The organism is Pseudomonas sp. Irchel 3A18 (assembly GCF_900187465.1).
Classification (GTDB): Bacteria; Pseudomonadota; Gammaproteobacteria; order Pseudomonadales; family Pseudomonadaceae; genus Aquipseudomonas; species Aquipseudomonas cichorii.
Genome location: NZ_FYDI01000016.1, coordinates 56,784 through 110,086, shown reverse-complemented (window position 1 = coordinate 110,086; position 53,303 = coordinate 56,784). Strand labels below are relative to the sequence as shown.

The 53,303-nt window shown below is 59.3% G+C and carries 38 protein-coding genes (1 of these 38 only partly in view); 28 read left to right on the top strand and 10 right to left on the bottom strand.

Features of this window, described 5'->3' with window-relative positions:
- Both CKW23_RS26820 and CKW23_RS22695 read left to right on the top strand, forming a co-directional pair.
- Window positions 1–558, top strand: a 558-nt coding sequence (locus CKW23_RS26820; RefSeq protein WP_218250572.1) for an RHS repeat-associated core domain-containing protein, incomplete at its 5' end; no start/stop codon positions are given.
- Window positions 558–944 carry a hypothetical protein gene (locus tag CKW23_RS22695; RefSeq protein ID WP_038400081.1) on the top strand — a complete coding sequence of 129 codons (387 nt, stop codon included), beginning with the start codon at window positions 558–560 and terminating at the stop codon, window positions 942–944. The genes CKW23_RS26820 and CKW23_RS22695, both read left to right, overlap by 1 nt.
- Window positions 945–1,024: 80 nt before the next feature.
- On the opposite strand, the gene CKW23_RS22690 is transcribed toward CKW23_RS22695, so the two are convergent.
- The 7 genes from CKW23_RS22690 to gshB form a co-directional block, all read right to left on the bottom strand.
- Window positions 1,025–2,296, bottom strand: coding sequence for a dihydroorotase (locus tag CKW23_RS22690; RefSeq protein WP_025262268.1), 1,272 nt, complete (start codon window positions 2,294–2,296; stop codon window positions 1,025–1,027).
- Window positions 2,293–3,297: an aspartate carbamoyltransferase catalytic subunit gene (locus tag CKW23_RS22685; RefSeq protein WP_095068381.1), complete on the bottom strand. Its 1,005-nt coding sequence runs from the start codon at window positions 3,295–3,297 to the stop codon at window positions 2,293–2,295. Before CKW23_RS22685 ends, CKW23_RS22690 begins: the two co-directional genes overlap by 4 nt.
- A 12-nt stretch (window positions 3,298–3,309) precedes the next feature.
- Complete coding sequence (pyrR, locus tag CKW23_RS22680; RefSeq protein WP_095068380.1) at window positions 3,310–3,828, bottom strand: bifunctional pyr operon transcriptional regulator/uracil phosphoribosyltransferase PyrR; 519 nt, start codon at window positions 3,826–3,828, stop codon at window positions 3,310–3,312.
- A gap of 100 nt (window positions 3,829–3,928) precedes the next feature.
- Complete coding sequence (gene ruvX / locus CKW23_RS22675) at window positions 3,929–4,372, bottom strand: Holliday junction resolvase RuvX (protein ID WP_025262265.1); 444 nt, start codon at window positions 4,370–4,372, stop codon at window positions 3,929–3,931.
- On the bottom strand, window positions 4,372–4,941 hold the full coding sequence (locus CKW23_RS22670) for a YqgE/AlgH family protein (RefSeq protein ID WP_095068379.1): 570 nt from the start codon (window positions 4,939–4,941) through the stop codon (window positions 4,372–4,374). The genes ruvX and CKW23_RS22670 overlap by 1 nt, the downstream gene beginning before the upstream one ends.
- A gap of 75 nt (window positions 4,942–5,016) precedes the next feature.
- On the bottom strand, window positions 5,017–5,919 hold the full coding sequence (locus CKW23_RS22665) for an energy transducer TonB (protein WP_038400078.1): 903 nt from the start codon (window positions 5,917–5,919) through the stop codon (window positions 5,017–5,019).
- Between the two features lie 99 nt (window positions 5,920–6,018).
- Window positions 6,019–6,972, bottom strand: a complete 954-nt coding sequence (gene gshB / locus CKW23_RS22660) for a glutathione synthase (RefSeq protein ID WP_025262262.1) — start codon at window positions 6,970–6,972, stop codon at window positions 6,019–6,021.
- A gap of 229 nt (window positions 6,973–7,201) precedes the next feature.
- Between gshB and pilG the strand changes: the two genes are divergently transcribed.
- The 10 genes from pilG to CKW23_RS22610 all read left to right on the top strand — a co-directional run bounded on the left by pilG (window position 7,202) and on the right by CKW23_RS22610 (window position 22,131).
- A complete protein-coding gene (gene pilG / locus CKW23_RS22655; RefSeq protein WP_025262261.1) occupies window positions 7,202–7,612 on the top strand; it encodes a twitching motility response regulator PilG in 411 nt (136 codons plus the stop codon).
- 42 nt (window positions 7,613–7,654) lie between these two features.
- Window positions 7,655–8,020: a twitching motility response regulator PilH gene (gene pilH / locus CKW23_RS22650; protein WP_002551739.1), complete on the top strand. Its 366-nt coding sequence runs from the start codon at window positions 7,655–7,657 to the stop codon at window positions 8,018–8,020.
- A 14-nt stretch (window positions 8,021–8,034) separates the two neighbouring features.
- Entirely contained in the window at window positions 8,035–8,574 is a 540-nt protein-coding gene (locus CKW23_RS22645; RefSeq protein ID WP_025262260.1) for a chemotaxis protein CheW, read from the top strand.
- 78 nt (window positions 8,575–8,652) lie between these two features.
- The gene (locus tag CKW23_RS22640) at window positions 8,653–10,695 is read left to right on the top strand and encodes a methyl-accepting chemotaxis protein (protein WP_025262259.1); all 2,043 of its coding nucleotides are present in this window, start codon (window positions 8,653–8,655) and stop codon (window positions 10,693–10,695) included.
- Window positions 10,696–10,739: 44 nt separating this feature from the next.
- The gene (locus CKW23_RS22635) at window positions 10,740–16,724 is read left to right on the top strand and encodes an Hpt domain-containing protein (RefSeq protein ID WP_025262258.1); all 5,985 of its coding nucleotides are present in this window, start codon (window positions 10,740–10,742) and stop codon (window positions 16,722–16,724) included.
- On the top strand, window positions 16,717–17,196 hold the full coding sequence (locus CKW23_RS22630; RefSeq protein ID WP_025262257.1) for a chemotaxis protein CheW: 480 nt from the start codon (window positions 16,717–16,719) through the stop codon (window positions 17,194–17,196). Before CKW23_RS22635 ends, CKW23_RS22630 begins: the two co-directional genes overlap by 8 nt.
- 205 nt (window positions 17,197–17,401) lie before the next feature.
- Window positions 17,402–18,187, top strand: coding sequence for an efflux RND transporter periplasmic adaptor subunit (locus tag CKW23_RS22625; protein WP_025262256.1), 786 nt, complete (start codon window positions 17,402–17,404; stop codon window positions 18,185–18,187).
- A complete protein-coding gene (locus CKW23_RS22620; protein WP_095068378.1) occupies window positions 18,184–19,503 on the top strand; it encodes an efflux RND transporter periplasmic adaptor subunit in 1,320 nt (439 codons plus the stop codon). The genes CKW23_RS22625 and CKW23_RS22620 overlap by 4 nt, the downstream gene beginning before the upstream one ends.
- Window positions 19,504–21,600, top strand: a complete 2,097-nt coding sequence (locus CKW23_RS22615; protein ID WP_025262254.1) for an HlyD family efflux transporter periplasmic adaptor subunit — start codon at window positions 19,504–19,506, stop codon at window positions 21,598–21,600. It begins immediately after the preceding gene.
- A 33-nt stretch (window positions 21,601–21,633) separates the two neighbouring features.
- Window positions 21,634–22,131, top strand: coding sequence for a GNAT family N-acetyltransferase (locus CKW23_RS22610; protein WP_025262253.1), 498 nt, complete (start codon window positions 21,634–21,636; stop codon window positions 22,129–22,131).
- On the opposite strand, the gene CKW23_RS22605 is transcribed toward CKW23_RS22610, so the two are convergent.
- Both CKW23_RS22605 and CKW23_RS22600 read right to left on the bottom strand, forming a co-directional pair.
- Window positions 22,132–22,443: a hypothetical protein gene (locus CKW23_RS22605; RefSeq protein WP_025262252.1), complete on the bottom strand. Its 312-nt coding sequence runs from the start codon at window positions 22,441–22,443 to the stop codon at window positions 22,132–22,134. It lies immediately after the preceding gene.
- Window positions 22,444–22,492: 49 nt separating this feature from the next.
- On the bottom strand, window positions 22,493–23,086 hold the full coding sequence (locus CKW23_RS22600; RefSeq protein ID WP_025262251.1) for a phage tail protein: 594 nt from the start codon (window positions 23,084–23,086) through the stop codon (window positions 22,493–22,495).
- A 414-nt stretch (window positions 23,087–23,500) separates the two neighbouring features.
- Here CKW23_RS22600 and CKW23_RS22595 point away from each other — a divergent pair, with 414 nt between their 5' ends.
- The 7 genes from CKW23_RS22595 to CKW23_RS22565 all read left to right on the top strand — a co-directional run bounded on the left by CKW23_RS22595 (window position 23,501) and on the right by CKW23_RS22565 (window position 44,142).
- Window positions 23,501–24,337, top strand: a complete 837-nt coding sequence (locus tag CKW23_RS22595; protein ID WP_025262250.1) for a sulfotransferase — start codon at window positions 23,501–23,503, stop codon at window positions 24,335–24,337.
- A gap of 145 nt (window positions 24,338–24,482) precedes the next feature.
- Window positions 24,483–31,664, top strand: a complete 7,182-nt coding sequence (locus tag CKW23_RS22590) for an Ig-like domain-containing protein (protein ID WP_095068377.1) — start codon at window positions 24,483–24,485, stop codon at window positions 31,662–31,664.
- Window positions 31,665–31,739: 75 nt separating this feature from the next.
- Window positions 31,740–33,260: a TolC family protein gene (locus CKW23_RS22585; RefSeq protein WP_095068376.1), complete on the top strand. Its 1,521-nt coding sequence runs from the start codon at window positions 31,740–31,742 to the stop codon at window positions 33,258–33,260.
- Between the two features lie 8 nt (window positions 33,261–33,268).
- Window positions 33,269–34,057, top strand: coding sequence for an aspartyl/asparaginyl beta-hydroxylase domain-containing protein (locus tag CKW23_RS22580; RefSeq protein ID WP_038400075.1), 789 nt, complete (start codon window positions 33,269–33,271; stop codon window positions 34,055–34,057).
- The gene (locus CKW23_RS22575; RefSeq protein ID WP_095068375.1) at window positions 34,045–34,998 is read left to right on the top strand and encodes a sulfotransferase family protein; all 954 of its coding nucleotides are present in this window, start codon (window positions 34,045–34,047) and stop codon (window positions 34,996–34,998) included. Before CKW23_RS22580 ends, CKW23_RS22575 begins: the two co-directional genes overlap by 13 nt.
- A gap of 85 nt (window positions 34,999–35,083) precedes the next feature.
- Window positions 35,084–35,875, top strand: a complete 792-nt coding sequence (locus CKW23_RS22570; RefSeq protein WP_025262245.1) for a hypothetical protein — start codon at window positions 35,084–35,086, stop codon at window positions 35,873–35,875.
- 512 nt (window positions 35,876–36,387) lie between these two features.
- On the top strand, window positions 36,388–44,142 hold the full coding sequence (locus CKW23_RS22565) for a calcium-binding protein (protein ID WP_074569172.1): 7,755 nt from the start codon (window positions 36,388–36,390) through the stop codon (window positions 44,140–44,142).
- Between the two features lie 188 nt (window positions 44,143–44,330).
- Here the strand turns inward: CKW23_RS22565 and CKW23_RS22560 are convergent, their stop codons facing one another.
- A complete protein-coding gene (locus tag CKW23_RS22560; RefSeq protein WP_095068374.1) occupies window positions 44,331–46,262 on the bottom strand; it encodes a M60 family metallopeptidase in 1,932 nt (643 codons plus the stop codon).
- A gap of 243 nt (window positions 46,263–46,505) precedes the next feature.
- Here CKW23_RS22560 and mdcA point away from each other — a divergent pair, with 243 nt between their 5' ends.
- The 9 genes from mdcA to madM all read left to right on the top strand — a co-directional run.
- Window positions 46,506–48,182, top strand: coding sequence for a malonate decarboxylase subunit alpha (gene mdcA / locus CKW23_RS22555; protein WP_095068373.1), 1,677 nt, complete (start codon window positions 46,506–46,508; stop codon window positions 48,180–48,182).
- The gene (locus tag CKW23_RS22550; RefSeq protein ID WP_095068372.1) at window positions 48,182–49,057 is read left to right on the top strand and encodes a triphosphoribosyl-dephospho-CoA synthase; all 876 of its coding nucleotides are present in this window, start codon (window positions 48,182–48,184) and stop codon (window positions 49,055–49,057) included. The genes mdcA and CKW23_RS22550 overlap by 1 nt, the downstream gene beginning before the upstream one ends.
- A gap of 2 nt (window positions 49,058–49,059) precedes the next feature.
- Window positions 49,060–49,359, top strand: coding sequence for a malonate decarboxylase subunit delta (locus CKW23_RS22545; RefSeq protein ID WP_025262240.1), 300 nt, complete (start codon window positions 49,060–49,062; stop codon window positions 49,357–49,359).
- Window positions 49,352–50,203 carry a biotin-independent malonate decarboxylase subunit beta gene (locus tag CKW23_RS22540; protein ID WP_095068371.1) on the top strand — a complete coding sequence of 284 codons (852 nt, stop codon included), beginning with the start codon at window positions 49,352–49,354 and terminating at the stop codon, window positions 50,201–50,203. Before CKW23_RS22545 ends, CKW23_RS22540 begins: the two co-directional genes overlap by 8 nt.
- Window positions 50,200–51,000, top strand: a complete 801-nt coding sequence (mdcE, locus tag CKW23_RS22535) for a biotin-independent malonate decarboxylase subunit gamma (RefSeq protein ID WP_095068370.1) — start codon at window positions 50,200–50,202, stop codon at window positions 50,998–51,000. Before CKW23_RS22540 ends, mdcE begins: the two co-directional genes overlap by 4 nt.
- Window positions 50,994–51,632 (top strand): malonate decarboxylase holo-ACP synthase, encoded by a 639-nt coding sequence (locus CKW23_RS22530; RefSeq protein ID WP_177434668.1) that lies wholly within the window; start codon window positions 50,994–50,996, stop codon window positions 51,630–51,632. Before mdcE ends, CKW23_RS22530 begins: the two co-directional genes overlap by 7 nt.
- Window positions 51,629–52,564, top strand: a complete 936-nt coding sequence (gene mdcH, locus CKW23_RS22525; RefSeq protein WP_095068368.1) for a malonate decarboxylase subunit epsilon — start codon at window positions 51,629–51,631, stop codon at window positions 52,562–52,564. The genes CKW23_RS22530 and mdcH overlap by 4 nt, the downstream gene beginning before the upstream one ends.
- 70 nt (window positions 52,565–52,634) lie before the next feature.
- Entirely contained in the window at window positions 52,635–53,051 is a 417-nt protein-coding gene (gene madL, locus CKW23_RS22520; protein WP_095068367.1) for a malonate transporter subunit MadL, read from the top strand.
- A 1-nt stretch (window position 53,052) separates the two neighbouring features.
- Window positions 53,053–53,303: the start of a malonate transporter subunit MadM gene (gene madM / locus CKW23_RS22515; RefSeq protein WP_025262234.1), read on the top strand. 514 nt of this gene lie beyond the right edge of the window; only the first 251 of its 765 coding nucleotides appear in the window; it begins with the start codon at window positions 53,053–53,055; its stop codon lies off the right edge, out of view.

Genomic DNA, 53,303 nt, shown 5'->3' with positions numbered 1-53,303 from the left:
CAGCTCGGCCTGACCAACCCGATCCGCTTCCAGGGCCAGTACCACGATCATGAGACGGGGCTGCATTACAACCGATACCGGTACTATGATCCGAGGGTAGGGCGGTTTGTTAGTAAGGATCCGATTGAACTCGCCGGAGGTATCAACTTCTTTGCGTACGCTCCAAACCCTGTTGAGTGGATTGACCCGTTGGGTCTTGCTAAAGCATCTGGTACTGCGGGAAGAAAGCAAGCCTCAAGTAAGCCTAACCAAAACTCGAATTGCCCATGCAGGAAAAAGTGGGAGGTTAATCGATTCGATCGAGTATGCGAAGGCAATTTGAATGGTACATACGTTAAATACTATCGCGATCCTAAAACGGAGTTGTGGTGGTCTGCCGATACAGAGGGGCATGGTAGCTCTGCATGGAAGGTGATGGCACAGGAGCGTACCGATCTAGTGCATCAGCACGATGCTGATATCTATGGTGATTTCATCACAGGTAAGCACAAGGGTGACACTGGAAAAGTTATGTCGATGAAACGCATGAAGTGCCGAGACGCTCGAGGAGGAAATTGATGATTACTAGTGCTGAGGAGTTCAAGCGTTACGCGGAAAGCGAGGATGAGATTGAAAATGAAAAGATTAATGAGTCGGCCTCCGATGAGGTTTGGTTTGACGTGCTTTCAAAATATCCTGAGCTCTCTCGTGTCGTCACTGCAAACGCTTCAATTTCATTGAATGTGTTGGAGAGACTTTCGGTTAGTGATGATGTTGATGTTCGTTGGGATGTGGCAATGAAGCGACGTATAAATAGATCTATTTTTGAGCGATTAGCGAGCGATAAAGAGGTCATTGTCAGACATAGAATTGCCTGTAACCCCAAAGTGCCCAAGGATATTTTAATCGCGCTTGCTTCAGATGAGGACGAGATGATTGCGGAGGCTGCGAGGAAAAGATTGTAAAATTTTTCGGAATTATGCGGCGTAGGCAAAAATGCGAGAGGAAACCGGTTATCTCCAAAACCGGCTCCCCTTCCATTGGGTCAGGCGCTATAACTGATCCGCCCGTCCACCAGCGTGTAACGCACGGCACCCGGCAGGCAATGCCCCAGGAACGGGCAGTTATCGCCTTTGGACAGCCACTTCTCGCCGGCAACCGTCGAGGCTGCCGGGTCGAACAGCACCAGATCAGCCGCCGAGCCTGCGCTCAATTGCCCGGCTGGCAGGCGCAAGGCGGCTGCAGGGCCTGAGCTCAGGCGGGCGATCAGGGTCGGCAGGTCGAGCAAGCCATCTTCAACCAGCGTCATCGCCAGTGGCAGCAACAGCTCGACACTGCTGATGCCCGGCTCGGTCGCGCCAAACGGTGCCAGCTTGGCATCACGTTCATGTGGCTGGTGATGGCTGGAGATGGCCTGGATCACACCGGATTTCACGGCTTCACGCAGGCCGTCGCGGTCGGCGCGGGTGCGCAGTGGCGGCTGGACGTGATACAGGCTGGAGAAGTCGATCAGGGCTTCGTCGGTCAGGATCAACTGATACAAGGCCACATCGGCGGTCACCGGCAGGCCGCGGGCTTGCGCCTGGGCGATCAGGGCTGCGCCACGGGCGCTGGTCAACTGGCTGAAGTGCGCACGCACGCCGCTTTGTTCCACCAGCAGCAGGTCCCGGGCCAGTGCCACGGTTTCCGCTGTTTCCGGGATGCCGGCCAAGCCAAGGAAGCTGGCAGTCGGGCCTTCATGGGCCAGGCCGCCTTCAGCCAGGTCACGATCCTGAGAGTTGAAAATCACCGTCAGGTCGAAAGTCGCCGCATATTCCAGCGCCCGGCAGAGGGTGCGGGTATTGCTGAAGCTGCTCAAGCCATTGCCGAACGCCACGCAACCGGCGTCGCGCAGGGCAATCAGTTCTGCCAGTTGCTCGCCTTCCAGCCCTTTGCTCAAGGCGCCGATAGGGAAGACCTTGCTGTATCCGGCCTCGCGGGCGCGGTCCAGGATCAGTTCGGCGACCGCCGAGGTGTCGAGTACCGGCTTGGTGCGTGGCGGGCAGCACAGGCTGGTGACGCCACCTGCCGTTGCGGCGCGTGTTTCGCTGGCGATGGTGCCTTTGCGGCTGTAACCCGGTTCGCGCAGGGAAACATTGAGGTCAACGAGGCCGGGTGCGGCGACAAGGCCGTTGGCGTCGATGGTCTGGCTGGGCTCGAAGCCTGCGGGTGCAGCGCCGATGGCGAGGATCTTGCCCGCTTCAAGGTGCAGGTCCGTGACTTTATCCAGCCCACTGACCGGATCGATGACGCGAGCGCCGAGAATGCTGAGCTTCACAGGGCGTTCTCCTGCTCGAATTGTCGTTGTGCGGTTTGTCCGCTCATGGCCATGGACAGTACGGCCATGCGCACGGCGATCCCGTAGGTCACTTGATTGAGAATGACCGAGTGCGCGCCGTCGGCCACGGCCGATTCGATTTCCACGCCCCGGTTGATCGGGCCTGGGTGCATGACGATGGCATCCGGCTTGGCGCCCGCCAGACGTGCAGTGGTCAGGCCAAACAGGCGGTAGAACTCGCCTTCGCTGGGCAGCAGGCCGCCGGTCATGCGTTCGCGTTGCAGGCGCAGCATGATGACCACGTCCACACCCTTCAGGCCTTCGGTCAGGTCCGTGTAAACCTTGACCCCGTACTGTTCGATGCCGATGGGCAACAGGGTTTTCGGCCCGATGACACGGATGTCCGGGCAACCCAGCGCCTTGAGGGCCAGCATGTTGGAGCGCGCCACTCGCGAGTGCAGGATATCGCCGACGATGGCCACCGACAGGTTCTCGAAGCTGCCCTTGTGACGACGGATCGTCAGCATGTCGAGCATGCCTTGGGTCGGGTGCGCGTGACGGCCGTCGCCGCCGTTGATGATCGCCACTTCCGGGCATACGTGCTCGGCAATGAAGTGGGCTGCGCCGGAGTCGGCGTGGCGGACGACAAACATGTCGGCAGCCATGGCTTCCAGGTTGCGCAGGGTGTCGAACAGCGTCTCGCCCTTGCTGGTGGAGGACGTCGAAACGTTGAGGGTGATGACGTCCGCCGACAGCCGCTGGGCGGCGAGTTCAAAGGTGGTCCGCGTGCGGGTCGAGTTCTCGAAGAACACGTTGCAGACGGTCTTGCCACGCAACAGCGGGACTTTCTTCACCGCACGGGCGCCGACTTCAAGGAAGGAGTCAGCCGTGTCGAGGATTTCGGTGAGCAGCTCGCGGGGCAAGCCGTCCAGAGACAGAAAATGGCGCAGCTGACCCTGATGGTTGAGTTGCAGCGGGCGCTTGGCGTCGAGAGGCGTCATCGCAAGGGACTCTTAAAGGGCTGAAGCGGTGGAAAGGTCTTGAAGCTCGAGCGCCAGCGGCTCGGGGCCGGTCAGCTTGACGCGCTCGTCGGGGGCCAGGGACAGCGATGCGCCCACCACGTTGGGGCGAATCGGCAGTTCACCGGCGTCCAGATCCAGCAGGCAGACCAGCGTGACACTGGCCGGGCGTCCGTAATCGAACAGTTCGTTGAGGGCTGCACGAATGGTGCGCCCGCTCATGAGCACGTCATCGATCAGGACCAGGTGCTGGCCTTCGATCTCGAAAGGCAGCTCTGAGGGGCGAACCTGAGGATGAAGGCCGTTCTGGCTGAAGTCGTCGCGATAGAAGGACACATCCAGTGTGCCGAGGGGCGTGTCGTTTTCCAGGGCCTTGAGCAGCGCCTGTGCGACCCATACACCGCCGGTGCGGATGCCGATGAAACGAGGGTCGTTGATGCCGCGCTTGCTCAGGTGAGCGCTCAGGTCGGTAGCCATCTGACGAATCAGATCGCTGGGGTTGGGCAAGCTCATGATTGCTCCTTGATCAAAGGGCCGGGCACTGCCCATCGGGCAGGCTGCTCAGGCGGAAACTTGAAATCCGGGTATCTCGAAGCTGTTCTGGCCCGAAAAGTCACGCATTCAACAACTCGGGATGGGCATCCAGCCAGCCTTGCAGCAAAAGCGCGGCGGCGATGGCATCCACGGGATTGTCGCGATAGCTGCTACCACGCTGACCGCCACGGGCCATGCGTTCGCCCTTGGCTTCAAAGGTGGTCAGGCGTTCGTCGTGGGTGTAGACCGGAATGTTGAAGCGGCCATTGAGCTTGCGCGAGAATTTTTCGGCCCGGGCGCTCATTTCACTGGGCGTACCGTCCATGTTCAGCGGCAGGCCGACCACGATGGCATCGGGTTTCCACTCGGTAATCAGCGCCTGAACCTTGTCCCAGTCCGGGACGCCGTTCTGGGCCTTGAGCGTGCACAGCTCGCGGGCCTGACCGGTAATGGCCTGGCCGACCGCAATGCCGATCTGTTTGGTGCCGTAATCGAAACCCAGGAGCAGGCGCAATGCAGCCATCAGGCGTGACCTGCCTGGGTCGAGAGCAGATTCAGATTGATCCCCAGGCGTGCTGCCGCAGCGTCGAGCCGCAGTTCGCTGTCGACCTCGAACAGGATGGCCGGGTCGAAAGGGCAGGTCAGCCAGGCATTGGCGGCCATTTCGGCATCCAGTTGACCCGCGTCCCAGCCGGCGTAGCCCAGGGCGATCACATTTTGATCAGGGCCGTAGCCGTCGGCGATGGAAAACAGCACGTCCTGTGAGGTGGACAACGAAATGCCGCCCAGCTCGACCGTTGCCTGAAATATCTGGCCGCTTGGGTGCAGCACGAACCCGCGGTCGGTCTGTACCGGGCCACCGGAATGAATGGGGATGTGCTGGCAGCGCACGGGAGCGGGCAGCTCCGGGCGTAACTGTTCAAGCACATCGGCAAGACTCAGGCTTTGCGGGCGGTTTATCACCAGACCCATTGCACCATTGGCGTTGTGCTCGACGATATACGTCAAGGTTTGCGCGAAGTTCTGATCGTGCATGTGGGGCATGGCGATCAGGAACTGATGCTTGAGATAGCTCGGGGATAGTTTTTTCATGAGCCTTAGTGTGGCGCTGCCGGGCAGACCTGACAACTGTCAGTTATGGCAGCCTTGCGATTTGTGAAGAAACGGTCAGTTACTGGACAGCTTGTCACCCCGTGCAAACTTCCAGGTGCGGATGATTTCCAGCCGATCGATGTCGGCCAGATCGCCGGTGAACGGCGAAAATGGCGCTGCCAGACGTACAATTCGCTGTGCGGCCTGATCCAGCAGTGGGTGGCCCGAGGACTCCAGCACCAGCACTTCATAGAGCGAGCCATCGTGATTGATCGAGACCAATAGCCGCAGGTTGCCGTAGATCTGCTGGCGGCGCGCTTCTTCCGGGTAGTTCAGGTTGCCGACCCGCTCGACTTTCTTGCGCCAGTCATCCTTGTACCAGGCGCCCTTGTCGCGCATGGTCGAGGCCGCATTGAGGCGATGGATCTTCGGCCGCTTGGCATAAAGCTGCTGTTCGGCCGACAGTTCGGCTTCCAGGCTGGCGATTTCATTGCTCAACTGCGAGCTGTCGAAGGAGGGCGCTTCCTTGGCGGCTGGTTCGGGTTTGACTTCCTCGCGCTTGGTGGCCGTGTGCTGCGGGGAAGGGGCGACAGTGGCTACCGCGGTTTTCGGTGCTTCCTGTTTTTCCACAGGCTTGTTGGCCGGTGGTGGCGTCACCTTGTTGACCTTGGTGTCCTGATAGGGCGCGATTTCCGTGGTCTTGAGGGTTTCTGCCTTGTCCAGGGTGCCGCTGCCCTGTTGATCGTCCTGAGCCAGAAAGTCCGCCTGCTTGGGCTTTTCCTCGCTTTTGAACGTGGCGAGAGTGATTTCCAGCGTCTGGGAGATCTGTTCGGGTTTTACATAGGTGAAGCCGACGCCAAGAATCACCGCGGCATGAATAAGTGCGGCGATCATCATGGTGAAGCCCAGGCGATCTGCTGGACGCACCCCAACTGTCGAAAGTTCGAGGGGCAGGTCGTTTCTGGCCATGGATGTCATTGGCGGCTCAGTGTCTCGTTCAAAATCCGTTTCATCATTATTGCTTCGCGAATGAATTCGCTCCTACGGTAGGCGCGAATTCATTCGCGAAAACCCCGCTTACCGAGCCTGAAGTTTCTTCTCGATCACGTCCATCAGCAAGCCGCCGATGTGGGTGCCGAAGGCATTGTCGATTTCGCGGATGCAGGTCGGGCTGGTGACGTTGATTTCGGTGAGATGCTCACCAATCACATCCAGACCGACAAAAATAAGGCCTTTTTCGCGCAAGGTCGGGCCGATCTGCTCAGCGATCCAGCGATCCTTTTCAGTCAGCGGACGAGCTTCGCCGCGACCTCCAGCGGCCAGGTTGCCACGGGTTTCGCCCGCTGCCGGGATACGCGCCAGGCAGTAAGGCACGGGTTCGCCGTCGACCATCAGGATGCGTTTGTCGCCGTCCTTGATTGCTGGCAGATAACCCTGGGCCATGATCTGCTGGGTGCCGTGGGCCGTCAGGGTTTCCAGGATCACCGACAGGTTCGGGTCGCCTGCGCGATGACGGAAGATCGACGCGCCGCCCATGCCGTCCAGCGGCTTGAGGATCACATCGCCGTGCTGCGCGGCGAATTCACGAAGAATGTCCGGGCGACGGCTGACGAGCGTTGGCGGGGTGCATTGCGGGAACAGCGTGGCGAACAGCTTTTCGTTGCAGTCACGCAGACTCTGGGGTTTGTTGACGATCAGCACGCCTGCACGCTCTGCCTGTTCCAGCAGGTACGTGGTGTAGACGAATTCCATGTCGAACGGCGGGTCCTTGCGCATCAGGATCACGTCCAGATCGTCAAGGCCGGTGTCGATTTCGTCCTGCAGTTCAAACCAGTGGGCCGGATCGGCGAAGACCTTCAGCGGTTTCATCCGGGCGCGAGCCTGGCCAGCGTTCTGGTACAGGTCCTTCTGCTCCATGTAGAACAGCGACCAGCCACGTTCCTGCGCGGCAAGCAGCATGGCCAGCGAGCTGTCCTTTTTATAGGAGATGCGCTCAATGGGGTCCATGACAATCCCTAAGCGAACGCTCATGGGTAATATCCTCTGATCGATAACGGTCATGATGACCTTGAAATAGGCGTCAGGGTGGCGCTCCGATTGCTTCGGGTCAAGGGGCAGCGCTTTATGGATTGAGTCTGGAGAGTGTGCTAAAAAGGCTCGACATCCGCTCTTCTGCGCCATGGGTCTGCCAAACGCCACGATCCGGCGCCAGTGCCACGCAGAACACGCAGAAAATCGCTGCGGCGACGGAAGAACAGATATGGAACAGTACGCCACAGCATTGAAGGTCATGGTCATCGATGACTCGAAGACCGTTCGCCGTACCGCCGAAACGCTGCTAAAGAACGTCGGCTGTGAAGTCATCACGGCAATAGACGGTTTCGATGCGTTGGCAAAGATCGCCGATAATCATCCGCGAATCATATTCGTCGATATCATGATGCCACGTCTGGACGGTTATCAGACCTGTGCACTGATCAAGAACAACAGGGCTTTCAAGTCGACTCCAGTCATCATGCTTTCTTCCAAGGATGGATTGTTCGACAAGGCCAAGGGCAGGATCGTCGGTTCCGACCAGTTTCTGACCAAGCCTTTCAGCAAGGAAGAGCTACTGAACGCCATCAAGGCCCACGTGCCCGGTTTCGTTGCGGTAGAACAACAAATTTCGTGATGCCCGCGCCTGATCGCGGCTTCGCACCTGATGGGGAACACCATGGCTCGAATATTGATCGTCGATGATTCGCCGACCGAAATGTACAAACTCACCGGCATGCTGGAAAAGCACGGCCATGAGGTGCTGAAGGCTGAAAATGGCGCCGATGGCGTTGCGCTGGCCCGTCAGGAAAAACCCGATGCCGTGCTGATGGATATCGTCATGCCCGGGCTCAACGGTTTTCAGGCCACGCGCCAGCTGACCAAGGATGCCGACACCAACATGATCCCGGTGATCATGATCACCACCAAGGATCAGGAAACCGACAAGGTCTGGGGCAAGCGCCAGGGCGCCAGGGATTACCTGACCAAGCCGGTGGATGAAGAAACCCTGATGAAAACCCTGAACGCGGTGCTGGCCGGCTGATAGCCGGGCTTTCCATGGTCGAGCCACGTACTGCCTTTGAACTGCTGCTCGATATCGATCAGCGGTGTCGCTCCCTGGCGGCAGGTCTGCCGTTGCAGGAAACCCACCAGCAGGACTGGAGCGGCATCGGCTTTCGCATGGGCGAGCAACGCTTCGTGGCGCCCATGGGCGAAATCGCCGAAATCCTGCATGAGCCACGTTATGCCGTGATGCCCGGCGTAAAGCCATGGGTGGTCGGCATGGCCAATCTGCGCGGGCGGCTGTTGCCGCTCATGGACCTGTGCGGTTTCTTCGGCCACGAACTGTCCACGGTTCGCAAGCAACGGCGGGTGCTGGTCGTTGAGCATCAGGATGTGTTTGCGGGGCTGGTGGTGGATGAAGTCTTTGGTATGCAACATTTCAGTCAGTTGAGCCTGATGCCCGAAACCCTTGTTGCGCCGGACATGGCCGTGGTGCCGTTCCTGCGCGGGCAATTTCTGCGTGAACAGGCCTGGCTGGTATTCAGCCCCTGGGCGCTGACGCAATCTCCTGATTTCATGGACGTGGCATTGTAAGTGGCAGGTCGGTCCGCCCGATCTGGTCGGGCGTGTTTGTTTCACGAATCGCGGTTGGTCCAGGCGGGGGCCTGATTAATGAGTAAGACAGGCAGGTCACTGGAAGGCGCACAGAGCCGGGCGCAGATTATTCTGTTGTTCGTCGCGCTCATCGTTTTCATCATTTTGTTGTTCGCCAACTTCACATATCTCAATACCCAGTCGAACTACGACAAACAGTACATCGGCCATGCCGGTGAGCTGCGGGTGTTGTCCCAGCGTATTGCCAAGAACGCCACCGAAGCTGCGGCCGGCAAGGCCCAGGCGTTCAAGTTACTGACCGATGCCCGCAACGATTTCGACCTGCGCTGGGGCTATCTCAAGAAAGGCGATCCGTCCACCGGTCTGCCGGCTGCGCCTTCGGCCGTGCGGGATGAGTTGCGCGCGGTGCAGAACGACTGGGAGAACCTGCGCAAGAGTGCCGATGTGATTCTGGCCAGCGAACAGACGGTGCTGTCCTTGCATCAGGTGGCCGCGACCTTGTCCGAAACCATCCCGCAATTGCAGGTCGAGTACGAAAAGGTCGTTGAAATCCTGCTCAAGAGCCATGCTCCGGCCAGTCAGGTCGTCCTGGCGCAACGTCAGGCCCTCTTGGCGGAAAGAATCCTCGGTGCAGTGAATATCGTGCTGTCCGGTGACGAAACCGCCGTGCAGGCCGCCGATGCCTTTGGCCGTGATGCCAGCCAGTTCGGACGGGTGCTCAACGGCATGCTCGAAGGTAATTCGAGCATGCGCATCGCTCAGGTCGAGGACCGTGATGCCCGTGCGCGTCTGGCGGAAATCTCCGAATTGTTCGAGTTCGTGTCCGGTTCGGTCGACGAAATCCTCGAAACGTCTTCCGAGCTGTTTCAGGTCCGTGAAGCGTCCGGCAATATTTTCAACACTTCGCAGACCCTGCTGGAGAAAGCGTCGGTGTTGGCCAGTGGCCTGGAAAACCTGGCGACCACCCGTTCGGCCAACTCCATCGGCGAGTACGTGCTCGGCCTGCTGGCGTTGATGTCCATCATCCTGATCGGTCTGGTGATGGTGCGCGAAACCAATCGCCAGTTGCGCGAAACCGCCCAGAAGAACGAGCGCAACCAGAACGCGATCATGCGGCTGCTGGATGAAATCGAGAACCTGGCCGATGGCGACCTGACCGTGACTGCGTCAGTGACCGAGGACTTCACCGGGGCGATTGCCGACTCCATCAACTATTCCATCGATCAATTGCGCGAACTGGTGGTGACCATCAACCTCACCGCCGAGCAGGTCGCGGCAGCGGTGCAGGATACCCAGACCACCGCCACGCAACTGGCGGCAGCGTCCGAGCATCAGGCGCTGCAGATCAGCGCCGCATCGGCGGCAATCACCGACATCGCGGTTTCCATCGATCAGGTTTCCGCCAACGCGTCGGAGTCCTCGGCGGTGGCAGAGCGTTCGGTCACCATCGCCAACAAGGGCAACGAGGTGGTGCACAACACCATCCATGGCATGGACAACATTCGCGAGCAGATTCAGGACACCTCCAAGCGCATCAAGCGCCTGGGCGAGTCCTCGCAGGAAATTGGCGATATCGTCAGCCTGATTGATGACATTGCCGACCAGACCAATATCCTGGCCCTCAATGCTGCCATTCAGGCGTCCATGGCGGGTGATGCCGGGCGCGGCTTTGCGGTGGTTGCCGACGAGGTTCAGCGTCTGGCCGAGCGTTCGTCGTCCGCTACCAAACAGATCGAAATGCTGGTGCGGGCCATCCAGAACGACACCAATGAAGCGGTCATTTCCATGGAACAGACCACCAGCGAGGTGGTGCGCGGCGCACGGCTGGCGCAGGATGCCGGTGTAGCGCTGGAAGAGATCGAAGGTGTTTCCAGGGTGTTGGCCGAACTGATCGAAAGTATCACCGACGCGGCTCGCCAGCAGGCCTCGTCTGCCGGGCAGATTTCGCAGACCATGACCGTGATCCAGCAAACCTCGACACAAACGACTTCGGGTACTGCCGCGACGGCAGAGAGCATCGGCAACCTGGCGAAAATGGCCAGTGAAATGCGCCGCTCGGTGTCAGGGTTTACCTTGCCGCCATCCAGAGAAATCGGATGATGCCCTGCAAATGAACAGTCTCGATCGGGTAAGAGGCAGGACTCATGGCTGACCGCCGCGATTATGTCGCTCTGGAATGGCTCAAGGGCGAGATAGCCGAAACACTCAGGCAGGCCCGTCAGGCGCTGGACGCATTCGCCAGCGAGCCAGCGAACACGGCTGCCCTGGATGAATGCCTGAACCTTGTGCATCAGGTTCACGGCAGCCTGCAAATGATCGAATTCTATGGCGCGGCCCTGCTCGCCGAGGAGATCGAACAACTGGTTCTGGCCTTGCAACAGCATCGGGTCAGTCAGCAGGCCGAGTCCATGCAGTTGCTGGATCAGGCCATGGCCCAGTTGCCGGTCTATCTGGAGCGGGTTCATTCCGCCCGGCGTGACCTGCCGCTGGTGGTCTTGCCGCTGCTCAACGACCTGCGCAGCGCCCGTGGTGAAAGCCTGCTCTCTGAAACCAGTCTGTTTGCCCCGCAACTGGTCGTCGTCCCGCCGCTCGATGCCGAGACACTGGCCCAGCGCAATACAGCGGAATTGCCCGAGTTGCTGCGCAAGTTGCGCCATACCCTGCAAGCGGCTCTGGTGGGCTTGATGCGTGAGCAGGATGTAAAGGCTCAATTGGGTTTTATGGCCAAAGTGTTCGCTCGTCTGGAGCTTTTGTGTGAAGACGCGCCGCTTGGGCCGCTGTGGCGAATCGCTTCGGCGCTGGTCGAAACCATGCTCAACGGCAACTTCACCAACAGCCCGGCGTTGCGCAGTCTGCTCAAAGACGCAGACAAGGAACTCAAGCGCCTGCTGGAGCAGGGTATCGACGGCATCAACCAGCCAGCGCCTGAAGAGTTGCTGAAAAGCCTGCTGTTCTACATCGCCAAGTCCGACAGCCAGGCGCCGAAGATGCAGGACCTCAAGGATCAGTACGCCCTGGCGGAAGCCTTGCCCGGCAATGACGTGGTCAATGAAGAGCGCGCCCGCATGGCCGGGCCGGATCGCGATGCCATGCGTTCGGTGATCGTTGCGCTGTGCGAAGGGCTGGTGCGGGTCAAGGAGCGGCTTGATGTGTTCGTGCGCGGTGACCGCCAGCACGTCAGCGAGCTCAATCCGCTGCTGCCGCCGTTGCGCCAGATTGCCGATACCCTGGCGGTGTTGGGGTTTGGTCAGCCGCGCAAGGTCATCATCGATCAACTGGCGGTGGTTCAGGGGCTCGCTCAGGGGCAGCGTGAACCCAATGATGCCGCGCTGATGGATGTGGCGGGTGCCTTGCTGTACGTCGAGTCGACACTGGCCGGGATGATCGGCCCTACCGAGCAGACCAACCAGGAAGACAGCCGCCTGCCCACCACTGACCTGATGCAGATTCACCAACTGGTGATCCGCGAAGCGCGGATTGTCCTGCAGCAGGCCAAGGATGTGGTGCTCGATTACATCGATGGCGAGTGGGATCGCCAGCGGCTTGAGCCGCTGTGTGCCTTGCTGATCCAGGTGCGTGGCGCGCTGGCGATGATCCCTCTGGCCAGGGCGGCGAGCCTGCTGGCCGCCTGCAACGAATACATCGTCGAACAATTGCTGGTAGACGAAAACCGTCCTTCGTGGACCCAGCTCGATTGCCTGGCCGATACCCTGACCGGAGTCGAGTATTACCTGGAGCGCATGGGCGAGGATCACGAGGCGCCGGGTAACCAGATTCTGGACCTGGCCCAGCAAAGCCTCGCCCGGCTGGGTTACTCGCCAGCACCGGACACGCTGGATGTGCCGCTGCTGGACGAAGTCATCACTCAGGACGAATTGCTGGAACTGGATGATCGGCAGGTGCTGGTCAGCCCGACGCAAACCATCGCTCAGGTCCTGGCCAGCCCGGTGTCTGCCGTCAACCCGCCAGCTCGCCATATCCCCGCCAGCCTGCTGCCTCCGCCCGAGGGCGAGGAGGCCGTGGATGAAGAGTTGCGCGAAGTCTTCCTTGAAGAAACCGAGGAAGTGCTGGATGCGCTGCGTGAATACCTGCCGCGCTGGTTTGCATCGCTTGGCACGCCCGGCAATGGCGATAGCAGCGCATTGACCGAAGTGCGCCGGGCGTTCCATACCCTCAAGGGCAGCGGGCGCATGGTTCGCGCCCTGGTCTTGAGTGAACTGGCCTGGTCGGTTGAGAACCTGCTTAACCGGGTCCTTGAAGGCGACGTCCTTGCGGGCCTGGAAGTGCAGCAATTGCTGACTGAAGTGCTTGCCTTGCTGCCTTCGGTGATCGACGACTTTGCCAGTGATGCGCAGCGCCAACGCAACGATGTGGATACTCTGGCCGCCCGCGCCCATGCGCTGGCCAACGGTCTTGAGCCCCCTCAGTACATCACGACGCCCCGCCAGGGCGCAGAAACGCTCGACCCGCAGTTGCTGGAGATTTTCCGTCAGGAAGCCTATGGGCATCTTGGGGCGCTCAATCGCTTTCTCGATCAGGCCGCGCAAAGCGCTTCGCCCTCCATCACCGATGCCTTGCTGCGCTCGCTGCATACCCTCAAGGGCAGTGCACACATGGCCGGCGTCTTGCCGATTGCCGAACTGGCGAGCCCGCTGGATCAACTGGTGCGTGAGTACAAGGCCAACCTGATCGCCATCGGCGCGCCCGAACTCAAGTTGCTGCGCAATGCCGAGCCCCTGTTGCGCAAGGGCCTTGAGCAACTGGAGAGCAAGCCGCTGGCCGAGATTCCGGGGGCTGCCAGATTGATCGAGGCGGCTCATACGTTGCTCAACGAGCGGCTGACCAGTGCGCTGCGTGAGTCGGACAGCGGCTTGCGCATCAATCACAACCCCAAGCTGATCGCCACCTTCCTGGCCGAAGGCATGGACATTGTTCTGGATGCCGAGAGCCTGTTGCAGCGCTGGCGTGAGCACCCCGGAGAACGGCAGGAACTGAGTGCGCTCCTCGATGAGTTGACCACGCTTGGCCATGGCGCCCATCTGGCTGATCTGCCTCAGGTCGATGAGCTGTGCGAGGCCTTGCTGGACCTTTATGGCGCCGTGGAAGAAAGCAGTCTTGCAGTCAGTGAGCGCTTTTTCAGCGAAGCCGAAAATGCCCATGAAGCCTTGATCAACATGCTCGATCAGGTTGCGGCCGGTCAGAATGTCGACCCGCGTCCCGAATGCATTCGCGCCTTGCACGAACTGCTCGACGAAGCGCTGGACCCGTCCGCTATGGGGCTGATCAAGAGTGACGGTGTGCAAGCGCCGAGCATTACGGAATTCGATGCAGCCACCGCACAACTGGCCGGTGAAGCGTCAGGTGTCGAGGTGGCGGATTTTGACGACGAGATCGTCGAAATCTTTCTCGAAGAAGCCGTCGATATCCTCGACAGCGCCGGGCATTCACTGCAGCGCTGGCTGGAAGATCCCGAAAGCCCATTGCCGTTGCCCTCCTTGCAGCGCGATCTGCACACCCTCAAGGGCGGTGCGCGGATGGCCGATATCGTGCCGGTGGCGGCGTTGGGTCATGAGCTGGAAGTTCTTTACGAAGGCCTGATCGACCGGCGCTACAGCTATTCACCGGAACTGGCCGGTCTGTTGCGTGCCAGCCACAACCATCTGGCGCGCATGCTGGAGCAACTGCAGGACCATCACCGGCTCACTGACCCTGCGCCACTGATCGAAGCCATCGGCAGTTTTCGCCAGGGCACCTTCGTTCCCGCAGACAGCGAGGCCGATCAGGTGTGCGAACCGGCTGAACCCCAGACTGAGGATGCCCCGGAGCGCGACCCGGAACTGCTGGAAATCTTCCTCGAAGAAGGCTACGACCTCAGCGAAAGCTCGGGCGCTGCCCTGGCGCGCTGGCAAGCCGATCCGCAGAACCTGCTGGAAGTGGAAAACCTGCTGCGTGACCTGCACACCCTCAAGGGTGGGGCGCGCATGGTCGAAATTGCCCCTATTGGCGATCTGGCCCACGAACTTGAATCCCTTTACGAAGGGCTTTCACGTGGCGATATGCAGCCGGGCCCGCTGATGATCAGCCTGCTGCAAAGCGGCCATGACCTGCTGGTCGACATGCTCGATGCGGTACGTGCGGACAAGCCTTTGCCCAGTGCTGCCTTGTTGATTGAGAACGTTCGGAAACTGGCCAGCCTTGAACCTGTGGTTCAAACGCCGATTGTCGAGGTGCCCGAGCCCGCGTCTGTGATTACGACGCCGGGCAATACCGAGCCGGAAGCCGAGCGCAGTGGCCCTGAAATGGTCAAGGTCGGCGCCGAACAACTGGAGACACTGGTCAATCTGGCAGGTGAAACTTCGATTTTCCGTGGGCGTATCGAACAGCAGATCATCGATACGCAAATCACGCTGGTGGAGATGGAAACCACCATCGAGCGTATGCGCGACCAGTTGCGCCGTCTGGATATGGAAACCCAGGGCCGTATTCTCAGCCGCGATCAGGTTCAGGCCGAGCGCCTGGGTTATGAAGAGTTCGATCCGCTGGAAATGGATCGGCATTCGCAGCTTCAGCAATTGTCGCGAGCCTTGTTCGAGTCGGCCTCCGACCTGATGGACCTCAAGGAAACTCTGGGCAGTCGCGCACGTGATGCGAAAACCCTCTTGCAGCAGCAGGCCAAGGTCAACACGGAGTTGCAGGAAGGTCTGATGCGGACCCGCATGGTGCCTTTCGAGCGGCTTGTGCCACGCTTGCGTCGGGTGGTGCGTCAGGTTGCTGCGCAACTGCACAAGAAAGTCAGTTTCGACGTGGGCAATGCCGACGGCGAAATGGATCGCACGATCCTCGAACGCATGGTTGCGCCGCTGGAACACATGCTGCGCAATGCGGTGGATCATGGTCTGGAAAGTACCGAAAGACGCCTGGCTGCCGGCAAGCCGGAGCAGGGCCATATCCAGCTGAACCTGATGCATGAAGGCGGCGATATCGTCATTGAATTGAGCGATGACGGTTCCGGTGTCGATATCGCTGCCGTGCGCCGCAAGGCAATCAAGCGCGGCATGATTCAGGAGGATGCGCAGCTCTCCGATGATGAAGTCTTGCCTTTCATTCTTCAGGCCGGGTTTTCCACGACCGAAATCATCACCCAGATTTCCGGGCGTGGTGTCGGGATGGATGTGGTGCATGCCGAGGTCAAGCAACTGGGTGGCTCGATTGTCATCGACTCGGTGCCAGGGCAGGGCACCCGCTTCCGGATTCGCCTGCCTTTCTCGGTGTCGGTGAACCGTGCCCTGATGGTGCAGTGCGCCGAAGAGCAGTATGCGGTGCCGCTCAATACCGTCGACGGGATCGTGCAGGTCATGTCCAGCGATCTGGAAGCCTGTTACCTGAGCAGCCCGCCGCGCTATCACTACGGCGGGCGCAGTTATGAACTGCGCTATCTGGGCGAACTGCTTAATAGCGGCAAGCCCAGGTTTGCCGGTCAGTTGCAGTCTGTGCCGGTGTTGCTGGTGCATCTGCAAGAGCAATGGCTGGCGGTGCAGGTCGATGCGCTGGCAGGCTCCCGGGAAATCGTGGTCAAGAACCTGGGGCTGCAATTTTCAAGGGTTCAGGGGGTTTCCGGCGCGACCATCCTGGGCGATGGCCGGGTGATTTTCATTCTTGATCTGCTGGCACAGATCCGTGTCTTGCAAAGCCGCTCGCAGATGCAGCAGGCACAAGGACTGGTCGCGCCAACCTTCAGCGAAATCGAGCATACCCGGCCTCTGTTGATCATGGTGGTGGATGATTCGGTGACGGTGCGCAAAGTCACCAGCCGTTTGCTGGAGCGCCACGGCATGCATGTGCTGACCGCCAAGGACGGTATCGACGCCATGAGCCTGCTGCAGGAACACACGCCGGATGTGATGTTGCTGGATATCGAAATGCCGCGCATGGACGGCTTCGAGGTTGCCAGTCAGATTCGCCACGACGAACAGCTCAAGGACCTGCCCATCATCATGATCACTTCCCGCTCTGGCCAGAAACACCGCGACCGCGCCATGGCCATCGGCGTCAACGATTACCTGAGCAAGCCGTATCAAGAGTCGGTACTGCTGCAGAGCATTGCCCACTGGAGCCAGGTCAATGTCTGAAAGAACCTTCCAGAGCAGCCGCCTCACCACCCTGACCGGGCTGCTCCTGCCCTTGAGCGACCGCTCCCTGCTGCTGCCCAATGTCGCGGTCGCGGAACTGATCGACTACCAGGACTGCACCGCCGAACCTGGCGCACCCGAGTGGTATCTGGGGCCGATCAGCTGGCGTGACCTGAAACTGCCCCTGATCAGCTTCGAAGCCGCCTGCGGCGGCCGACCTCGCGTTGGAGGCCGTGCGCGCATCGTCGTCCTCAACGCCTTGGGTGGGCGCAATGAAGTCCGCTTCATCGCCTTGCTGACCCAGGGTATTCCTCGCTCATTCAAGGTCGACAGCCAGTTGAGCTACGTGGACGTGCCCCTCGCCGAACTGGAACTGGCCGCCGTCCAGACCGGAGACAGCGTGGCCCGTATCCCCGACCTAGTGGCGCTTGAACAGCGAGTGGTGGATGCTGGGTGGCTTGAGCCGATTTAGTAGGAGCGGATTTATCCGCGAGACGTCATTGAAGACGATAGATTCTCTTCGGATATGCGGGCCTCTCGCGAATAAATTCGCTCCTGCCTGGGTGAGCAAAAATATTCCAGACGTCGAAGCCGGCACCCAGCAAAGATACTGGCTATTGGCTTGACGCTTATCACTGCTGCCGTAGACTGACTTCATCCGACAAGGAGTCTCCGGTATGCGGTATTTGCAAGGTTTGTTTTTCGGGTTGATGGGTGTGGTGTGTGTCGCTCAGGCGCAAACGCCGGCCGAGGTTGATCCGTTGTTGGATAACGCTGCATCTGCAGGTGCCCAGCCTGCTTCTGCCACTGAGGCGCGAGGGGTGTTGCGGGCGCAGGATCAGGCGGTGCTTGCCAGTGAGCTGGCCGGGCGTATTGTTGATCTGCCGCTGCGCGAAGGTGAAACTTTCAATAAGGGCGATATGCTGGCGCGCTTCGACTGCTCGGCTTATCAGGCCCAGCTCAATGCCTCCCAGGCCGCCAGTCGCGGCGCCAGTGAAGAGCTGGCTCACAATCGGCAACTGGCTTCGCTCAATTCGGTAGGGCGTTTCGAGGTCGCACGTGCAGAAGCCCGTGTCGCCGAAACCCAGGCGCAATCCAGTGTCTTTCAGGTTCAGGTCAAACGTTGCAGCGTGATTGCGCCGTATGACGGGCAGGTCGTGGAGCGCAAGGTCCAGCGCTATGAAAGCGTTTCCCCCGGCACGCCGCTGCTGGAGATCGTCGATAACCGCACGCTGGAAATTCACCTTCTGGTCCCATCCCGCTGGATGGGCAAGCTCAAGGCCGGGCAGACGTTCAGTTTCGTGCCTGACGAAACCGGCAAGCCACTGACCGCCACTATCAAGCGCTTCGGTGCGCGAATCGATGAAGGCAGCCAGACCTTGCTGCTGGTGGCCGGTCTGCCAAAGTCCGAGGGCCTGTTGGCGGGCATGAGCGGAACCGCACGTTTCCCGGAGCTTAAGTGAACGCTTCTGTACCTGGGGTGGTGGAGCGGGTCTTTGCCCAGTTCCTCGATCTTGAACGCCTGACCCGCGCAGCCCGCACGACCGATCAACTGGCTTACAGCCTTGTGAATGACGGTCAGCCATTGTTTGGCTTTCGCCATGCCGCGCTGGTGATTGCCGGCAAGGTGCGGGCGGTGACGGGCGTCAGCGTGATTGATCCCAATGCGCCCTTTGTCGCGTTCGTCGAGCATGCGGTCGCGCAGTTGTTCAAGCTGGAGAAGGCCAAGCCGGCCAGTGTTGTGGCGATGGAGTCGCTCAGCGCTTCGGTACGCGAAGACTGGCAAAGCCTGTCGGCCATCCATGTGTTCTGGCTGCCGTTGCTGGACCACAAGGGCGAAGTGTTCGGCGGCCTTTGGCTGGCCCGCGACAAACCCTGGGCTGCGCCCGAGCAGGTTCTGCTCTCGCAACTGGGTGATACCTACAGCCATGCGTGGCTGGCGTTGGATCCGCGCAAGCCCTGGCGTCTGCGCTGGAGTCGCAAGCGTCAGGTGCTGCTGGTGGCTCTTGCGCTGCTGAGCCTGCTGATCCCGGTTCGCCAGTCGGTTCTGGCGCCCGCTGAAGTCGTGCCATTGGCCGGTCGTGTGGTGGCTGCGCCGCTGGACGGCGTGATTGCCGAATTTCTGATCAAACCCAACCAGCCCGTGAAGACCGGCGACCTGCTGGTGCGTTTTGAAAACACCACGCTCAAGGCTCAGGCTGACGTGGCCGAGCGCACCCTGGGTGTTGCCGAGGCCGAGCTGAAAGCCAACTCGCAGCGGGCGTTTGCCGATGCCGAGTCAAACTCGAAGGTCGATTTGCTGGCCGCTCGCGTCGAGCAGAAGCGCGCAGAGCGCGATTACGCACGTGAATTGCTCAAGCGCAGCGAGGTTCGTGCCGAGCGTGACGGTATCGCGGTCTTTGCCGATGCTCAGCGCTGGACAGGCAAACCGGTCCAGACCGGCGAACGCCTGCTGGAAATCGCTGATCCGTCCCAGGCCGAGCTGCGTATCGAACTGGCAGTGGGTGATGCCATTGCGCTTGAACCGGATGCGGAAATCGCTCTGTTTCTGGACAGCGATCCCTTGCATCGTCACTCCGCCCGCCTGGAGCGTGCGGCATATGAGGCTCAGCCGACTCCAGGTGGGCAACTGGTCTATCGCCTGGATGCCAGTTTCCTTGACGCGCCGCCGCGTATCGGTCTGCGTGGCACCGCCAAGGTTTTTGGCGAGCGAGCGCCCCTGGCGTTGTATCTGTTGCGCCGGCCTCTGGCAGGTCTGCGTCAGAGCGTAGGTCTGTAAATGGCGCTGCCCAGCCTGCGGGCGGATCTGCAACTCACTTCAGTGGCCCCGGCACTCGACGGGTCGCCGCGCTGGACGCTGGCCGATCCCATACGTGGCCGTTATTTCAAGCTGGGTGCCCAGGCTATTCGCCTGTTGCGGCATTGGTCGCTGGGTGATCCTGCGCGGGTGCTCCAGGCCGCCAACCTCGAGCCCGGTCTGCCGCTGGGCGATGACGAAGTGCAAGAGCTGCTGATCTTTCTTCGCAGCCATGACCTGATCGCTTCGACCGACCCGGACCAGCGCGCCAGCTATGCCTACAAGGCGGCTGCTTCGCGTCACGGCTTGTGGCAGATGTTGTTGCATCAATACCTGTTCTTCCGCATTCCCCTGTGGCGCCCGGATGCTTTTCTCAATAGGGCCTGGCCCTGGCTGAAGCGTTTTGGCCCCTCACTTCTGCGCTATGGCCTGCCGGTCACGTTGGGGCTCGGGGTGTTTCTGGTCGCACGTGACTGGCAGCGATTCATTGGAACCTTCCCGCATCTGTTCAGCCTCGGCGGCGCGTTGGCGTTTGGTGCGGCGCTGTTTTTCGCCAAACTCTGTCATGAGTTCGGCCATGCCTTCATGGCCAAGCGTGCCGGGTGTCGTGTGCAGAGCATGGGCGTTGCATTCATGGTGCTGCTGCCGCTGTTCTACACCGACGTCAGCGATGCCTGGCGAGTGAATGACCGGCGCGCCCGTTTGCTGATCGGCGCAGGTGGTGTCCTTGCCGAAATGCTCTTGGCCTGTATCGCTTTGCTGGCCTGGTCGCTGCTGCCTGACGGGCCGGCACGCACGGCTGCGTTCATGCTGGCCAGTGCGACCTGGCTGACGACGGTGGTGGTCAATCTCAATCCGTTCATGCGCTTCGATGGTTACTTTTTGATCAGTGACCTGTGGGAAGTGGATAACCTTCAGGGCCGGGCCTTTGCTCTGTGCCGCTGGCGCTTGCGCGAAGCCCTGTTCGGTTACGGCCTGCCAGCGCCCGAACCCTGGACGCCAACCATGCAGCGGCGTCTGCTGTGGTGGGGGTATCTGTCCTGGCTGTGGCGTGCGGTGCTGTTTTTCGGGATCGCGTTGGCGGTCTATCACCTGTTTTTCAAGTTGCTGGGGATCTTCCTGATGTTGGTGGAACTGGGCTGGTTCATCTTTCTGCCGATCTTCAAGGAAGCGCGTCACTGGTGGGCGAATCGCGAGCAGGCCCATACGCCGCGTGTGTTGCTCAGTGGCGCAGGGCTTCTGGCGCTGATATTGCTGCTGGTGGTGCCTTGGCATAGCAGTGTCGAGCTGCCGGTCATGCTGGAAGCGGGGAGGGTTACGGCACTGCATGCCCCGGTCGCCGCACGGGTCAGGCAGGTGAACGTGCAGGACGGCCAGACAGTGGAGCAGGGCGCAGTGTTGGTGGAACTGGAGTCGCCGGACGTCGATTCGCGCCAGGCCATCGTGCGTCGGGAAATCGAAATCCTGCAATTGCAGATACGTCGTCAGGCCGGGCGCAGCGAGACGGTGGCGGATGTGGGCATCATCGAGCAGCGTCTGGCCAGCGCCGTGGCGGAGTATCGCGGTCTGGCAGCCCAGCGTGAGCGCTTGCTGGTGCGTGCTCCAAAGGCCGGTCAGGTTCGCGATCTCATGCCGCAACTGGCTCCGGGCCGTTGGGTTTCGACCCAGACGCCACTGGCCCGTATCGTCGAGGGCGGCACGCGCATTCGGGGTTATCTGGCTGAAGATGCCTTGTGGCGTATCGCTCCGGGCGACAAGGGCCGTTTCATCGCTGACGACCCGATGCGCCCGTCGCTGCAGGTCGAGTTGCTGGATGTGGATGCCAATGGTGTGTCCTATCTGGATCAGGAAGCCCTGGCGTCCGATCACCACGGGCCGATTGCCGTGCGTCGTGACGAGAACCAGCGTGCGGAGCCTGTGCAGGCGCAATACGGTGTGCGTCTGAAAGTGCTGGATGATATCGAAGCACCCACTCAGCCGTTGCGCGGGGTTGCGGTGTTGCAAGGCCGAAGTGAATCGCTCTTGGGGGCAACCTGGCGCAGGTTGGCGGCCCTGGGGGTTCGTGAAAGCGGTTTCTGAAAAAGTGGTTTCCAGGGAAAGAGGACGACACTGATGTTGAACAATGCAGACGGGCTTGAAGTCAGGCCTTCACGTGATACGGACAGCCCGTTCATTCAGTCGCTCTACCATTCGGCCAGGCCCGATTTGCAACTGATCGATGGCGAGCGTGATCTGGTTGAGGACGTCATTGCCCAGCAATTTCGTGTGCAGGAAGCCGGCCTGGGCGGTGAGTTTCCCAATGCGATGCATTACGTGATTGAAAAGCTTGGCACCCTGATCGGTGCGCTGGTGGTGGACTTTGGTCCCAATGAAATCCGTGTGCTGTATCTGGCGTTCATTCCGGCAGCCCGGGGCAAGGGGTACGGGCGTACGGTATTGCAAGGTGTGCAACAAGCTGCCGAGAAGATCTGTTGCCCGGTTGCGACGGTGGTCTGGGCCAATAACCCCCATGCGCGCCAGCATTATCTGGCGCTGGGGTTTCAGGTCGAAGAGCGGGATGTGGCGGCGGAGCGTCTGGTCTGGTATCCGGGCCAGGCCAAGACAGGCTGATCAGTTGAAGCTGATGCAGTAATAAGCCAGGTTTGCATCGCGTCCCATGGGCGGCACTCGGGAAACAAAGATCTCTTCCAGTCTGCCCAGTTCCGGCAGTTCGAGAGCGCACAGGCCATCGACGAAGGCGCTGGGTTCCAGTGAGTTGAGGCTGATGCTGAAGGGCAGGCGCTGATTGTCGGACAGGCGTGCCAGAGGTTTTTCATCGATGGAAGAGATGGCAATCGGCAATTGACTGCCATCGTCCAGTTGCAGCGAGCAGGTGCTGCCCAGCAGCGTACGAAAATGTTCGACAGTAATGTCTTGCAGCATGGAACGACTCCAGCAAGTGGGGAAGAGCCCTTCCCTGGGCTCGGATGCATCAGTTGCGGCTAGGGAAAAGGCCCTGCAGTGCAATGCTGAAGTTCACGACCAGGAAAGGGTTCATGCTGTCGAGAGGCTGGCTGCCTCCGACTGGCTGCATGGTGCCGCTGATGGCGGTCGAGACGCCTTTCTGCACGATAGGCGCGTCGGTTCCCAGGTCCGGTGCAAACATGTTGGCGGAAGTCGGGCCGGCTGTTGTGCCTCCGACATAGCAGTTGGTGGCCGTTGGCACGATGGATCCAGTGGTGCTCGGCTTGGCGCCCAGATTGATGGTGGTTGTCGCTGTCAGGGCGCTCATCTGGTGTACGTGAGACGGCATGTTGGCGATGGTGACCGTGACCTTTTCAACGCCCGATGCAGTGCCGATCACTCGGTTGGTCAGGTTGAGACCGGTTCCCTGGTTGACTGGCACCCTGCCTTGAAGGTTGGGCAGCATGAAGTTCTGTGATGCATTGCCTCCATAGATGACGCCCAGCAGCGCGTACAAGGCGTTGTACTGGCTAATGTTCAGCGTCTGGCCGTTACATTGCGCCCAGCCATTGGGTGCAAAGGGGAAGCCGAACGTCATGATCGAGCCCATAAAAACTTCCATAAACCCTCATCCTTCATATGTTATGGGGTGACACACGTGATCCACTCAGGCACCAGCCTTCGGTAGTGGCAATGTGAAAGCGTAGACACTGTTTGGCGAATTGCTCCGCTTTTACATCGCAATGTCGCGATTGAAACAATCGGGCTGGCAGATGACGTTTATGCAATCGTTCCTTCCTGATTTTGGGAAAAAGCTGGCAGGTATTCAGGCCGATTTCCGACCGTTCATCTGATAGTTGTCATCTATCGAGCGTGGAACGCTTTTGAGTACAACGGCTTACCCAAAAAGGTTCGAATTTTGTGACTGTGTTGGCTCAAGTTTGGGGAACTAATGTCGAAGTAATACTATTCGCGTACATTTTGTTACGTTAGGCTGACATTGGCTTCCAGACGGACAGGAACAGGTAGGCACGGGATGCACGATTTCCACTTCATATCGGGTCTGCCACGTTCGGGGTCCACCCTGCTGTCAGCCATTCTTCTGCAAAACCCCCGCTTTCATGCCGGTATGAGCAGCCCGGTTGCTTCGTTGTTTTCCAACGTTCTTGGTCAATGCAGCGCGGGCAGCGAATTCGCTTCGATGATCGATATCAACGCCCGTCGACGCCTGCTGCGCGGTATTTTCGAGTCCTATTACGCCGACAAGACCGACAAATCCATCGTTTTCGATACAAACCGGGGCTGGTCTTCGCGCCTCCCGGCCTTGATGGATCTGTTCCCCAAGTCCAAGGTCATTGCCTGCGTGCGCAATGTGGCCTGGATCATGGACAGCATCGAGCGCGTGTATCGCAACAATCCCTTCGAGAACACCAAGCTGTTTGTCGATGATACCGAGCGCAACACCGTCTACAGCCGGGTCGAGACCCTTGCGCAACGCAACCGTCTGGTGGGGTTTGCCTGGGCTTCGCTCAAGGAAGCCTATTACGGCGAAAATGCCGATTCCCTGCTGCTGATCGACTACGACCTGCTTTCCCAGGCTCCAGAGCGGGTCATGCGTCTGGTGTATGAATTCATCGGCGAGCCGTGGTTCGAGCACGACTTCAACAACCTTTCCTATGACGCGCCGCAGTTCGACGACGCCTTGGGCGTCTCCGGTCTGCACAAGGTAAAACCCAGGGTCGCCTTTGAAAGCAGGCACACGATCCTGCCGCCTGATCTGTTTGAGCAGTATTCAAAGCTGTCGTTCTGGAATGACGGTTCGGCAAGCGCTGCCAACGTCATCCGCATGAAATCCGACGCCGCGACCCATTGATCGCGGTTTTCCATATCAGTGTTACAACGTTCGATCTCTGGTGAGCAACATGTGGTGGAATAAGAAAAAGTCGCCGACTGTACAGCGGACCTCCGTGGATGCTAAATCCCCCGCTTCCCCCATGATTATGTTCCTTGAGCCGCGAATGCTGTTCGATGGCGCAGTGGCTGCCACCGTTGCCGATGCTGCGCAGTCGGACAGCCAGGCGACTGCCGAGGCTGCCAAGACTACCGATCAGGCCAGTGCCAAAGACAGCAGCAGCGATAGCCATGCGCAATCGGCTGCGACGGCTGATATCACGACCACCTCAACGACCGTAACAGGCAGCACCGTGGTCTTCGTCGACTCGCGGGTCAAGGACGCCGACAGCCTGCTCACAGGCGTTGCGCCTGGCGCGCAGGTGGTCATGCTTGACGCTACCAAAGACGGCCTGCAACAGATCGCCGACTATCTGGAGTCCCATCAGGGCGTGAGTTCGGTGCAGATCATCGCCCACGGCAACTCGGGTGATCTGTGGCTGGGCAACAGCTATCTGTCGGCCGACAACATTGCTCAACGCAGTGCCTTGCTGGCCGAGATCGGCAATGACATGGTCGCGGGCGGCGATATCCTGATTTACGCCTGTAATACCGCCGAAGGCGAGCTGGGTCTGAGCTTCGTCGATTCGCTCGCACAGCTCACTGGTCGCGACATTGCTGCATCGACCAACCGCACCGGCGTGGGCGGCGACTGGACGCTGGAAATCGCGACCGGCAGCATCGAAAGCATCGGTGCTCTGTCCCAGCAGGCGATGGACTCTTACCAGTGGGGGCTTGCGACCATCACCGTAACCTCCAGCAGCAGTACCGGCGCAGGAACCTTGCGTGCAGCGCTGGCCAGTGCCCAGAACGGCGATATCGTGACCTTCTCCAGCAGCATGACAGTCGCGCTTGACGCCCAGTTGGTGGTCAACAGAAACATCACCATCGATGGCGACCTGGATAACAACGGCGTGGCGGATGTCACGCTGGATGGCCAGAACAGGACCAGTGTGATCCGGGTGACCTCCGGTACGACGGCCACCTTTGACGGTCTGATCATTACGCGCGGCGTTGCCAGCACTTCGGGTGCCAATAGTGGTGCAACGGTTTCGGCGGCTGACGCTGTGGGCGGCGGTATCAATAACGCCGGTAACCTCACGTTGCGCAATGTCACCGTGACAGCCAACTCTGCCGCAGGCGGTGGTGGTGGCGGTGGCGTGTTGACCCCGACCGTCGGTGGTGGTGGCGGTGGCGGTGGTGGTATTGGTGGTCAGAATGGTGCTACCGGTGGCGCTGCCGGGAGCTATTTCCCTACATCTCCCTCAGCCAACACCGGCGGTAACGGTGCGGGTTTCAACACGATTTACATGGGGGGGCGTGGTGGTAATGCGAGCGGTGGTGGTGCTGGTGGTATTGGTGTCTCTGGTTATACCAATGGCGGCGCGGGCGGCACGGCGACTTCCGGTGGGCGGACTATCGGCGGTGGCGGTGGCGGTTCGGGCTTTGATGCCACTGGCGGCCGAGGCGGCTCGGCGGTAGGCGGTATCTATAACGCCTCTACTGGCACCTTGGCGATCATCGGCACCTCAACCATCAGCAGCAACATCGGTGCAGGCGGCGGCGGTGGTGGTGGCGGTACGATCGGCGGGAACGGCGGCCGGGGTATCGGTGCCATCTGGAACAGGGGCACGCTCAATATCACGGCAGGCAACAACTCGTCCCTGAGTGGCAACGTAGGTATCAGCGGGTCGGGTGGTCAGGCAACCAGCGGTGGTACAAACGGTACCTCGCCAACGGGGGTCAATAACATCTTCAACGATGGTGGAGGGTTGAATATCACCTACAGTGCTGACATTTCGGCACCCACAATCTCCAGCATCGTGATTGCCAACCCGTCTTTGGGGTCAGGTGGTTCGTCTGCCGTGACGTTCACCTTCAGTGAGCCGGTGTTCGGTCTGGATATTTCCGAGATTGTCGTTCCCAACGGCACCCTGACCAACCTCACGACCACCAACAACATCACATGGACTGCCACGCTGACGGCATCCAGCAATGTCTCGGACTCGAGCAACGCCATTACCCTGGCCGGTTCGGCCGTGCAGGACTCGGCGGGCAATATCGGGACCGGGACCGCGACGTCCAACAACTATGTGGTCAGTGACTCCGTCGCTCCGACCGCAACCGTCGTTGTGTCGGACACCACGTTGATCGCGGGCGAAACTTCGCTGGTCACCATCACCTTCAGCGAAGCGGTAACGGGTTTCAACAATGCGGATTTGTCGGTTGCCAACGGTACCCTGACCGCAGTAAGCAGCAGTGACGGTGGCGTTACCTGGACCGCAACCCTGACGCCGTTCAACAACCTGACCAGTGCTACCAACCTGATCAGTCTGAACATGTCCAGTGTGCAGGACTTGTCAGCCAACTCAGGCACTGGAACGGTTTCATCGAACAACTATGCAATCGATACGTCGCGCCCGACCGCCACTATCGTCGTTGCGGACCCTTCACTGACTATCGGTGAAACGTCGACGGTGACGATTACCTTCAGTGAAGCGGTCAGCGGTTTTAGCAACGCTGACCTGACTGTCGCCAACGGTACCCTGAGTGCAGTAAGCACCAGCAACAACATTGTCTGGACCGCCACCCTCACGCCGACCAACAACATCACTGATACCAGCAACCTGATTACCCTGGACAATACCGGTGTCACGGATGCCGCAGGTAATACCGGGCTTGCCACGACCATTTCCAATAACTACCTCGTCGATACTATTCGCCCGACCTCCAGCATTCAGGTTGCCGACGCCAACATTACCGCCGGTGAAACCTCGCTGGTGACCATCACCTTCAGCGAAGCGGTGAGCGGTTTTACCAATGCCGACCTGACCGTGCCCAACGGTACCTTGACTAACGTCAGCAGCAGCGATGGCGGTATTACCTGGACCGCGACCTTCACGCCGACCAACAACGTATCCGACACCACCAACCTGATCACCCTGGATAACACTGGCGTGACAGATATGGCCGGCAACGCCGGGGTCGGTAGCACCAACTCGGGCAATTTCACCATCAACACTGTGCGTCCGACCGGGACGATCATTATCTCCGACAGTTCTTTGTCGATCGGCGAAACCCCAACGGTGACCATCACCTTCAGCGAAGCGGTGAGCGGCTTCAGCAATGCTGACCTGATTGTGGCTAATGGCACATTGAGCCCGGTCAGTAGCAGTGATGGCGGTATCACCTGGACCGCGACCTTCACGCCAGCCGCGAACGTGACCGATCTCACCAACGTGATCACGCTGGATATGTCCGGTGTCGCGAACTCTTCTGGCAACGCGGGCCTCGGTACCCTCACCTCGAACAATTACGCCATCGATACCTTGCGCCCGACCGCGACCATTGTGGTTGCCAATAACAACCTGTCCATCGGCGAAACCTCGTTGGTCACCATTACTTTCAGTGAAGCGGTGAGCGGCTTCACCAACGCCGACCTGACCGTGAGCAACGGTTCGCTGAGTGCGGTCAGCAGCAGCGATGGCGGTATCACCTGGACCGGGATACTGACTCCGGTAGCAGGCGTCACCAATGCCAGCAACGTCATCACTCTGACCAATACCGGGGTGTTCGACATCGCTGGCAACGTGGGCGTTGGTACCACCAATTCGAGCAACTACGCGATCGACACTGTGCGCCCGACTTCGGCCATTACAATGGCCGACAGCAACCTCTCGGTCGGCGAAACCTCGTTGGTCACTATTACTTTCAGCGAAGCGGTGACCGGCTTCACCAATGGCGACCTGATCGTACCTAACGGCACCTTGAGCACCCTCACCAGCAGCGATGGCGGCATTACCTGGACCGCGACCTTCACACCGAATATCAATATCGCTGACACCACCAACCTGATCATCCTGGATAACTCAGGCGTGACAGACCTGGCCGGCAACGTCGGGAGCGGTATAACCAACTCGCCCAACTTCACCATCGATACCATGCAGCCCACGGCAACCATCGTGGTCGCGGACAGTGCGTTGAGAGTGGGCGAAACTTCACTGGTCACCATCACCTTCAGCGAAGCGGTGAACGGTTTTACCAACGCTGATCTGACGGTGAGCAATGGCACCTTGAGCCCGGTCAGCAGCAGTGATGGCGGTATCACCTGGACGGCGACCTTTACGCCGAACCAGGGGCTGAGCGATGCCACCAACCTCATCACGCTGGATAACACTGGGTTCACCAACGTATCCGGTAACTCGGGTTCCGGTACCACAATCTCGAACAACTACGCCATCGACACCGTGCGTCCGACCTCAGCCATCGTGGTTGCCGACAACGCCCTGGCCATTGGTGAAAACTCGTTGGTGACCATCACCTTCAGCGAGGCTGTGACCGGTTTCACCAACGCCGACCTGACCGTGTCCAATGGCACCTTGAGCGCGGTCAGCAGCAGCGACGGCGGTGTGACCTGGACTGCAACCCTGACGCCTACCGCCAACATCACCAGTGCCAGCAATGTCATCACTCTGGATAACACGGGTGTGACCGATCAGGCAGGCAATACGGGCACCGGCATCACGACATCGAGCAACTATGCCATCGACTCTGCGCGTCCGACCGCGAGTATCGTTGTGGCTGACAGCACGCTGATCGCTGGCGAAACTTCGCTGGTGACCATCACCTTCAGCGAAGCGGTGAGTGGTTTCACCAATGGCGACCTGAGCGTGGCCAACGGTACCTTGAGTACCGTCAGCAGTAGCGATGGCGGTATCACCTGGACAGCGACTTTCACGCCGACCAACAACATTGTCGATAGCACCAACCTGATCACCCTGGATAACACCGGCGTGACTGATCTGGCTGGCAACACCGGGACCGGCACGACCAACTCCAACAACTACGCCATCGACACTGCGCGCCCGACTGCAACCATCGTGGTAGCGGACAACGCGCTGCGAGTCGGTGAAACTTCGTTGGTGACCATTACCTTCAGCGAAGCGGTGAGCGGTTTCACCAATGCTGACCTGACCATAGCCAACGGCACCTTGAGCGCCGTCAGCAGCAGCGATGGCGGTATCACCTGGACGGCAACCCTGACGCCGACCGCCAGCGTGACCGACACCACCAACCTGATCACCCTGGATAACACGGGCGTCGCCAATGCTTCCGGCAACATCGGCAGCGGCACGACCGACTCCAACAACTACGCCATCGACACCGTGCGTCCGACCTCAACCATCGTGGTTGCCGACAACGCCCTGGCCATTGGTGAAACCTCGTTGGTGACCATCACCTTCAGCGAGGCTGTGACCGGTTTCACCAACGCCGACCTGACCGTGTCCAATGGCACCTTGAGCGCGGTCAGCAGCAGCGACGGCGGTGTGACCTGGACTGCAACCCTGACGCCTACCGCCAACATCACCAGTGCCAGCAATGTCATCACTCTGGATAACACGGGTGTGACCGATCAGGCAGGCAACGCGGGTACCGGCCTCACGACTTCGGGCAATTATGCTGTCGACTCCGAGCGTCCCACAGCGAGTATCGTTGTGGCAGACAGCTCTCTTGCAGCAGGCGAAACCTCGCTGGTGACCATCACCTTCAGCGAAGCGGTCACCGGTTTCACCAACGCCGATCTGACGGTTCCCAATGGCACCTTGAGCGCGGTGAGCAGCAGCGATGGCGGTATCACCTGGACGGCGACCTTTACACCGACTGCCAATAGCTCTGACACCAGTAACGTGATCAGCCTGAACAGCGCGGGTGTGACGGACCTGGCTGGCAACGCCGGGACAGGTATCGTCAATTCGGGCAACTTCACCATCGACACCCGGCAGCCGACCGCAACCATCGTGGTAGCAGACAGCGCACTGGTTATCGGTGAAAGCTCCCTGGTGACTATCACCTTCAGCGAAGCTGTAAGTGGTTTCACCAATGCCGACCTGACAGTTGCCAATGGCACCTTGAGCGCGGTCAGCAGCAGCGATGGCGGTATCACCTGGACGGCAACCCTGACGCCAGCCGCGAACGTGACCGACACCACCAACCTGATCACGCTGGATAACACGGGCGTTGCCAATGCTTCCGGCAACATCGGCAGCGGCGTTACCAGCTCCAACAACTACACGATTGATACGGCGCGCCCGACCGCGACCATTGTGGTAGCCAACAGCACACTGGGGATCGGTCAAACCTCGCCAGTGACCATCACTTTCAGTGAGGCGGTCACTAACTTCGATCTGTCGGACCTCAGCGTCGCCAACGGCACTCTGTCGAACCTGGTCAGCAGCGATGGCGGCATTACCTGGACCGCAATCCTGACGCCAACGGCGAATATCACGGATGCGACCAACTTCATCGTCATGGACAGCAGTAATGTCACGGACCTGTCGGGTAACGCGGGTTCTGGCGTCCAGAACTCCGCCAATTACGCCATTGACGGTCAGGTTCCAACCATTTCGAGCATTGTGGTTGCCAACCCGAACCTGACCACCGGGCAGACCACTCAGGTGACATTCACGTTCAGTGAGCGTGTCAGTAACTTCGATCTTTCGGACCTCAGCGTCGCCAACGGCACCCTGTCCAATCTGGCCAGCAATGATGGTGGCCTGACCTGGACAGCGACTCTGACCCCGACAGCCAACACGCAGGCTCCGAGCAACTTCATCACGCTCGACAGCAGTAATGTGACGGACCTGGCAGGCAATACCGGTATCGGTATCACCAACTCCAGCAGCTACGCAGTCACCACGCTTTCTCAAGGTGGCGATCCGCAGTTCCGCATTAGCGATTCGGTCCCTCTGATCAGCCAGCCAAACCTGCCATTGCAGCCGACGCTCTTTGGCCCGCCGACCGGCAATCTCGGTTCGCCGCTGAGTTTCGCGCCGTTGTTTGAAGTGCGCACCACAGGCGACGGTCTTCCGCCTCTGGGTAACATTTTCATCAGCAATGGCGCGTTGGCTCCAAGCTTCATTGCACAGGTTTTCAGCTCGAGTGAGTTGGGCGGCAGTACGGGGGCCACTGGCGGTTTCCTTGGTTTTAGCAGCGGGGAAGGTGGCGTGTTCGGCAGCAGCACATTGTCGACGCTGTTCAGTCGCGAGTCCTCCACGGACACCTCGGCGCAAAGTACTTTTGACAGCGGTAGCAGCCGTGGCCTGAGCGATTCCTCACAAGGCATTCGCGGCAGCTTTGGCGCGTTGACACTGGAGCAACAGTTGCAATTGCTCAAGGATGGCGAGCAGAAACAGCTGCATGAACTAGCATGGGCTTTGGGGAAAGCCGGTATCAGTGAAGTGCAGGCCTGAGACAAGGTATGAGTCAGGCGCCGGCAAATCCCGGCGCTTATAAAAAAGAATGGGTAGTCAGGGGCGGTCGAACGGATGAAAAGAAGTAAGAAGTTATTCAGTGTCAGCCTGCTGGCGCTGGTCGTCAGTGGTTGTGCTGTCACCAGCAAGCCAATCGACCGTAGCGTCAGTGAGCAACGCGCACAAAGCGATCTGCAACTGATGTACAAGGATCAGGAGCCACTGAACGGCCCTCTGACCCTGCACCAGGCCATGGCTCGTGCGGTCAAGTACAACCTTGAAGCCCGCCTGAAAATCATGGAAGAAGCCCTGGCCAAGCGTCAGCTGGACCTTGCCAGCTTCGACATGCTGCCACGCATGGCCCTGTCCGCAGGTTACGCCGGGCGTAGCAACGTCAGCGCGTCCAGCAGTGAAAGTGTCGAGACCGGCACCCAGTCCCTGGAACCTTCGACCTCCCAGGATCGCAGCCGCCGCGTCGCCGACCTCACCATGGTCTGGAACGTACTCGACTTCGGCGTCAGCTACATCAGCGCCAAGCAGCAGGGCGACCAGCGCCTGATCGTTCAGGAACGCCGCCGCAAGGTCGTCAACACCATCGTTCAGGACGTGCGCTCGGCCTATTGGCGTGCAGTGGCCGCCGAACGTTTGCTCAAGCAGATCGACAGCCTGATGGCCCGCGTCGAACAGGCTCAGGGCAACAGCCAGAAAATGAGCGCGCAGCGCGTCGGCGATCCTGTTCAGGCACTGAGCTATCAGCGCTCGCTGATCCAGGCGACCCGCCAGCTTGAAGAGCAGCGCAAGGCGTTGTCGCTGGCCAAGACCGAACTCGCAACCCTGATCAACCTGCCTCTTGGCAGTGAGCTGACCCTGGCGACTCCGGACGATTACTCGATCCCGGAACTGAAAGTCGACATGAGCGTGCTGGAACACGAAGCCCTGGCTACCCGTCCGGAACTGCGCGAGCAGGATTACCAGACCCGTATCAGCTCTGCCGAAACCCGCAAAGCCATGCTGCGCCTGTTGCCGGGCCTGGAATTCTCTGCTGGCGGCCATTACGACAGCAACTCCTTCCTGGTCAATGACAAATGGGCCGACATGGGCGTCAAGGTCACCTGGAACCTGTTCAACGTGATTTCCGCACCTGCGGCCATCAACGTGGCCAAGGCCGGTGAAGAAGTCGCAGCCGCGCGTCGTCAGGCGATGTCGATTGCCGTGCTGGCCCAGCTTTACGTGGCCAACGCCAACTATCGCGAAGCCATGCGTCAGTTCAAGACCAGCCAGCAACTGTCGAACATCGACGGTGAAATCGTCGGTCAACTGCGCAACCGCTACAAGGCCGCAGGCATTGGTGAACTGGACCTGATCCAGGGCGAACTCAACACCCTGCAAGCCGACCTGCGCCGTGACCTGGCCTACGCCGACCTGCGTAATGCCTATGGCCAGATCTTCGCCAGCGCCGGGCTTGATCCACTGCCGGAGCAATTGCCTTCGACCGATGTTCAAGTGATCGCAGGTGCCCTGGCTTCCCGTGAAAACCAATGGTCGGCGGGTAATATCGCAGAGCCTGTGAAAGCGGCTGAAGTTCAGGCCAAGTAAGCGTATCCGTGCTTCCGGCCTTTTCCCGCCTGCCTGTAACAGTGGATTTGCCTCTGCTGTTACAGGCGCTCTCGCGTATTGCCGATACGGCCTGGGCCGCGCATTTCAATGCCGGTTACTACGAAGGGCAGTGGTCCGGTGTCGCGCTGATTTCCGCTGTTGATGCCCTGACCGAATTGTCCTCAGGTGCAGGCGAACCCATCTCCCGAGATCCATGGCGAACCGACGACCGTTGGGCTACTGCCCTGCGCGACCTGCCGCTGGATATTCGCAGCGCCCGCTTACTGCGTCTCGGGCCGGGTAGCCGAATCCACGAACACCGCGACTACGACCTCGGTGGTCCAAAGGCTGATCGTCGTCTGCACATCCCCTTGCTCAGCTCGCCGGACGTGGACTTCATGCTGGACCGCCAGCGTATCCCGATGAATGCGGGCGAGTGCTGGTTTCTCGATCTGGCCCGCCCCCACAGCGTCGATAACTGGGGGCAGCAAGAGCGTGTTCATCTGGTGCTCGACTGCCGCCCCAATGCCTGGCTTGAACAGAAGATCGAAGCCGGTTTATCCACAACCCCACCTGCTGGCCAAGGCCGTGCAGTTGAAGCCTTTGCACAGTTCAGGGCCTTGCTGGAGTGCGATTCCCGGTTGTGTCGCATCTTGCAGGACGAACCGGACAGCGAGGCTTTCATCACCCGTACCCTGGCGCTGGGTGCCGAGCGCGGCCTGCATTTCGGTCGTGAAGACATACGCGCCGCGATGCGTCAGGGGCGCAATCAATGGAACCGACAATGGACAGCCTGAAAGACTGGCTGCCCATCCGCATCTGGCAGGAAGCTGAAGCATGGCGGGTGGACTGGTGCTGGTTTGGTGACCGCAAGCTCGATCAACCTTTCTTTCGCGATGCCGTGGACGAAGCGCTGCGCCTGCCTTTCAACCAGGCGTTCCGTCGTGAAACATCCCTTGCCGTGCTGTGTGAATGGAAACTGCCTGCCATTGAACCCACTGCGTTCGTTTATCACGCCTCGCGTTGCGGCTCGACCCTGATCGGCCAGATGCTGGCCCAACTCGATGAAGCGATAGTGATTTCCGAACCACCGCCACTCGATGCGCTGCTACGAGGCGCGCTTGATCCCGCCGTGCGTAAGGCAGCCTTGCGTGGGCTGCTCGCCGCTTATGGCCAGACTCGTCGCGGCACCGAGCAGAAACTGGTGATCAAACTGGACGCGTGGAACATCGGCGAACTGCCGCTGCTGCGCGAGTGCTTTCCTCAAGTGCCGTGGATGTTCGTGTACCGGGAACCGCTGGAAATTGCCGTCTCCCACATCCGCCGTGCAGGCATGCACATGGTGCCCGATCTCATTGGCCGCAGCTCACTGGATGGTGAAAGTCAGGATTATTCCCGTGAAGACTATATCGCCCAGCGACTGGGCAGAACGCTCGAGCTTGGCCTGGAACACTGCCGTGCCCTCAATGGCCTGCCACTGAATTACCGTGAATTACCCGGCGTGATGGACGGCTATCTGGCAGACTTCTTCGGCCTTGATACGCCCCAACGCAACAAGGCGCTTTCAGCCGCAGGCCGACACGCCAAACAGCCCGCTCAGGCGTTTGTCGCCGACAGCCAGGACAAGCAACGCGAAGCAACCGAACGGCTCAGGGAGCGGGTTGAATACCGTACAAGAGCGTCCTACGACGCACTTGAAGTCTCAAGGAGTGAGCGCCGCTCCTGCAGGCCAGCATAAGCCAGCTAACGCTACACCTATTCGGAATTGACCAGGGATCCTTCTTCCCCGGCATGGCTGTGGATTTTCAACGGGAAATACAGGTATGGCTGCGCGCAAAAGAACACTGTGGAAAGACTTAAGATTCATCGTCGTGGCCGTCGTATGCCTGCTCGTTGCAGTACCGGGCGGTTTCTCTGTTTATCAGTGGGTCTGGAGCGATGCTGTTCTTTGCCTGGCAGAGGGAAGGATGCTCAGTGATGAAGAGCATCGGCAGCGGTTTCTGGAGAGTCTGGTCAGACTGGAAGTGGATAATAGTTATAGTTACAAAAAACACGACGGTAATGATTTTTTAAAGACAGGGCTTGTTGAAGACAATGGCAAGTATGATCTTGTCCGGATCATTCAGGCTGCAAAAAACAATGGAAAGTCTTTTGTAGAAAACTTTGAAATAAAAACCATCGCGCCGCTCAGGGAAGAGGTTGCAGTGGATTATCCTCGCCCGCCGTTTGTGTTGGTGAGCTATTTCGACCATCGGGGTGGCTCGTCGACGTTTACCTTTTCCCGGGATGTTGTGCGGGTCAAGGATTCACCTCTGCTACGTGATCAGTTGAGTGTGTACGACAGGGTAAGAGGCTTCAGAAGTCACTTCTACAAGGTGACCTCTACCTTCGTCACGATCGAATGCTGCGGGACTGACAAATACAGTCAAACCGAAGAGCGTTACCAGCATATTAAAGAGTTGGCCTGGAACAGTACCTTGGCGTCTATTTCCAGAGGGTTTGCCACTCACACTTCCCTGGCTGTTTCATCGGGGTGCGGAGCTGTGCTGACGGAAGAAAGCGACAGTGGAACAGGAACACGCCACATAAAAAGAATCAACTCAGGGGATAAATGATGAGCATGCCGACCAGTCAACAAATTGTATCGAGATACCTTTTCAATCAGGATACGCCGCCTGGCAATCTCAAGGACGAAAAGCTGATTCGTCCCAAAGATGCCGAAGGCGATCCCGTCTACGTCGATATGAACGAGTACATGACCACCGGAGCGGGACGTTTCGTGGGCATCGAAGAGTTCAGGATTGTTCGCAGGTTCCTCGCCAGTGACGATTATGGCGATAAAAAACTGCCGCCGGGTGTCTATACCACTGCTGAACTTCTGGACTTGTATGGCATTGCGCAGGGTGAACGCATCCTGGCGGTCAGTGGCTATACCCGTGGAGTCGATGAAAGCGATTATGCAGAACGTGCTTATGTATTCGGTACCGGGGGTTATCAAATCAATGCCGATGCCGTGTTTTATGTCGGCGAGGACGGTTCACGTTCCATTTCCAATATTTATGTCGAGCCTGCAAACGACAACTTCGATTATGTAGGCGGCGGGCCGCTTGCCCAAGTGACCAACTACTTGACCCGAGAGGATATCGACCCTTCCGGTATTGGCCGGACAGTACCGATAGAGTTCACCGGCACCGTCGTCAACAGACTGAATCTGACCAGTGCCGACTGGGCTTCGCTGGAGGCCGCCAGTCGTGAGAAAGAACGGATTGTCCTCGAAAATAAATTGTTGCTGGGTACCGGTGCTCCCTGGTTTGTCGCCCAGTTCACCGCTCTTCTTGGGCGGCTGGTGGCTGACGATATCATTACCTATGAAGACAGTGACGGGCGCTATGTCGTCTATGACGGTCGGGACACCAACAACAATGGTGTCATTGATCCTTATGCGCTGAAGAACGTCACCGAGTTGATTATCAACAAAGGTGCTGCGGTCATTGCCGGGAACGGCAACGACACCCTTTATGGTACGAATTACTCCAACGATGAACTTTATGGTGGCGACGGCAACGATCAACTCGATGCTCGCAAGGGTGCCGATCGTATGGTCGGCGGATCGGGAAACGATACCTATGTCGTCGATGACGAAGGTGACACGGTTGTCGAGAAGGCGGGTGAGGGCACTGATACCGTCAAGTCCAGTATCGCGTTCAAGCTGGCCGATGAGTTTGAAAATCTGGAGCTGACCGGGACTGCCAGCGTCGATGGAACAGGCAATGACCTCGACAACCGGATCCTGGGAAACTCGGGAAGTAACGTTCTGCGAGGCGAAGGCGGTAACGATTACATTTCCGGTAATGCAGGCGACGATACGATTGATGGCGGCGCCGGGAACGACACACTCATTGGCGGATATGGCAGCGACCTGCTGGAAGGCGGAGAAGGCAACGATATCCTGCAAGGCAGTGAAAGCGGCGACAGAGGCAGTTCCGACTCCGATACGCTGAACGGCGGCACGGGTTTTGATATCTACAAGGCGCAGTCTCACGATGTGATCTTCGACTCGGACGGCAAGGGCTCAGTCTATCTGGAGAATCGGCGACTCACCGGCGGCAAACGCAAAGAGGACGATCCTGAAGACACCTATTACGGTGGCGGCAATACCTATGTGCTCAAGAACGGCACCCTGACCATCAATGGCAGCCTGATCGTCAATGCATTCCAGAACTATGACCTCGGCATTGCTCTGGAACTGGAGGACGAAGAGGAGGAAGAGGAAGAAGCTCCCGAGACTGACGATGCCGAAAGTCGTACTTCCCCCATTGTTCTCGACCTTGACGGCGACGGCATTGAAACGCTCGCGGTCGGTGCCAGCTATTTCGATCTCGATAGCGACGGCCTGAGCGAGATGGCTGGCTGGGTCAGCCCCGACGACGGTCTGCTGGTGCATGATCGCAATGGCGACGGCCGTATCAGCAACGGTAGTGAGTTGTTCGGCAACCACAGCCTGCTGAACAATGGCCAGACGGCCCAGAATGGTTATCAGGCGCTGGCCGAGTACGACAGCAATGGCGACGGCATGGTCAATGCCCAGGACGCCTCCTATGCCACGCTGCAGGTCTGGCGCGATCTCAACGGCAACGGCACCAGTGATGCCGGAGAGCTACAAAGCCTGACCGATGCTGGCGTGGTGTCGATCAGTACAGGCTACACCGACTCAAGCCATGTCGATGCCCACGGACATGAGCATCGTCAGGTCAGCACCATTGTGTTGGCCAACGGTATGGCGTCGACCGCGGCGGATGTCTGGTTCAAGGTTGACGCCTCCAAACGCGTCAACAGCGGGGACATCGCGCTCACTGACGATGTCTATTTCCTGGCCAACGCCAAGGGGTTTGGCAAGGTGCAAGATTTGCATCAGGCCATGGTGCTCGACCCTGAACTGAAGACGCTGCTCGCTCAGTACGTATCCGCTACCGACGCGGACAGTCGCGACCAGTTACTGGATAACCTGATCTATCGTTGGGCGGGGACAGAAGATGTCGACCCTTACAGCCGCGACCCCCAGAAAATCTATTCGCATGTGATGGATGCGCGTCAGCTTGTCACTCTGGAGAAGTTGGTGGGTCATGCCTACATGGGACTATGGTGCTGGGGAGAGCGCGATCCTAATCCGCATGGCCAGGCCGCCCCCATCCTTGTGGCCGAGTATCTTGAGTTCAAGCGTTTCACGGCGGCGCAGATTCTGGCACAGACCGAGTATGCCAGTGAGCTGGACATTATCCGCACGGCCTTCGGCTCTGACGCCCACAGTATTTCTGTCGACTGGAATACGTTAAAGGACAAGCTGAATGTGTTGCTTGCCAACGGGCAGGATGATCGCATCCGTGGCGTCATTAAAGTTCTTACTGATCTTGGGACCTATTCCCCTGCTTACCGGACCCAGCGCGATGCTGCTTTTGAAACCATTGCGGCATTCAACCCCGATTTGGCAGCCTTCTTTGATTTTTCCAGCTTCATAGGCACAGCCGGTAACAATACGCTCTACGGCATGAGCTATGGCACTCTCTTCTACGGCCTTGGAGGAGATGATCGGCTTTATGGCAATGGGGGCGATGACAGCTATCACTTCGCCCGTGGGCATGGCAACGACGTCATTCTGGATCGGGGAGGCCTGGATCAGATCGTCTTTGCCGACGGTATTGCCCAGAGCGATCTGGTGTTCTCGCGCAATGTCACGACGGTCTGGATTCATGTCAGGAATGCCGATGGCAGTGATGCAGGTTCATTGCAGATCGATAACTTCTTCAATTTTGATGGTTCGCTGGATTTCGGTGCCATCGAGTTTATCCGCCTGGCTGACGGAACCAGTCTGAATCAGCAACAGATACTGGCGCTGTTGACCGCCAACGCCCTCACTCAAGGGGATGATCTGGTGTTCGGCACGGCTGCCAGCGACACCATCGACGCGCTGGCCGGCAATGACAACATCCATGGTCTGGGTGGTAACGATCAACTGTCCGGTGGGGCTGGCAGTGATGTGCTGATGGGGGACGACGGCGATGATGTGCTGACCGGCGGCATTGGCGACGATACCTTGATCGGAGGCCGCGGCAGTGACACTTACATATTCGAGGCAGGCTATGGCCATGATGTCATCGACAACGTTGCCGATGCGACCGAGGTCAAGCGTGACCGACTGATGTTTGGAGCCAGTATCGCGCCTGCATCGGTTATCGCCAGGCGGGCAGGTGATGACCTCCTGCTGTCCACCTCAGCCAATGACAGCATTCGTCTGAACGGCTATTTCGTCGCCGAAGCGGGCAATGGCACGGCAGTCGATGAAATCGTCTTCCAGGACGGTACGCTCTGGGGCATTGCCGACATCAAGCGCAAGGTACTGGAGGCCAGCGCCGGTAACGATGAACTGGTGGGCTACGCCACGAATGATGTACTGAATGGTCTGGGCGGTGACGACTTTATCGCCGGGTACGGCGGCAACGACACCCTGTTCGGTGGTGACGGGCAGGACTATCTCGATGGCGGTGTCGGGAACGACAGTCTGTCCGGCGAGGCTGGCAACGACAACCTGTACGGCGGTGAAGGTAACGACCTGCTGGATGGTGGCGACGGCAACGACTGGATAAATGGGGACGTCGGTGACGACACCCTGATCGGCGGGGCTGGAGACGACATTCTCGATGGCGGGGCTGGCCGCGACACGCTTCAGGGCGGAGCCGGCAACGATAATCTGTACGGAGGTGCCGGAGACGACTTCCTGGCGGGCGGTGAGGGCAACGACCGTCTCGACGGCGGCAGCGGCACCAACAGCTACCTGTTTGCCCGCGGTGGTGGTCAGGACATCATCATGGATGCCTACGAAAATGTGGTCACCATTTACCTGTCCGACTTGCCTCTGGAAACCCTGGTGTTCCGTCGCAAAGGCACGAGTCTGGATGTCTCCTTCCCGGACAGCCCACAGGATTTGCTGTCTCTCGCTGACTTCTTCAGCAACGAAATACCGTCCGGCGGTATTCACCTGCACTATGGCGATGGGTTGGTGGCCGTCATCAGCCCGACACAACTGCATCAACTGACGCTGGAGGGCACGGAAGTCGCCGACCTGATCTATGCCTACTCCGGCGACGATCAGATCGAAGCGCGCGGCGGCAACGATGAGGTGTATGCCTTTGCCGGCAACGACCGCGTCGATGGCGGTGAGGGGAACGATTACCTCGATGGCGGTGATGGCGACGACACGTTGCTGGGTGGCAGCGGCAACGACATTCTGCTGGGTGGCCTGGGTGACGACGTGCTCACAGGTGGCAGCGGTAATGACAACCTGGACGGTGGCGACGGCAATGACCAGTATTTATTCGCCGCTGGCTGGGGCGACGACACCATTTTCAACAGCGTCGGCGGCGATAGCGTGCATTTCAGCGGTGTAGCCCCGACCGATCTGCTGCTACGCCGCGAAGGCATGGACCTTCTGGTCGTCAACCCGCTCACTGGCGACCGGCTTCGCATCCAGGGTCAGTTCTCTTATCAGGCCGGCCAGCCTGGAGCGACCGCGGTCGCACAGTTCGTCTTCGACAACGCTACGACCTGGGATGTCGAGGCCATCCGCCTCAAGGCAATCGAAGGCAGCGAAAAAGACGATGCCATTCTAGGCCATGCTGACGATGACGTGATCGCGGCGGGCGCAGGCAACGATTACGTCGACGCCGGAGACGGCAATGACGTGGTGAACGGCGGCGACGGCAATGACACGCTCTATGGCAGTTCAGGCAACGACACCCTGAATGGTGACAATGGCGACGATCTGCTGATCGGCGGTAGCGGCCTGGACACTCTGTCGGGCGGTGCTGGCAACGATACCCTTCAGGGGTACGGTCTGCTCGATGGCGGCAGCGGGGACGACCTGCTTGAAGGCAGTGGCGAATTGCTGGGTGGCGATGGCCAGGACATCCTCCGTGGTCAGGGCAGCGACACCTTGTCCGGTGGTGCGGGCAATGACGTTCTTGAGGCCTACAGCAATCCGTGGATTCGCAACGCGAACATTCTTTCCGGCGGCACCGGGGACGACAGTCTTTATGGCGCCTTCGGCGACGATACCTACCTCTTCAATCTCGGCGATGGCCGCGACTTGCTGGTCGAGCGGCGTGCCGGGCAGGCCTACAGCAACATCGCTCCGTCCTTTGACACCTTGCGTTTCGGTGAAGGCATCAGCGTCCAGAACCTGAGTTTCACCCGGACCGGCAACGACCTGCTCATCAGCCACAGCAACGGCACTGACGCCATTACCGTACAGAACTGGTATCAGGAGCCGAGCGAACACTTCAAGCTGGAACGCCTGGAGTTCGCCGATGGCTCCGTGCTCAGCGGCAACGATGTCGAGGCACGTGCCATTACCGTGGGAACCATCGGTAACGACACGCTGATGGGTTACCGCAATCAGGATGACCGCATCTATGGCGGTGCCGGCGATGACCAGATCTGGGGCCAGGCGGGCAATGACCTGCTGGTGGGCGGCGACGGTGCGGACTACCTCGACGGCAGTATCGGCAGCGACCGTCTGGAAGGCGGCACCGGCAACGATTCGCTGATCGGTGGGCAGGGCGCGGATGTCATGCTCGGCGGTGCGGGCGACGACTATTACGCGGTCGATAACGCCAACGATCAGGTGATCGAACTGGCGAATGAAGGGGATGATTTCATTCGCACCACGGTCAGCTATACGCTCGGTGCCAATATCGAACGCATGGCCTCCGATGGGGCGGCCAATCTGGTCCTGACCGGTAACGAACTGGCCAACGGGTTGTGGGGCAATGCCGGGGATAACGTTCTGGCGGGCTTGCTGGGCAATGACTTCCTTTCTGGCGGTGCCGGTAACGATGTCTATGTGTTCAACCTGGGTGACGGACAAGACACCCTCGACAATATCGATGCCATCACGGCGGTCGATACGCTGCGTTTCGGTGCGGGCATCAGCGATAACGACGTGCTGGCCTTCCAGCAGGGCGAGCATCTGTTCATGAGGATCAAGGGCAGCAGCGACCAGATCGCCCTGTCGGGTTACTACGCGGCCAATACGGTCAGTAACGGTGTGACCTATGACCGGAAGATCGAGCGGGTGGAGTTTGCCAACGGTGTGGTCTGGGATCAGGCCCGATTGCAGGAGGTCGTGAGCCGCGCTGCCAACAACAAGTCGCCGGTGGTCAACGCCAACGTGCCGACCTTGACGGCGAGCCAGGGCACCGCCTTCAGCTACACCATCGCGGAAAACACCATCACCGATCCCGATGTCTGGGACTCGATCACCTACAGTGTGAAAATGCGCGACGGCTCCGACGTGCCTGCCTGGCTGAAATTCGATGCCAGGACCCGGACACTGTCCGGCACGCCTTCGGCCTCTGATGTGGGAAGCCTGCAGTTCATCCTGTGGGGCACGGACAACTACGGTTATGCCGCCGGTACCTACGCAACCCTGACCGTGTCGCAACCCAACCGGGCCCCCACGGTGGTCAGCGCCCTTGCGGACCAGAGCGTGGCCGAAGGCACTGCCTTGGCCTATACCGTGCCTGCCGGAGCCTTCAGCGATCCGGACAGCGGCGACAGCCTGACCTACAGCGCCACGCTGGCAGATGGCAGCGCCTTGCCTTCCTGGCTGACCTTCAATGCCTCCACCCGCCAGTTCACCGGGACGGCACCGGGCACGGCTGTCGGCACCACCAGCGTCAGAGTGATGGCCAGAGACCGGAGCGGCCTGACCGCGTCCGACGTTCTGGACATCGTCGTTACGGTGCAGAACCTGACGCTGACCGGTACTTCAGGAGCGGACACCCTGACCGGGCGCTCGGGCAACGACACCCTCAACGGTGGCGCCGGCAACGACACCCTGATCGGCAATGCGGGCAATGACCGGCTCAACGGCGGTGCCGGCAACGACACGATGCGCGGCGGCACGGGCGACGATACCTATGTGGTGGATTCAACCTCCGATGTGCTGACCGAAAATGCGGGAGAGGGCACCGACACGGTCGAGTCCAGCCTGACCTGGACCTTGGGCGCCAATCTCGAAAACCTGACCCTGACCGGTACCTCGGCGCTCAACGGTACGGGCAACGCGCTGGACAACATCCTCATCGGCAACAGTGCCGTCAACACCCTGACCGGTGGCGCGGGCAACGACCGCCTCGATGGTCTGGGTGGTGCCGACAGGCTCATCGGCGGTGCCGGAAACGATACCTACGTGGTCGACAATACCAGCGATGTCATTACCGAGAACGCCAACGAAGGAACCGACACGGTCGAAGCCAGCGTGACCTGGACGCTGGGCAACAACCTGGAGAACCTGACGCTGACCGGCAGTTCGGCCCTCAACGGCACGGGCAACGCCCTGGCCAACGTGCTGACCGGTAACGCGGCGGCAAACAGCCTCAGCGGTGGTGCCGGCAACGACACGCTGGACGGACGCGGCGGCGCCGACACCCTGACCGGTGGGGCGGGCAACGATACCTATATCCTGGGGCGTGGCTATGGCGTCGATACGCTGGTCGAGAACGATTCGACCAGCGGCAACACCGACGTTGCCAGATTCATGGACGGTATCGCGACCGATCAGCTCTGGTTCCGCAAGGTGTCCAACAACCTGGAAGTCAGCATCATCGGAACCTCCGATGCGCTGGTCATCAGGGATTGGTACTCGGGGGCGGCGACTCATGTGGAGCAGTTCAAGACCAGTAATGGCAAGACACTGCTCGACAGTAAGGTGCAGGGCCTGGTGGACGCCATGGCTGCATTCTCGCCGCCTGCGGCTGGCCAATTGACGTTGCCGGATAATTACAAGGAGCAGTTGTCCTCGGTGATTGCAGCCAACTGGCAGTAAGCACATCGACCTCAAAGCCGACCCGCCTGATGGCGGGTCGGTTCGATGTGTGAGAAGTACATGGAAGGTGCAATGCCTTTCAAAAGCCATGGGCCGAATGAAGTCGCCAGCAACTGCCTCCCACAAAGTGATTGATGACCTTAATGGATCGGCATTACCACGTAGCGAATTCATTCGCGAAACTCAGGTTATTGACTCTTCGAGACGTTGAACTTGATCGGAACAGTCAAGGTTCCTCCCCAGTTATAATCGGAACCCGCCCTTATACCCAGCCTGAGTACACCTTCGTAATGGTCGTCGGGCAGCGTAAGTAAATTGTCTAAAGGCACATAGCTCAGTTTCCAATAGACGTTATGGTCATTGCCAGGACAGGCTCTTAACGCATGCATAGGATATTCTTCTGGGCATTCTCCGTGCCTGAGGGTACCGCGCAAGATAAGGGGGTAAGGCTGTCGCCGTGTGCCCACAACCCACGTTGTCAGTTTCGTATAGTCACCCTCAACCGGTTGCAGCGATGTGGGGCCTTCCTCTTTGCCATAAGCAACAAGACCAACGAAGCTTTTCAGATCGGGTACGGATATCGTTCCTTGAATCATTGTTTTTGCAGGGATTGCCCATTCTAATGAGTGCTGCACGGACGGTTTGATAGGCGCTGGAAGGTTGAAATCTGCGATGGCTTGTCGTGCCGCTGGGCTGTAAGTCAGTCCCCATTTATCAAAGAAGTCACGCAAATCCTTGCCCACTATCCTGCTGCTATTAATCACAAACCAGTCGATCTTTTTCTGCTCTGTCGAGAAGTCATCGGCATTGTCGCCACGTGCATAAGCCATCCGGAAATCCTTGGCGAACTGTGCATGCCAGTCCGGGAAGGAGATATAAAGTTGCGCGAGCATCAGTAACGTTTTATCAGCAGGGTTATCGGGGACTTCAGGTAAACCGTCCATGGCCAGAAATCGTCCCACCGCTTCTGGGTCCGAGGTTATATAGGCGCCGAAACGTGAGTGACACCGATCAAAATTGGCTACTTTATTGCCTGTTAACATTCGGCAAGCTTCCAGCGAGAACAAGTTGTTGCTGATTTCTGTAAGGTGGTTCCATTTCCAGGCCAGTTGGTTCTGATGACCATATTCATGCCAGTCGCCCCACTGACTGGTTACCCGGTTTCCACCAAAATTTATTCCGACCAGTCCGTTGTAATAATGAGACATACAGCATAGGTTGAAGCTTGCCTGATACATTGATAAGGCTACAGCATCGAGTGGCGTATCGGTCTGCCATGTAAAACCATTGAATTGATCATAGCGGGTTGTAATGATCAGGTGCTCCTTCATCATGGCATCTATATCTTTATCGGCATGCTGCAAGGCTACGGATGCTGGGAAGTTCATCACGGTTCTGCCGTTGAACAGGTAGACCTGGCCTGAGGGGTCAGGTTTTTTTGCGATCGCAGGCCAGTCGCTCGGTGGTGTTACTCCGAAGAGATAGAGCGATGTGTTTGCATGGGGCTGGGAGGTGCTGATGTTGACAAATTGGCCCCAACTGCTCCAATTGTTCATGTTCTTGCCGACGTCCACACAGGCAAGCATCAGCATGCCGGGAATGGTTGCTTTGTAAACCTGAGTCGAGTTTTTTCTCAAGGTCATGCTGTTCGTGGCCGAGGATCCGTATGGCTTGTCGAAGTTAGCGAATGTGTGAGCGGAACAGCGTGTAAGCAGGCTGGGATAGTCTTTGACGTCCAGAATTATCTCATCGCCGACCGCCAGATAAACACGAGTGGGTATATAGATATTTCTATGCTGCCATCCTCCCACGCGCCTCATTTCATTCTCTTGTTCTTCGAGAACGGGAATGTTGTACGTGTCTTCTCCGCCTTCATATATTGCCTGTGCCCGTAATTGCCACAGCAAGACTTCGCTCAGTAGACCTTGTGTAGAGGGTTGAGAAGTGTCGATCTTTCTATCGAGGTATTCCGAAGGCACTAATACTTCTTTGTCATCGTAGATAGCGTCGTTTTCGGCATGGGCTGCGATGCCCGTGACGAATGTCAACAGGATGATAATGGATTGAAGGTATAAGCGCGTGGCTTTATATAGTATGGTTCGATCATAAGGCATGCTCATTGTCTGGCTCCTTTTTATAGTGCTCCCTTTATTGGATGTAGTTTAGTTTGTCCATCATTGAATGGGCGCGTGCAGGTATATCGTTTGGTAATACTATGGGCCTGCAGGAGCGAATTCATTCGCGAAAAGCAGCCCAAATCCTCATTCATTACTCCAACCGTAACAATCCCACTCCCTGCTTGATTGATGCTCCACACCCTTCGCTCCTAAGGTGATCCACGACAGCGAATTCGTGGAGTGATCATGACAACAATAATGAACCCCGACCCGCGCTGGTCGCGTCGTCGCAGTGAGAAACAGCGGCGGCTCGAACAGGTGCGAGCCCTCGCCGATGGTGTGGTGTTGCCGACCGACAAGATTGTCGCGGCGCTGGAGGCCTTGCTGGTTTCCGGGGACCGTGTGGTGCTGGAAGGCAACAACCAGAAGCAGGCAGACTTTCTTTCCCGGGCACTGGCCAAGGTTGATCCGGCCAAGGTGCACGATCTGCACATGATCATGCCCAGTGTCGGTCGGGCCGAGCATCTGGATCTTTTCGAGCAGGGCATCGCCCGCAAGCTGGATTTCTCTTTCGCCGGAACGCAAAGCCTGCGCATCAGCCAGTTGCTTGAAGACGGGCTGCTGGAAATCGGTGCCATCCACACGTACATCGAACTCTATTCGCGACTGGTGGTGGACCTGATCCCCAACGTCGTGCTGGCCGCCGGTTTCATGGCTGACCGGGCTGGCAATATCTACACCGGCCCGAGCACCGAAGACACTCCGGCCCTGATCGAACCCGCAGCCTTCAGCGACGGCATTGTCATCGTCCAGGTCAACCAGTTGGTGGACGACGTCAGCGAACTGCCCCGTGTTGATATCCCGGCCTCCTGGGTCGACTTCGTGGTGGTGGCTGACAAGCCGTTCTATATCGAACCGCTGTTCACCCGCGACCCGCGCCATATCAAGCCGGTGCATGTGCTGATGGCGATGATGGCGATTCGCGGCATCTATGAAAAACACAACGTTCAGTCGCTCAACCATGGCATTGGGTTCAACACCGCCGCCATTGAGTTGATCCTGCCGACCTACGGCGAATCTCTGGGCCTCAAGGGCAAGATCTGCCGCAACTGGACACTCAATCCGCACCCGACGCTGATCCCCGCCATTGAAAGTGGCTGGGTCGAAAGTGTGCATTGCTTCGGCACCGAGCTGGGCATGGAAAACTACATCGCCGCCCGGCCCGATGTGTTCTTTACCGGGCGTGATGGCTCGCTGCGCTCCAATCGTCAGTTGTGCCAACTGGCCGGGCAGTACGCGGTGGATCTGTTTATCGGCGCGACCTTGCAGGTCGATGGCGACGGGCATTCCTCGACCGTTACTCGCGGTCGGCTGGCAGGCTTCGGTGGTGCGCCCAACATGGGCCATGACCCTCGCGGCCGTCGCCATGCAACTGCGGCCTGGCTCGATATGCGCCAGCAGAGTGGCGATGCTCCCGAGGCTTATCTGGAGCGTGGCAAGAAGCTGGTGGTGCAGATGGTCGAGACGTTCCAGGAGGGCGGCAAACCCACTTTCGTCGAAACCCTCGACGCGGTTGAAGTGGCTAAGAAGAGCGGCATGCCACTGGCGCCGATCATGATCTATGGCGATGACGTCACTCACCTGCTCACTGAGGAAGGCATTGCTTATCTGTACAAGGCGCGCAGCCTTGAAGAGCGTCAGGCGATGATTGCCGCCGTGGCAGGCGTGACGGTGATCGGCATGCGCCATAACCCCAAGGACACTGCGCGCATGCGCCGTGAAGGCCTGATTGCCTTGCCGGAGGACCTGGGGATTCGTCGTACCGATGCCAGCCGTGAGTTGCTGGCTGCCAAGAGCATTGCCGAGCTGGTCCAGTGGTCTGGCGGCTTGTACAACCCGCCTGCGAAATTCAGGAGCTGGTGATGCGCGCACTCAAACTGGATTCGCCACCCCTTACCCTTGGCGAGCACCTGGCCGATATGGCTGTGGAAGCGCTGATAGACGAAGCCGACCTGTCACCCAAGCCTGCATTGGTGGACCGGCGCGGCAGCGGGGCGCACACCGATCTGCACTTGGGCCTGATGCATGCGTCGGCCTTGTCGCTGTGGCCAACCTTCAAGCAAATGGCCGATGCCGCTCTGGAGTTCGGTGAAGTAGGCCAACCGTTGCGTGAGGCCTTGGGTAGGCTCGGGCGCGAAGGTGAAAGCGACATGCTGCGCGCCACGGCGGGTGTGAACACTCATCGCGGTGCTATCTGGGCCTTGGGTCTGCTGGTGGCGGCTGCTGCGCTGGATCCGGAAAACTGTAAGCCAGCGGCTATCTGTTTGCGGGCTGCGCAGTTGGCACTGATCGAGGATCGTTATGCCGTCGCTCAGCCCAGCAATGGCCGCGAGGTCGCACGGCGTTACGGCGCAATGGGGGCGCGGGAGCAGGCGCAGCTTGGCTTCCCGGCGATCACCCGATTTGGCCTGCCACAACTGCAACACAGCCGGGCGGCTGGCTGTGGTGAGCAGAATTCCCGGCTGGATGCCTTGCTGGCGATCATGACCACACTGGCGGACACCTGTGTGCTGCACCGTTCCGGAATGACCGGGCTTGAAGCCATGCAGCGCGGTGCGCAGCGGGTGCTGGATGCTGGCGGCAGTGCCAGCCTGGCAGGGCGTCGCTATCTGCAAGAACTGGATCAGCAACTGCTGAGCCTGAATGCCTCTCCTGGAGGCGCAGCCGATCTGCTCGCCGCCTGCCTGTTTATCGATAGCCTTGAGCCTGCGCTCGGCCATTCATCGAGGAGTCTTTGATCATGGAAACCCTTTCTTTTGAATTTCCTGCCGGACAGCCGCCCACAGGCCGTGCGTTGGTGGGCTGTGTGGGGTCGGGCGATCTGGAAGTGCTGCTGGAGCCGGGCTTGCCGGGCAAGCTGTCGATCCAGGTGGTGACCTCGGTCAATGGTGCATCTGCGCGTTGGCAGCATCTGTTCGAGCGCATGTTCGAGGGCCAGACACCGCCAGCCTTGAGTATCGACATTCATGATTTCGGTGCGACACCGGGCGTGGTGCGCCTGCGTCTGGAACAGGGTTTCGAGGAGATCGGCCATGACTGATACCGCCCGTTTGCTGAGCCAGCACAGCTTTATCGAACTCGGTGCCCGTCAGCGCGCCCGAGCCTTGCTGGATGAGGGCAGCTTTCGCGAGCTGCTCGATCCGTTTGCCCGCGTCATGTCGCCCTGGCTGGCGCGCCAGGGTGTCGTGCCTCAGGCCGACGATGGTGTGGTGGTCGCCAAAGGTACGGTCGATGGCCGCCCCGTGGTGATTGCGGCCATCGAGGGTGCTTTTCAGGGCGGCAGCATGGGCGAAGTGGGCGGCGCAAAAATGGCCGGAGCACTGGAGCTGGCTGCTGAAGACAACCGCAACGGCATTCCGACCGCTGCGATTCTGTTACTGGAAACCGGTGGCGTGCGTTTGCAGGAAGCCAACCTGGGGCTGGCCGCGATTGCCGAGATTCACGCCGCGATTGTGGACCTGCGTCAGTACCAGCCAGTGATTGGTGTCGTGGCGGGCAGTGTCGGGTGTTTTGGCGGCATGTCCATCGCCGCTGGCCTGTGCAGTTACTTGCTGGTCACTCAGGAAGCTCGCCTGGGTCTGAATGGTCCGCAGGTGATCGAGCAGGAAGCGGGTATCGAAGAATACGACTCACGCGACCGACCTTTTATCTGGAGCCTGACCGGCGGCGAACAACGTTTCGCCAGCGAACTGGTAGACGGCTTTGCTGCTGACGATGTGGCGGATATCCGGCAGCAGGTCAGCGGCTGGCTCAAGCAGGGCGTTCCTGCCGAGCATCGTAGCAGCCAGTACGACCTGTTCCTGCAGCGTCTCTCGCGCCTGGACACCACGCCGCAGATTGACCCGCAGGCGGTGCGCACCCTCTATCAAGGAGCCAAGTCATGAGTGATTCCCCACGTGGTTTGAACTGGTTCAACGCCTTGAGCGCGCAGGCCAGAGAAGTGGTGGGCTTGCCCGCATCGGTTAAGGCCGCGGACGGCAGCCTTGGTCATCGGCCGGTACGTTTTCTGGCTGTAATTGCCGATACCGACAACCGTTTTCCCCGCGCGCGCAATGGGGAAGTCGGTTTGCTGGAAGGTTGGGGGCTGGCCAAGGCAGTGGACGATGCCATCGAGCTGGATCGCCAGGCTGAGCATAAACGTGCGTTGATCGCGATTATCGATGTGCCGAGCCAGGCCTATGGCCGTCGTGAAGAGGCATTGGGGATTCATCAGGCACTGGCGGGCGCTGTGGACAGCTATGCTCGGGCCCGTCTGGCCGGGCATCCAGTGATTGGTCTGCTGGTGGGCAAAGCCATGTCCGGTGCCTTTCTGGCCCATGGTTATCAGGCCAACCGGCTGATTGCCCTGCGTGATCCGGGTGTGATGGTGCATGCCATGGGCAAGGCATCCGCCGCCCGTGTGACGCTGCGCAGCGTCGAGGAACTGGAAAAACTCGCCGCCAGCATTCCGCCCATGGCGTATGACATCGACAACTATGCGAGTCTGGGTTTGCTGTGGGAAACCTTGTCGGTCAGCCAGATCGAGCAACCGGCGGCCGATGATGTCGCTCAGGTTCAGCATGTGCTGAGCAGCGCCATCAAGGATGTTCAGGCCACAGGTGCTGACTTGAGCAGTCGACTGGGCGCCAGCAATCGCGCGGCTTCGTCGACTGTGCGCCAACTGCTGCGGGCTCAGTGGTAATGAATACCCCGCTGGCGGTGCTGCCCCATGATTTGTTGTGGGGCATGAGCCTGTCCGGCTTGCCTGGGGATGCCCCTGACTGGGTAGTTGAAGTGATCAGTCAGGGCCAGCCAGTGGTGGTGCGTCGTGGTGCTGTTGCGGCAGGGCAGGTGGCGGTGGGTATTCGCGGGCCACGTCGCGAACAGCGCTATGCCACGACCATGCCGTGCTCAGCCATCGAGCGTCATGTACGTCCTGAACAACTGACTCATCTGGCTGACAGAAATCCCCAGCGCTGGCCTGCATTGGAGGCTTTGGGTCAGGTGCGTCCTGTAATGGACGTATTGGACTTGAGCTGGGGCGTCAGTGGCAGTGCAGGCTTCGAGTTGGCCAGTGGTTTTGCCGCGCTGCATCAGGGCAGCGATCTGGATCTGATTTTGCGCACGCCGCAGCCTGTGAGTCGCGGTTGGGCTGCTGAACTGGTGGAGGCGCTGGAAACAGCTATCTGCCGGGTCGATGTTCAGTTGCAACTGGCCGAAGGGGCGGTGGCTTTGAAGGAATGGGCCGGGTCTTCCCGCGAGGTTCTGCTCAAAAGTTCGACAGATACCCGACTGGTCAGCGATCCATGGCAGCAGCCTGGGGTGAGCGCATGAGCAGCTTCTGGGTGTTTCCCGGCCAGGGCGCGCAGCAGGTGGGCATGTTGCATCAGTTGCCGGACTCTCCCGTGGTGCGTGATTGCCTGCACGAAGCTGCCGAGGTTCTGGGCGAAGATGTCTTGGCGCTGGACCGCGCCGACGCGCTGCAGTCGACCCGTTCCGTTCAGCTTTGCCTGCTGATCGCCGGGGTGGCCTGCGCTCGGGTTTTGCAGCACCACGGTTGTCAGCCGGATTACGTCGCCGGTCTGTCGATTGGGGCTTATCCGGCCGCTGTCATTGCCCATGCACTGGCTTTCGAGGATGCACTGCGACTGGTGGCCCTGCGCGGCGAGTTGATGCAGAACGCTTACCCCGAAGGCTATGGCATGACCGCCATTATCGGTCTGGATCAAGCCTGCATCGAGGCATCGATTGACCGGATTCATAGCCAGGAGACGCCGGTTTTCCTGGCCAATATCAACGCCGATAACCAATGCGTCATTGCTGGCAGCAGCCAGGCGATGGAGCAGGTCGGGCGCCTGGTAAAAGAGGCCGGCGCAGCCGCCGTCAAACGCCTGGCCGTGAGCGTGCCGTCCCATTGCGCTCTGCTGGATGAACCGGCGCAGGTGCTGGCCAAAGCCTTCGCTGAGGTTCGCCTTGAAACGCCCAAAGTGCGTTATCTGAGCGGCAGTACGGCACGCCCCATCGTGGCCGTCGAAAAGCTGCGCGATGACCTGACCTTCAACATGTGCCGGGTCATCGACTGGCGCAGCACCGTGCAGACCGCCTACGAGCGTGGCGTGCGGCTGCAGATCGAGTTACCGCCCGGCACCGTGCTGACGGGGCTGGCGCGCAAAGTGTTCGAACAAGGAACGGCAGTCGCCTTTCAAGGCGCTCGCCTGGACAGTCTGGTCGCGTTGTCGCGAGAGGAGGGAACCCGCAATCCATAAAGTGTGAGTGCAATGCTGCTGCGAAGGACAAAAACAACAACTTCGGCAACGCAATTGAGGAATAACAACAATGATTATCTACGGTGTGGCTTTGCTGGCTATTTGCACCCTTGCAGGGGTGATTCTAGGTGACATGCTCGGCGTTCTGCTGGGGGTCAAATCCAACGTGGGCGGTGTCGGTATCGCCATGATCCTGTTGATCTGTGCTCGCCTGTGGATGGAGAAAAACGGCGGCATGAGCAAGGAATGCGAGTTGGGCGTCGGCTTCTGGGGCGCCATGTACATCCCGGTGGTTGTGGCCATGGCCGCCCAACAGAATGTGGTGACTGCGCTCAAGGGCGGACCTGTTGCCGTGCTGGCTGCCATCGGTTCGGTGGTGTTGTGTGCCTGCACCATTGCGTTGATCAGCCGTACCAACCGGGGCGAGCCGCTGCCCAAGGAAGAGCCGGACGTGATCCCGACTGCAACCCCTGTGGGAGGTCGCTGATATGTGGGATCTCATCGAGAAAGGTCTGGAACACAACGGTCTGATCACCGCCTTCGCCTTTGTCGGCGTCATCATGTGGATTTCGGTCATTCTGTCCAAGCGACTCACCTTCGGGCGGGTGCATGGCTCGGCCATCGCGATTGTCATCGGCCTGATACTGGCCTGGGTCGGCGGCACGCTGACCGGTGGGCAAAAAGGCCTGGCCGACATGGCGCTGTTCTCCGGAATCGGTCTGATGGGCGGTGCGATGCT

Coding starts and splice junctions, on each gene's coding strand:
- CKW23_RS22695 (WP_038400081.1), top strand. CDS start 558: ATGATTACTAGTGCTGAGGAGTTCAAGCGTTACGCGGAAAGCGAGGAT.
- CKW23_RS22685 (WP_095068381.1), bottom strand. CDS start 3,297: ATGACGCCTCTCGACGCCAAGCGCCCGCTGCAACTCAACCATCAGGGT.
- pyrR (WP_095068380.1), bottom strand. CDS start 3,828: ATGAGCTTGCCCAACCCCAGCGATCTGATTCGTCAGATGGCTACCGAC.
- ruvX (WP_025262265.1), bottom strand. CDS start 4,372: ATGGCTGCATTGCGCCTGCTCCTGGGTTTCGATTACGGCACCAAACAG.
- CKW23_RS22670 (WP_095068379.1), bottom strand. CDS start 4,941: ATGAAAAAACTATCCCCGAGCTATCTCAAGCATCAGTTCCTGATCGCC.
- CKW23_RS22665 (WP_038400078.1), bottom strand. CDS start 5,919: ATGACATCCATGGCCAGAAACGACCTGCCCCTCGAACTTTCGACAGTT.
- gshB (WP_025262262.1), bottom strand. CDS start 6,972: ATGAGCGTTCGCTTAGGGATTGTCATGGACCCCATTGAGCGCATCTCC.
- pilG (WP_025262261.1), top strand. CDS start 7,202: ATGGAACAGTACGCCACAGCATTGAAGGTCATGGTCATCGATGACTCG.
- pilH (WP_002551739.1), top strand. CDS start 7,655: ATGGCTCGAATATTGATCGTCGATGATTCGCCGACCGAAATGTACAAA.
- CKW23_RS22645 (WP_025262260.1), top strand. CDS start 8,035: ATGGTCGAGCCACGTACTGCCTTTGAACTGCTGCTCGATATCGATCAG.
- CKW23_RS22640 (WP_025262259.1), top strand. CDS start 8,653: ATGAGTAAGACAGGCAGGTCACTGGAAGGCGCACAGAGCCGGGCGCAG.
- CKW23_RS22635 (WP_025262258.1), top strand. CDS start 10,740: ATGGCTGACCGCCGCGATTATGTCGCTCTGGAATGGCTCAAGGGCGAG.
- CKW23_RS22630 (WP_025262257.1), top strand. CDS start 16,717: ATGTCTGAAAGAACCTTCCAGAGCAGCCGCCTCACCACCCTGACCGGG.
- CKW23_RS22625 (WP_025262256.1), top strand. CDS start 17,402: ATGCGGTATTTGCAAGGTTTGTTTTTCGGGTTGATGGGTGTGGTGTGT.
- CKW23_RS22615 (WP_025262254.1), top strand. CDS start 19,504: ATGGCGCTGCCCAGCCTGCGGGCGGATCTGCAACTCACTTCAGTGGCC.
- CKW23_RS22610 (WP_025262253.1), top strand. CDS start 21,634: ATGTTGAACAATGCAGACGGGCTTGAAGTCAGGCCTTCACGTGATACG.
- CKW23_RS22605 (WP_025262252.1), bottom strand. CDS start 22,443: ATGCTGCAAGACATTACTGTCGAACATTTTCGTACGCTGCTGGGCAGC.
- CKW23_RS22600 (WP_025262251.1), bottom strand. CDS start 23,086: ATGGAAGTTTTTATGGGCTCGATCATGACGTTCGGCTTCCCCTTTGCA.
- CKW23_RS22595 (WP_025262250.1), top strand. CDS start 23,501: ATGCACGATTTCCACTTCATATCGGGTCTGCCACGTTCGGGGTCCACC.
- CKW23_RS22590 (WP_095068377.1), top strand. CDS start 24,483: ATGCTGTTCGATGGCGCAGTGGCTGCCACCGTTGCCGATGCTGCGCAG.
- CKW23_RS22585 (WP_095068376.1), top strand. CDS start 31,740: ATGAAAAGAAGTAAGAAGTTATTCAGTGTCAGCCTGCTGGCGCTGGTC.
- CKW23_RS22575 (WP_095068375.1), top strand. CDS start 34,045: ATGGACAGCCTGAAAGACTGGCTGCCCATCCGCATCTGGCAGGAAGCT.
- CKW23_RS22570 (WP_025262245.1), top strand. CDS start 35,084: ATGGCTGCGCGCAAAAGAACACTGTGGAAAGACTTAAGATTCATCGTC.
- CKW23_RS22560 (WP_095068374.1), bottom strand. CDS start 46,262: ATGAGCATGCCTTATGATCGAACCATACTATATAAAGCCACGCGCTTA.
- mdcA (WP_095068373.1), top strand. CDS start 46,506: ATGACAACAATAATGAACCCCGACCCGCGCTGGTCGCGTCGTCGCAGT.
- CKW23_RS22550 (WP_095068372.1), top strand. CDS start 48,182: ATGCGCGCACTCAAACTGGATTCGCCACCCCTTACCCTTGGCGAGCAC.
- CKW23_RS22545 (WP_025262240.1), top strand. CDS start 49,060: ATGGAAACCCTTTCTTTTGAATTTCCTGCCGGACAGCCGCCCACAGGC.
- CKW23_RS22540 (WP_095068371.1), top strand. CDS start 49,352: ATGACTGATACCGCCCGTTTGCTGAGCCAGCACAGCTTTATCGAACTC.
- mdcE (WP_095068370.1), top strand. CDS start 50,200: ATGAGTGATTCCCCACGTGGTTTGAACTGGTTCAACGCCTTGAGCGCG.
- mdcH (WP_095068368.1), top strand. CDS start 51,629: ATGAGCAGCTTCTGGGTGTTTCCCGGCCAGGGCGCGCAGCAGGTGGGC.
- madL (WP_095068367.1), top strand. CDS start 52,635: ATGATTATCTACGGTGTGGCTTTGCTGGCTATTTGCACCCTTGCAGGG.